The organism is Peribacillus glennii, assembly GCF_003429105.1.
GTDB classification, from domain to species: domain Bacteria; phylum Bacillota; class Bacilli; order Bacillales; family DSM-1321; genus Peribacillus; species Peribacillus glennii.
Window position 1 is genome coordinate 1 of sequence record NZ_QVTD01000015.1, and the last position, 56,033, is coordinate 56,033.

Annotated in this window: 68 protein-coding genes, 1 pseudogene and 2 other annotated features (1 of these 71 running past the window's edge); of the genes and pseudogenes, 68 read left to right on the top strand and 1 reads right to left on the bottom strand. The window is 43.5% G+C overall.

The window, feature by feature from the left end; all coding sequences use genetic code 11:
- Positions 1-559 precede the first annotated feature (559 nt).
- The 67 genes and pseudogenes from D0466_RS17950 (at position 560) to rpsI (ending at position 54,064) form a co-directional block, all read left to right on the top strand.
- Positions 560-1,021, top strand: coding sequence for a CtsR family transcriptional regulator (locus tag D0466_RS17950; RefSeq protein WP_117323926.1), 462 nt, complete (start codon positions 560-562; stop codon positions 1,019-1,021).
- Positions 1,022-1,043: 22 nt separating this feature from the next.
- Positions 1,044-1,595 (top strand): UvrB/UvrC motif-containing protein, encoded by a 552-nt coding sequence (locus tag D0466_RS17955; RefSeq protein ID WP_117323927.1) that lies wholly within the window; start codon positions 1,044-1,046, stop codon positions 1,593-1,595.
- Positions 1,592-2,686: a protein arginine kinase gene (locus D0466_RS17960; RefSeq protein ID WP_117323928.1), complete on the top strand. Its 1,095-nt coding sequence runs from the start codon at positions 1,592-1,594 to the stop codon at positions 2,684-2,686. The genes D0466_RS17955 and D0466_RS17960 overlap by 4 nt, the downstream gene beginning before the upstream one ends.
- Complete coding sequence (gene clpC / locus D0466_RS17965) at positions 2,683-5,121, top strand: ATP-dependent protease ATP-binding subunit ClpC (protein WP_117323929.1); 2,439 nt, start codon at positions 2,683-2,685, stop codon at positions 5,119-5,121. The genes D0466_RS17960 and clpC overlap by 4 nt, the downstream gene beginning before the upstream one ends.
- Before the next feature lie 255 nt (positions 5,122-5,376).
- Complete coding sequence (gene radA, locus D0466_RS17970) at positions 5,377-6,768, top strand: DNA repair protein RadA (protein ID WP_117323930.1); 1,392 nt, start codon at positions 5,377-5,379, stop codon at positions 6,766-6,768.
- A gap of 2 nt (positions 6,769-6,770) precedes the next feature.
- A complete protein-coding gene (disA, locus tag D0466_RS17975; protein ID WP_117323931.1) occupies positions 6,771-7,844 on the top strand; it encodes a DNA integrity scanning diadenylate cyclase DisA in 1,074 nt (357 codons plus the stop codon).
- A 239-nt stretch (positions 7,845-8,083) separates the two neighbouring features.
- Positions 8,084-9,175 carry a PIN/TRAM domain-containing protein gene (locus D0466_RS17980; protein ID WP_117323932.1) on the top strand — a complete coding sequence of 364 codons (1,092 nt, stop codon included), beginning with the start codon at positions 8,084-8,086 and terminating at the stop codon, positions 9,173-9,175.
- A 16-nt stretch (positions 9,176-9,191) separates the two neighbouring features.
- Positions 9,192-9,848 (top strand): annotated as a pseudogene (ispD, locus tag D0466_RS23075) (2-C-methyl-D-erythritol 4-phosphate cytidylyltransferase); the annotation flags it as partial.
- A 45-nt stretch (positions 9,849-9,893) separates the two neighbouring features.
- Positions 9,894-10,373 (top strand): 2-C-methyl-D-erythritol 2,4-cyclodiphosphate synthase, encoded by a 480-nt coding sequence (gene ispF / locus D0466_RS23080; RefSeq protein ID WP_233522697.1) that lies wholly within the window; start codon positions 9,894-9,896, stop codon positions 10,371-10,373.
- Between the two features lie 95 nt (positions 10,374-10,468).
- A complete protein-coding gene (gltX, locus tag D0466_RS17990) occupies positions 10,469-11,926 on the top strand; it encodes a glutamate--tRNA ligase (RefSeq protein WP_117323934.1) in 1,458 nt (485 codons plus the stop codon).
- A 42-nt stretch (positions 11,927-11,968) separates the two neighbouring features.
- Positions 11,969-12,223: a binding site (T-box leader), on the top strand.
- 69 nt (positions 12,224-12,292) lie between these two features.
- Positions 12,293-12,988, top strand: a complete 696-nt coding sequence (gene cysE / locus D0466_RS17995) for a serine O-acetyltransferase (RefSeq protein ID WP_325048740.1) — start codon at positions 12,293-12,295, stop codon at positions 12,986-12,988.
- Position 12,989: 1 nt separating this feature from the next.
- Entirely contained in the window at positions 12,990-14,387 is a 1,398-nt protein-coding gene (cysS, locus tag D0466_RS18000; protein ID WP_117323936.1) for a cysteine--tRNA ligase, read from the top strand.
- 3 nt (positions 14,388-14,390) lie between these two features.
- Positions 14,391-14,807 carry a Mini-ribonuclease 3 gene (locus D0466_RS18005; RefSeq protein WP_117323937.1) on the top strand — a complete coding sequence of 139 codons (417 nt, stop codon included), beginning with the start codon at positions 14,391-14,393 and terminating at the stop codon, positions 14,805-14,807.
- A 4-nt stretch (positions 14,808-14,811) separates the two neighbouring features.
- On the top strand, positions 14,812-15,555 hold the full coding sequence (gene rlmB / locus D0466_RS18010) for a 23S rRNA (guanosine(2251)-2'-O)-methyltransferase RlmB (RefSeq protein ID WP_117323938.1): 744 nt from the start codon (positions 14,812-14,814) through the stop codon (positions 15,553-15,555).
- A 4-nt stretch (positions 15,556-15,559) separates the two neighbouring features.
- Positions 15,560-16,072: an NYN domain-containing protein gene (locus D0466_RS18015; RefSeq protein ID WP_117323939.1), complete on the top strand. Its 513-nt coding sequence runs from the start codon at positions 15,560-15,562 to the stop codon at positions 16,070-16,072.
- A gap of 90 nt (positions 16,073-16,162) precedes the next feature.
- On the top strand, positions 16,163-16,795 hold the full coding sequence (gene sigH, locus D0466_RS18020; protein ID WP_117323999.1) for an RNA polymerase sporulation sigma factor SigH: 633 nt from the start codon (positions 16,163-16,165) through the stop codon (positions 16,793-16,795).
- Between the two features lie 92 nt (positions 16,796-16,887).
- The gene (gene rpmG, locus D0466_RS18025) at positions 16,888-17,037 is read left to right on the top strand and encodes a 50S ribosomal protein L33 (RefSeq protein WP_117323940.1); all 150 of its coding nucleotides are present in this window, start codon (positions 16,888-16,890) and stop codon (positions 17,035-17,037) included.
- A 54-nt stretch (positions 17,038-17,091) separates the two neighbouring features.
- A complete protein-coding gene (gene secE / locus D0466_RS18030; protein WP_117323941.1) occupies positions 17,092-17,265 on the top strand; it encodes a preprotein translocase subunit SecE in 174 nt (57 codons plus the stop codon).
- 195 nt (positions 17,266-17,460) lie between these two features.
- Positions 17,461-17,994, top strand: coding sequence for a transcription termination/antitermination protein NusG (gene nusG, locus D0466_RS18035; protein ID WP_117323942.1), 534 nt, complete (start codon positions 17,461-17,463; stop codon positions 17,992-17,994).
- A gap of 176 nt (positions 17,995-18,170) precedes the next feature.
- Positions 18,171-18,596 (top strand): 50S ribosomal protein L11, encoded by a 426-nt coding sequence (rplK, locus tag D0466_RS18040; RefSeq protein ID WP_142383592.1) that lies wholly within the window; start codon positions 18,171-18,173, stop codon positions 18,594-18,596.
- 106 nt (positions 18,597-18,702) lie between these two features.
- Positions 18,703-19,392, top strand: a complete 690-nt coding sequence (gene rplA, locus D0466_RS18045; RefSeq protein ID WP_117323943.1) for a 50S ribosomal protein L1 — start codon at positions 18,703-18,705, stop codon at positions 19,390-19,392.
- 56 nt (positions 19,393-19,448) lie between these two features.
- Positions 19,449-19,599, top strand: a sequence feature (ribosomal protein L10 leader region).
- A 38-nt stretch (positions 19,600-19,637) separates the two neighbouring features.
- The gene (rplJ, locus tag D0466_RS18050) at positions 19,638-20,138 is read left to right on the top strand and encodes a 50S ribosomal protein L10 (RefSeq protein WP_117323944.1); all 501 of its coding nucleotides are present in this window, start codon (positions 19,638-19,640) and stop codon (positions 20,136-20,138) included.
- A gap of 61 nt (positions 20,139-20,199) precedes the next feature.
- The gene (rplL, locus tag D0466_RS18055) at positions 20,200-20,565 is read left to right on the top strand and encodes a 50S ribosomal protein L7/L12 (protein WP_117323945.1); all 366 of its coding nucleotides are present in this window, start codon (positions 20,200-20,202) and stop codon (positions 20,563-20,565) included.
- Between the two features lie 221 nt (positions 20,566-20,786).
- Positions 20,787-21,392: a class I SAM-dependent methyltransferase gene (locus tag D0466_RS18060; protein WP_117323946.1), complete on the top strand. Its 606-nt coding sequence runs from the start codon at positions 20,787-20,789 to the stop codon at positions 21,390-21,392.
- 242 nt (positions 21,393-21,634) lie between these two features.
- Positions 21,635-25,216 carry a DNA-directed RNA polymerase subunit beta gene (gene rpoB / locus D0466_RS18065; RefSeq protein WP_117323947.1) on the top strand — a complete coding sequence of 1,194 codons (3,582 nt, stop codon included), beginning with the start codon at positions 21,635-21,637 and terminating at the stop codon, positions 25,214-25,216.
- 140 nt (positions 25,217-25,356) lie between these two features.
- A complete protein-coding gene (gene rpoC / locus D0466_RS18070; protein ID WP_117323948.1) occupies positions 25,357-28,956 on the top strand; it encodes a DNA-directed RNA polymerase subunit beta' in 3,600 nt (1,199 codons plus the stop codon).
- Between the two features lie 249 nt (positions 28,957-29,205).
- Positions 29,206-29,454, top strand: coding sequence for a 50S ribosomal protein L7ae-like protein (locus tag D0466_RS18075; protein ID WP_117323949.1), 249 nt, complete (start codon positions 29,206-29,208; stop codon positions 29,452-29,454).
- Between the two features lie 103 nt (positions 29,455-29,557).
- A complete protein-coding gene (rpsL, locus tag D0466_RS18080) occupies positions 29,558-29,980 on the top strand; it encodes a 30S ribosomal protein S12 (protein WP_117324000.1) in 423 nt (140 codons plus the stop codon).
- A 41-nt stretch (positions 29,981-30,021) separates the two neighbouring features.
- A complete protein-coding gene (rpsG, locus tag D0466_RS18085) occupies positions 30,022-30,492 on the top strand; it encodes a 30S ribosomal protein S7 (protein WP_101631949.1) in 471 nt (156 codons plus the stop codon).
- 51 nt (positions 30,493-30,543) lie between these two features.
- Positions 30,544-32,622, top strand: coding sequence for an elongation factor G (gene fusA, locus D0466_RS18090; RefSeq protein WP_117323950.1), 2,079 nt, complete (start codon positions 30,544-30,546; stop codon positions 32,620-32,622).
- 118 nt (positions 32,623-32,740) lie between these two features.
- On the top strand, positions 32,741-33,928 hold the full coding sequence (gene tuf / locus D0466_RS18095; protein WP_101631947.1) for an elongation factor Tu: 1,188 nt from the start codon (positions 32,741-32,743) through the stop codon (positions 33,926-33,928).
- 519 nt (positions 33,929-34,447) lie between these two features.
- Positions 34,448-34,756, top strand: a complete 309-nt coding sequence (gene rpsJ / locus D0466_RS18100; protein ID WP_019244375.1) for a 30S ribosomal protein S10 — start codon at positions 34,448-34,450, stop codon at positions 34,754-34,756.
- A gap of 37 nt (positions 34,757-34,793) precedes the next feature.
- Positions 34,794-35,423 (top strand): 50S ribosomal protein L3, encoded by a 630-nt coding sequence (gene rplC / locus D0466_RS18105; RefSeq protein ID WP_117323951.1) that lies wholly within the window; start codon positions 34,794-34,796, stop codon positions 35,421-35,423.
- A gap of 26 nt (positions 35,424-35,449) precedes the next feature.
- Positions 35,450-36,073 carry a 50S ribosomal protein L4 gene (rplD, locus tag D0466_RS18110; RefSeq protein ID WP_117323952.1) on the top strand — a complete coding sequence of 208 codons (624 nt, stop codon included), beginning with the start codon at positions 35,450-35,452 and terminating at the stop codon, positions 36,071-36,073.
- Positions 36,073-36,357, top strand: coding sequence for a 50S ribosomal protein L23 (gene rplW, locus D0466_RS18115; protein WP_117323953.1), 285 nt, complete (start codon positions 36,073-36,075; stop codon positions 36,355-36,357). Before rplD ends, rplW begins: the two co-directional genes overlap by 1 nt.
- 26 nt (positions 36,358-36,383) lie before the next feature.
- The gene (rplB, locus tag D0466_RS18120; RefSeq protein WP_117323954.1) at positions 36,384-37,214 is read left to right on the top strand and encodes a 50S ribosomal protein L2; all 831 of its coding nucleotides are present in this window, start codon (positions 36,384-36,386) and stop codon (positions 37,212-37,214) included.
- Between the two features lie 60 nt (positions 37,215-37,274).
- The gene (rpsS, locus tag D0466_RS18125) at positions 37,275-37,553 is read left to right on the top strand and encodes a 30S ribosomal protein S19 (RefSeq protein WP_101631943.1); all 279 of its coding nucleotides are present in this window, start codon (positions 37,275-37,277) and stop codon (positions 37,551-37,553) included.
- A gap of 17 nt (positions 37,554-37,570) precedes the next feature.
- A complete protein-coding gene (gene rplV, locus D0466_RS18130; protein ID WP_117323955.1) occupies positions 37,571-37,912 on the top strand; it encodes a 50S ribosomal protein L22 in 342 nt (113 codons plus the stop codon).
- 3 nt (positions 37,913-37,915) lie between these two features.
- Positions 37,916-38,572, top strand: coding sequence for a 30S ribosomal protein S3 (gene rpsC / locus D0466_RS18135; RefSeq protein ID WP_101631941.1), 657 nt, complete (start codon positions 37,916-37,918; stop codon positions 38,570-38,572).
- Between the two features lies 1 nt (position 38,573).
- A complete protein-coding gene (gene rplP, locus D0466_RS18140; RefSeq protein ID WP_117323956.1) occupies positions 38,574-39,008 on the top strand; it encodes a 50S ribosomal protein L16 in 435 nt (144 codons plus the stop codon).
- Entirely contained in the window at positions 38,998-39,201 is a 204-nt protein-coding gene (gene rpmC / locus D0466_RS18145; protein WP_071351386.1) for a 50S ribosomal protein L29, read from the top strand. The genes rplP and rpmC overlap by 11 nt, the downstream gene beginning before the upstream one ends.
- A gap of 20 nt (positions 39,202-39,221) precedes the next feature.
- The gene (gene rpsQ, locus D0466_RS18150) at positions 39,222-39,485 is read left to right on the top strand and encodes a 30S ribosomal protein S17 (protein WP_117323957.1); all 264 of its coding nucleotides are present in this window, start codon (positions 39,222-39,224) and stop codon (positions 39,483-39,485) included.
- A gap of 42 nt (positions 39,486-39,527) precedes the next feature.
- Positions 39,528-39,896, top strand: a complete 369-nt coding sequence (rplN, locus tag D0466_RS18155) for a 50S ribosomal protein L14 (protein ID WP_117323958.1) — start codon at positions 39,528-39,530, stop codon at positions 39,894-39,896.
- A gap of 42 nt (positions 39,897-39,938) precedes the next feature.
- The gene (gene rplX, locus D0466_RS18160) at positions 39,939-40,250 is read left to right on the top strand and encodes a 50S ribosomal protein L24 (protein WP_117323959.1); all 312 of its coding nucleotides are present in this window, start codon (positions 39,939-39,941) and stop codon (positions 40,248-40,250) included.
- 27 nt (positions 40,251-40,277) lie between these two features.
- Entirely contained in the window at positions 40,278-40,817 is a 540-nt protein-coding gene (gene rplE / locus D0466_RS18165; RefSeq protein WP_117323960.1) for a 50S ribosomal protein L5, read from the top strand.
- Positions 40,818-40,842: 25 nt separating this feature from the next.
- Positions 40,843-41,028, top strand: a complete 186-nt coding sequence (locus D0466_RS18170; RefSeq protein ID WP_101631935.1) for a type Z 30S ribosomal protein S14 — start codon at positions 40,843-40,845, stop codon at positions 41,026-41,028.
- Between the two features lie 30 nt (positions 41,029-41,058).
- The gene (gene rpsH, locus D0466_RS18175) at positions 41,059-41,457 is read left to right on the top strand and encodes a 30S ribosomal protein S8 (protein WP_117323961.1); all 399 of its coding nucleotides are present in this window, start codon (positions 41,059-41,061) and stop codon (positions 41,455-41,457) included.
- 30 nt (positions 41,458-41,487) lie between these two features.
- Positions 41,488-42,024, top strand: a complete 537-nt coding sequence (gene rplF / locus D0466_RS18180) for a 50S ribosomal protein L6 (protein ID WP_117323962.1) — start codon at positions 41,488-41,490, stop codon at positions 42,022-42,024.
- Between the two features lie 33 nt (positions 42,025-42,057).
- A complete protein-coding gene (rplR, locus tag D0466_RS18185; RefSeq protein ID WP_117323963.1) occupies positions 42,058-42,420 on the top strand; it encodes a 50S ribosomal protein L18 in 363 nt (120 codons plus the stop codon).
- Positions 42,421-42,442: 22 nt separating this feature from the next.
- Entirely contained in the window at positions 42,443-42,946 is a 504-nt protein-coding gene (gene rpsE, locus D0466_RS18190) for a 30S ribosomal protein S5 (protein ID WP_117323964.1), read from the top strand.
- Positions 42,947-42,959: 13 nt separating this feature from the next.
- Positions 42,960-43,142, top strand: coding sequence for a 50S ribosomal protein L30 (rpmD, locus tag D0466_RS18195; RefSeq protein WP_101596716.1), 183 nt, complete (start codon positions 42,960-42,962; stop codon positions 43,140-43,142).
- Positions 43,143-43,174: 32 nt separating this feature from the next.
- A complete protein-coding gene (gene rplO, locus D0466_RS18200) occupies positions 43,175-43,615 on the top strand; it encodes a 50S ribosomal protein L15 (RefSeq protein WP_117323965.1) in 441 nt (146 codons plus the stop codon).
- Positions 43,615-44,910: a preprotein translocase subunit SecY gene (gene secY / locus D0466_RS18205; protein WP_117323966.1), complete on the top strand. Its 1,296-nt coding sequence runs from the start codon at positions 43,615-43,617 to the stop codon at positions 44,908-44,910. The genes rplO and secY overlap by 1 nt, the downstream gene beginning before the upstream one ends.
- Positions 44,911-44,972: 62 nt before the next feature.
- A complete protein-coding gene (locus D0466_RS18210; RefSeq protein ID WP_117323967.1) occupies positions 44,973-45,623 on the top strand; it encodes an adenylate kinase in 651 nt (216 codons plus the stop codon).
- The gene (gene map / locus D0466_RS18215; protein ID WP_117323968.1) at positions 45,623-46,369 is read left to right on the top strand and encodes a type I methionyl aminopeptidase; all 747 of its coding nucleotides are present in this window, start codon (positions 45,623-45,625) and stop codon (positions 46,367-46,369) included. The genes D0466_RS18210 and map overlap by 1 nt, the downstream gene beginning before the upstream one ends.
- Positions 46,370-46,489: 120 nt before the next feature.
- A complete protein-coding gene (gene infA, locus D0466_RS18220; RefSeq protein WP_101631925.1) occupies positions 46,490-46,708 on the top strand; it encodes a translation initiation factor IF-1 in 219 nt (72 codons plus the stop codon).
- Positions 46,709-46,747: 39 nt separating this feature from the next.
- Entirely contained in the window at positions 46,748-46,861 is a 114-nt protein-coding gene (rpmJ, locus tag D0466_RS18225; RefSeq protein WP_003156543.1) for a 50S ribosomal protein L36, read from the top strand.
- A 23-nt stretch (positions 46,862-46,884) separates the two neighbouring features.
- Positions 46,885-47,250, top strand: coding sequence for a 30S ribosomal protein S13 (rpsM, locus tag D0466_RS18230; RefSeq protein WP_117323969.1), 366 nt, complete (start codon positions 46,885-46,887; stop codon positions 47,248-47,250).
- A 22-nt stretch (positions 47,251-47,272) separates the two neighbouring features.
- Positions 47,273-47,662, top strand: coding sequence for a 30S ribosomal protein S11 (gene rpsK / locus D0466_RS18235; protein WP_117323970.1), 390 nt, complete (start codon positions 47,273-47,275; stop codon positions 47,660-47,662).
- Between the two features lie 186 nt (positions 47,663-47,848).
- On the top strand, positions 47,849-48,793 hold the full coding sequence (locus tag D0466_RS18240; protein ID WP_101631922.1) for a DNA-directed RNA polymerase subunit alpha: 945 nt from the start codon (positions 47,849-47,851) through the stop codon (positions 48,791-48,793).
- An 86-nt stretch (positions 48,794-48,879) separates the two neighbouring features.
- Positions 48,880-49,242 carry a 50S ribosomal protein L17 gene (gene rplQ / locus D0466_RS18245; RefSeq protein WP_117323971.1) on the top strand — a complete coding sequence of 121 codons (363 nt, stop codon included), beginning with the start codon at positions 48,880-48,882 and terminating at the stop codon, positions 49,240-49,242.
- A gap of 574 nt (positions 49,243-49,816) precedes the next feature.
- Positions 49,817-50,656, top strand: a complete 840-nt coding sequence (locus tag D0466_RS18250) for an energy-coupling factor ABC transporter ATP-binding protein (protein WP_117323972.1) — start codon at positions 49,817-49,819, stop codon at positions 50,654-50,656.
- Positions 50,632-51,498 carry an energy-coupling factor ABC transporter ATP-binding protein gene (locus D0466_RS18255; protein ID WP_117323973.1) on the top strand — a complete coding sequence of 289 codons (867 nt, stop codon included), beginning with the start codon at positions 50,632-50,634 and terminating at the stop codon, positions 51,496-51,498. The genes D0466_RS18250 and D0466_RS18255 overlap by 25 nt, the downstream gene beginning before the upstream one ends.
- The gene (locus tag D0466_RS18260; protein ID WP_117323974.1) at positions 51,498-52,295 is read left to right on the top strand and encodes an energy-coupling factor transporter transmembrane component T family protein; all 798 of its coding nucleotides are present in this window, start codon (positions 51,498-51,500) and stop codon (positions 52,293-52,295) included. Before D0466_RS18255 ends, D0466_RS18260 begins: the two co-directional genes overlap by 1 nt.
- 12 nt (positions 52,296-52,307) lie before the next feature.
- A complete protein-coding gene (gene truA, locus D0466_RS18265) occupies positions 52,308-53,054 on the top strand; it encodes a tRNA pseudouridine(38-40) synthase TruA (protein WP_117323975.1) in 747 nt (248 codons plus the stop codon).
- 159 nt (positions 53,055-53,213) lie between these two features.
- Entirely contained in the window at positions 53,214-53,651 is a 438-nt protein-coding gene (rplM, locus tag D0466_RS18270) for a 50S ribosomal protein L13 (RefSeq protein WP_117324001.1), read from the top strand.
- A gap of 20 nt (positions 53,652-53,671) precedes the next feature.
- On the top strand, positions 53,672-54,064 hold the full coding sequence (rpsI, locus tag D0466_RS18275) for a 30S ribosomal protein S9 (protein WP_117323976.1): 393 nt from the start codon (positions 53,672-53,674) through the stop codon (positions 54,062-54,064).
- A 105-nt stretch (positions 54,065-54,169) separates the two neighbouring features.
- Here rpsI and D0466_RS18280 read toward each other — a convergent pair whose 3' ends face one another.
- Positions 54,170-54,745 carry a site-specific integrase gene (locus tag D0466_RS18280; RefSeq protein ID WP_233522696.1) on the bottom strand — a complete coding sequence of 192 codons (576 nt, stop codon included), beginning with the start codon at positions 54,743-54,745 and terminating at the stop codon, positions 54,170-54,172.
- A gap of 560 nt (positions 54,746-55,305) precedes the next feature.
- Here D0466_RS18280 and D0466_RS18285 point away from each other — a divergent pair.
- On the top strand, positions 55,306-56,033 hold the 5' end (the start) of the coding sequence (locus D0466_RS18285) for a PKD domain-containing protein (RefSeq protein WP_117323978.1). The gene runs 1,315 nt beyond the window's last position; only the first 728 of its 2,043 coding nucleotides appear in the window; its start codon is at positions 55,306-55,308; its stop codon lies beyond the right edge, outside the window.

The window sequence follows — 56,033 nt, forward strand, 5'->3', positions numbered from 1 at the left end:
TAGTTGGGGGTTCTCCCCCTGTGAGAGTAGGACGTCGCCAAGCAAATAGAAGACCAGCCGGAGAGGCTGGTCTATTCTTTTTTTATCAGAATTGAACATCTAGACAATGCGTCATGAACTCTAGCTTCAATGAATTAACTAATAACAATCTGGGAAGCAGCACAGAGATGGCTAAGAGTTAGCGTCCTGCTGCAATACCTCCATGGCCTATGAGCTGTACGCCTCCCCTTGTGGTAACGTATAACTCAGCGACCCGTGTACAAGTCCTTTGAGATCAGCACTTCACAAAGCAAACACACCAGACCAGCCAATTTAGCTGGTCTTTTCTGCATGGAAGGAAAACATGTTGCGGAAGAAAAATTACTATTAATAATGAAGTTTTAACTAAACGTTAATGAGGTATAAAAAATAATACACATAATCGACCTGTTATAGGGTATGCAATTACATAATTGTTGGCAAAAATAATATTGTAATCAAAAGGCATTACGGTTGAAAATTTTTATATTCACTGTATAATTATAGTCAAATATAGTCAAAGTCAGAAGGGGGGGGCTCCGTGAAAAATATATCAGATATCATTGAGAGTTATTTAAAGCACATATTGGAGATGAGTGAGAAGGACATTTTGGAAATAAAGCGAAGTGAAGTGGCGGATAAATTTCAATGTGTCCCTTCCCAAATCAATTACGTAATAAATACCAGATTTACGATTGAAAGAGGTTACCTTGTTGAAAGTAAACGCGGGGGCGGAGGTTATATCCGGATCATGAAGGTAAAGTCCCACGATTACGCACAATTGATTGATCAACTGCTATCTCTTATCGGATCCCGTGTTTCCCAGGCATCGGCAGAGGGAGTCATCAGCAGGCTGATAGACGAAAACATCATAAATCGCCGTGAAGCAAAAATCATGTTAAGCGTTATGGACCGGTCGGTCATTTTGATCGATTTGCCGGATCGGGATGAATTAAGGGCAAGGATCTTAAAGGCTATGCTTACCACCTTAAAATATAAATAAAAGAGCGTCTAGAGGTGATGATATGATTTGCGAGGAATGTAACGAGCGTCCAGCGACCATGCATTTCACAAAGATAATCAATGGAAAAAAAACTGAAGTTCATATGTGCGAGCGATGTGCCCAGGAAAAAGGTGAAATGTTCATGTTAAATGGCGGTCCTGGATTTTCAATAAATAATTTGTTGGCAGGATTATTTAATATTGATCCAGGCTTTCAGCAGGCAAAAGCAAATGCACTTCCAAAAACGGAGGTCCTGCGCTGTATAAGATGCAATCTTACCTTTTCTCAATTTGTCCATATTGGCAAGTTTGGATGTGCGGAATGTTATGAAACCTTCAAAGACCATCTGGACCCTATATTAAAAAGGGTTCATAGCGGTAACACTTCTCACCACGGAAAAATCCCGAAAAGGATAGGCGGAAGTATTCATATCAAGAAACAAATCAAGGACTTAAAACAGCAGCTCAAACAGTTTATTGAGCATGAAGAATTTGAAAAAGCTGCGGAAATCCGTGATCAGGTTCGTTCATTGGAGAAAGGCGCGGACAATGTTGAAGGAGGGGGGCAGCAATGAGTCTGGAGCATTTTTTACAAAAAGCCATCAGTTCCTGGATGAATGAAGAAGGCCCCGATTCTGATATCGTTCTCAGCTCCCGTATACGTTTGGCCAGAAATTTTAAAGATTTTTCTTTTTCTACTTTATTTTCACAAGAAGAAGCCATGCAGATTATAAATGTAATAAAAGACTGTCTAAATGATACAGATATTCCGGAAGTGGGAAGGCTTGAGTTTTTGCAAATGGAAAGCCTGCAGCCTTTGGATAAACTGGTGTTAGTTGAAAAGCACCTGATCAGTCCTAATTTAGCTGAAGATTCACCATATGGTGCCTGCCTTCTTTCTGCGAATGAGGAAGTCAGCATTATGGTAAATGAAGAGGATCATTTGCGGATTCAGTGCCTGTATTCAGGGTTGCAATTAAATGAAGCATTGCAAAGAGCCAATGCCCTCGATGATTTTATCGAAGGACAAATCGATTACGCTTTTGATGAGGAACGAGGTTATCTGACAAGCTGCCCTACTAATGTTGGCACAGGACTAAGGGCATCAGTAATGATGCACTTGCCGGGGCTGGTGCTCACCAACCAGATTAATCATCTCATACCGGCAATAAACCAATTAGGCCTTGTAGTAAGAGGGATCTACGGGGAAGGCAGTGAAGCGATCGGCAATATATTTCAGATTTCCAATCAAATCACTCTGGGTAAATCAGAAACCGATATCGTCGAGGACTTAACGAGTGTTGTACAGCAAATCATAGCCCAGGAAAGATCCGCCCGGGAAGCATTAGTGCATACCTCTGACATACAATTAGAAGACAGGGTTTATCGTTCGTTCGGTATTCTGCAGCATGCCAGGGTCATCGAAACGAAGGAAGCGGCGAGATGTCTTTCCGATGTTAGATTAGGGATAGATCTTGGGTATATAAAAAATATTTCCAAAGGCATCTTGAATGAATTGATGATATTGACCCAACCTGGATTTTTACAAAAGTATGCTGGCGGACCGCTTCGGCCTCATGAAAGGGATATAAGGCGGGCTGCTTTCATTAGAGAACGATTCGATTTAGAGAAAAAAGATAATTCTGAAGGAGGAAATTCCCTATGATGTTTGGCCGATTTACCGAAAGAGCACAGAAAGTGTTGGCATTAGCCCAGGAAGAAGCGATTCGTTTAGGACATAACAATATTGGGACTGAACATATTTTGCTTGGTCTTGTGCGAGAAGGGGAAGGGATTGCCGCAAAAGCATTGTATGCCCTCGGTTTAGGGGCGGATAAAATCCAAAAAGAAGTTGAAAACCTGATTGGCCGCGGCCAGGAAAACGCCCAAACAATCCACTATACGCCACGTGCCAAAAAAGTGATTGAGTTATCCATGGATGAAGCACGAAAACTTGGCCATTCTTATGTCGGCACTGAGCATGTCCTTCTTGGATTGATCAGGGAGGGGGAAGGTGTTGCTGCAAGGGTCCTAAATAACCTTGGGGTCAGCCTAAACAAGGCGCGCCAACAGGTGCTGCAGCTTTTGGGCAGCAATGAATCAGGAGGGCATCAGGGAGCCTCTTCTGCAACTGCGAGTACTCCGACATTAGATAGCCTTGCCCGCGATTTAACAGCGATTGCCCGAGAAGGCAGCCTTGACCCGGTCATTGGCAGGAGCAAAGAAATTCAAAGGGTCATCGAAGTATTAAGCCGTCGTACAAAAAATAACCCGGTGCTGATCGGTGAGCCAGGTGTTGGTAAAACCGCGATTGCTGAAGGCCTTGCCCAGCAAATCATCAATAATGAGGTTCCTGAGATTTTACGTGACAAGCGCGTAATGACGTTGGATATGGGAACGGTTGTTGCTGGTACAAAATACCGCGGTGAATTTGAGGACCGATTAAAGAAAGTGATGGATGAAATCCGACAGGCGGGCAATATCATCCTCTTTATTGATGAACTTCATACATTGATCGGTGCCGGTGGGGCAGAGGGAGCGATTGATGCTTCCAATATCCTGAAGCCATCTCTTGCCCGGGGAGAGCTTCAATGTATCGGTGCTACAACACTTGATGAATACAGGAAATATATCGAAAAGGATGCTGCACTGGAGCGCCGCTTCCAGCCAATCCAGGTTAATGAGCCGACCATCGATGAATCCATTCAGATCCTTCAGGGGCTGCGTGACCGATATGAGGCGCACCACAGAGTCTCCATTTCCGATGAGGCAATCGAGGCAGCGGTTAAGTTATCTGACCGCTATATTTCTGACCGTTTCTTGCCGGATAAGGCCATCGACTTGATTGATGAGGCGGGTTCCAAGGTGAGATTGCGCTCCTATACAACACCGCCAAACCTTAAAGAGCTGGAACAAAAGCTTGATGAAGTAAGAAAAGAAAAAGATGCTTCTGTCCAGAGTCAGGAATTCGAGAAAGCGGCTTCTCTTCGGGACACAGAACAGCGACTGAGAGAGCAGCTGGAAGAGACGAAAAAAACTTGGAAGGAAAAACAAGGGCAGGAAAACAGTGCAGTCACTGTCGATGACATCGCCCATGTGGTATCGAGCTGGACCGGCATACCTGTCACAAGGCTTGCCCAAACAGAAACTGATAAACTTTTGAACATGGAGCAAATCCTTCATTCACGTGTGATTGGCCAAGAAGAAGCTGTGAAGGCAGTGGCGAAAGCAGTCCGCCGTGCAAGGGCCGGCTTGAAAGATCCTAAACGCCCGATTGGATCGTTCATTTTTCTTGGGCCTACAGGTGTGGGTAAGACTGAGCTCGCGCGTGCGCTCGCAGAATCTATCTTTGGTGACGAAGATGCCATGATCCGTATCGATATGTCCGAATATATGGAGAAACATTCGACTTCACGCCTGGTTGGCTCACCTCCAGGATATGTAGGATACGAAGAGGGCGGGCAATTGACAGAAAAGGTCCGCAGAAAACCTTACTCTGTCGTCCTGCTTGATGAAATTGAAAAAGCGCATCCGGATGTATTCAATATCTTGCTTCAAGTCCTGGAAGATGGAAGGCTGACGGATTCCAAAGGGCGTGCCGTGGATTTCCGCAATACGATTTTGATTATGACTTCAAACGTAGGTGCAGAAGCCCTGAAGCGCAATAAATATGTCGGGTTTAACATCCAGGATGAAGGCCAGGACTACAAGGATATGAAAGGAAAGGTAATGGAAGAGCTAAAACGCGCTTTCCGGCCAGAATTTTTAAACCGTATCGATGAAACCATCGTCTTCCATTCGCTGGAGAAAACACATTTAAAAGAAATCGTAACCTTAATGGCAGACCAGCTTACTGTCCGTTTAAAAGAGCAGGATATCCTGGTCGAGCTCACGGATTCGGCTAAAGAGAAAATTGCTGAAGAGGGATTTGACCCCGAATATGGAGCCCGCCCAATCAGGAGAGCAATCCAGAAGCATGTAGAGGATTTTCTGTCTGAAGAGCTTCTAAAAGGCAATGTCCACAAAGGCCAGAGAGTGTTGATCGACGTAGTAAATGGAGAATTTACCCTGAAACAAGAAGCAACTACGGTCGAGCATTAAAATATTCAGTCCGAAAAATGGAGGTACACGAAAAATCCGTGTACCTCTTTTTTATGGTACCATTGACAGGCGAAGCATTATTTGTGAAAAGATATGCCCAGCTCAGTACCGATGTGGACATGTCGAACGGATTAAAAAATAATCTATTTGATTTGTACATCTTTTTTAGAAGGATTAAACCGGACATATATTTAATATCTTAGTAGTGGCGTTTTTTATTGAACCAGGATTTTTCAAAAAAGAAAGGAAGCAAATATGGCTGTAAAGAAAAAGACCAAATTCATATGTCAGTCGTGCGGGTATGAGTCTGCTAAATGGATGGGCAAATGTCCTGGCTGCGGCGATTGGAACAAGATGGTCGAAGAGGTGGAAATCACAGGACCTGCAAGAAGGAGAGCCTTTGCCCATTCTGAAATGGCGACAGGTACAATGGAACGCCAAAAGGCCGCCCCGATCACTTCCATACAGACATCAAAGGAACCTCGGATTTCGACTGATTTAGCGGAATTAAATCGCGCTCTTGGAGGCGGTATCGTTCAGGGATCGCTTGTTTTGATAGGCGGGGATCCGGGAATAGGCAAGTCTACACTCCTTTTGCAGGTTTCATCACAATTGGCACGGAAGCAGAAAAAAGTATTATATGTGTCCGGTGAGGAATCGGTGAAGCAGACAAAATTAAGGGCAGACCGCCTTGGTGCGGCAAGTGATAATCTCTTCGTCTATGCGGAAACTGACATGGATTACATCGAACAGGCTATTCGTGAGGTAAACCCGGATTTAGTAATCGTTGATTCGATCCAGACGGTTTACCAGTCGGAGATAACCTCGGCACCTGGAAGTGTATCGCAGGTTCGGGAATGCACAGCATCCTTGATGAGGATCGCAAAAACGAATGGCATCGCCATCTTTATTGTCGGGCATGTGACGAAGGAAGGTTCAATAGCAGGGCCGCGTCTTCTGGAACACATGGTTGATACCGTATTATATTTTGAAGGTGAAAGGCACCACACATACCGGATTGTCCGCGCAGTAAAAAACCGTTTTGGATCCACGAATGAAATGGGTATTTTTGAAATGAAAGAAAATGGTCTTGAAGAGGTAGAAAATCCTTCGGAAATTTTTTTGGAAGAGCGTTCCCAGGGTGCTTCCGGGTCGACAGTGGTGGCTTCAATGGAAGGTACCAGGCCCGTACTCGTTGAAATCCAAGCATTAATTTCACCGACAAGCTTTGGAACTCCAAGAAGAATGGCTACCGGGATTGACCATAACCGCGTATCTCTGTTGATGGCTGTCCTGGAAAAAAGAGTAGGGCTTCTTTTGCAAAATCAGGATGCCTATTTAAAGGTAGCCGGGGGTGTAAAGCTTGATGAACCCGCCATTGACCTTGCAATAGCGGTCAGCATCGCTTCAAGCTTTCGCGACCATCCTACTAAACAATCGGACTGTATTATAGGTGAGGTGGGCCTGACAGGGGAAGTAAGACGGGTATCACGGATTGAGCAGCGCGTCCAGGAAGCGGCAAAGCTCGGGTTTGAACGAATTATTCTGCCATCCAATAATATTGGCGGCTGGAATGCACCGAAAGGGATTGAGATTGTTGGTGTGTCCACGGTTACGGAGGCTCTTCATTATGCTTTAGGAGGGTAAGAATGACGGAAAAAAAACTCAATGAAAAGACGAAGCATGAAATATTGCAAATGGTGGCACCGGGATCACCTCTACGGGAGGGAATCGATAATGTATTGCGTGCCAATACCGGCGGCCTGATCGTGGTAGGCTATAATGAAAAGGTAAGCGCAATTGTAGATGGTGGATTTCAACTGAATTGTTCTTGTACGCCGAGTAACCTTTATGAGCTCGCCAAAATGGACGGGGCCATCATTCTGAGTGATAAAGCGGATAAGATCTTGCTTGCCAATGCACAGCTGGTTCCGGATTCGGCCATTCCTTCTACCGAGACAGGCATGCGTCACCGGACCGCTGAAAGGGTGGCAAGGGAAACTAAAAGTTTAGTGATCGCCATTTCACAACGGCGTACGGTAATTACGCTTTACCAGGGGAATTTCCGCTATGCCTTAAAGGATATTGGAGTCATTCTGGCAAAGGCCAACCTCGCGATACAAACACTTGAAAAGTATAAAGCAGTCCTCCAGCAAAGCATATCAGACCTCAGTGTTTTGGAATTTGAAGAAATCGTCACGTACGCTGATCTTCTAAGGGTATTCCACCGTTATGTGATGGTACTTAGGATAAAGGCGGAACTTCTGTCGTATTTAAGCGAACTTGGAACGGAAGGGAGGCTGATCCGCCTTCAGATGAATGAGCTTTTAGCTGATTTAGAAGAAGAAGGGGAGCTTCTTATCAAAGATTACTCCTTTGACAGGTCCGCCAGACCTGTACACATCGTTCGACGGCTGCAGGAACTCGCCCAACAGGAAATTCTGGAAGATGGGGTGCTCTTAAAGGTGCTTGGCTACATTGGCTATATCCATCTTGACGAAAGTATAAAGCCCCGGGGGTACCGTATTCTCAACAAGATTCCGCGGCTGCCGGGACTTATTGTCGAAAACCTCGTAAACCGATTTGGCAATTTCACAAATGTGACGAACGCTACTGTGGACGAACTGGATGAAGTTGAAGGGATTGGGGAGGTCAGGGCGAAAAAAATCAGGGAGGGACTTCGGATCTTAAAGTCCCAGCTCATCACGGAAAGAAGATTCTGAATATCCTAAAATGGCTCCATATCGGCCCTGGTTTCAACCGGTCTTCAAAATGAAGAATGGGGTTGATAATTTTTGACACCCCCGGCACTTCGGTGCTAGGCTAAGAATGAAGCCGCATTTTTTCTATGAATTTTACTAGGTTAACACTTTATTTATCGTCCTAATTATTTTGAAAAACCTTCTTTAATATGGTTTCAATTTTTTCATTTTGTCAATAATGAGTAAAAGGAGGTGGAGGAATGTTAAAACGCATAATACAAGCATGCTTCTTAATAATAGGCGGGACTCTAGGGATCTTCCTTATTCCTGAATTATTAAATGTATTACATGTAGATCATATCGCTTTCGTAAACAATCCTTATATTACTGCAATTTTAGGCGCTATTATATTCTATCTTATTACTTTTTGGGCAGTAGATTATATGGTGGATTTCATGAAATGGTTTGAGGAATCTCTCGTCAAGGCCCCCATTACTGATATAATCTTCGGAAGCCTCGGCTTGATCGTCGGTCTTTTCGTAGCCTTTTTAATAGGATATGCCTTGAATGCCATCCAGGTGCCTATTCTGAATACAGTTGCACCGATACTGTTGACATTGCTGTTCGGTTACCTGGGTTTTCAGGTAGGATTCAAGAAACGCGATGAGCTGACAAACCTGTTTGCCAAAAACAGCAAAAAGAAAGCAGACGATTCTGAATTTGGAATATCGGAGCCAGCCGGCAGCCAGTTTAAAATTCTTGACACGAGCGTAATCATCGACGGGCGGATAGCAGATATTTGCCAGACAGGATTCCTCGAAGGAACCATCGTCATTCCCCAGTTTGTATTGGCGGAACTCCAGCATATAGCTGATTCATCAGACGCATTGAAACGGAATCGCGGACGACGCGGATTGGATATCCTTAACCGGATCCAAAAGGAATTATCCGTGAATGTGGAAATGTACGAGGGTGATTTTGAAGAGATCCAGGAAGTGGATTCGAAGCTTGTAAAGCTAGCGAAGGTAACGAATGGGATAGTGGTAACAAATGATTTTAATTTGAATAAAGTATGTGAATTCCAGAGTGTTCCAGTCCTCAACATCAATGACTTGGCGAATGCGGTGAAGCCTGTGGTATTGCCGGGCGAGGAAATGAATGTTCAAGTCATTAAAGATGGGAAGGAACAGAACCAGGGTGTTGCTTATTTGGATGATGGAACGATGATAGTTGTCGAAGGCGGGCGAGACCATATCGGAAAGCGACTTGACGTAATCGTGACGAGCGTGCTGCAAACATCGGCGGGCCGGATGATTTTTGCCAAGCCGAAACTATTGGAAAAAGCATTATAGTAGGGAGAAACATGTTATGTTTTACGAAGTAGTCATACCTGCAGCGGGACAAGGCAAGAGAATGAAGGCTGGAAAAAACAAGCTGTTCATTGAACTTGCCGGAAAACCGATTATTGTCCATACATTGCGTGTGTTTGAAAATGATCCGGCTTGCAAGGGAATCATTCTCTCTATTAACATGGCTGAGGAAGAAATTTTTCGATCATTTATCCATAAATATCAATTGAACAAGATCAAGAAGCTTGTTCCGGGTGGAAATGAACGGCAGCAGAGTGTCTTCAACGGCATTAAACATGCAGATGGAAATTCAATTGTTTTAGTACATGATGGTGCCAGGCCGTTTATTGACAGTGATATAATCAGAAAGTTGGCGGCAGCTGCTTCCTTCCATGGCGGTGCAATCGTGGCTGTTCCGGTAAAGGATACGATTAAGAAAGCGAAAGATAATGCGGTGACGCAAACCGTGGAACGATCAAGCTTGTGGGCCGTGCAAACACCACAAGCTTTTCGTGTGTCCACCCTGATAAAAGCGCATGATACCGCTGAGAAAGAGCACTTTTTAGGAACGGATGATGCGAGCCTTGTTGAGAGAATGGGCGAAAGTGTAAGGATTATTGAGGGGAATTACGATAACATTAAAATTACTACGCCGGAAGATTTGTATTTTGCGGAAGCAATTTTACATAAAAAAAAGGATAGTGCAGAGAGGAAGAACCATATGTTTCGAATCGGACAGGGATTTGACGTTCACCAGCTAGTCGAAGGGCGCCCGCTCATCATCGGCGGGGTCACGATACCATACGAAAAGGGATTGCTTGGGCATTCAGACGCGGACGTCCTGCTGCACACTGTGGCAGATGCCTGTCTCGGTGCCATTGCAGCCGGAGATATCGGCAAACATTTTCCGGATACCGACCCGGAATTCAAGGATGCTGATTCGGCAAAGCTTTTGCAGCATGTTTGGCAGCTTGTAAAAAAAGAAGGCTATGTTTTAGGGAATGCCGATTGTACAATCATTGCGCAAAGCCCAAAAATGGCCCCGTATATCGGGCAAATGAGAGAGCGAATCGCTGAGCTCCTGGATGCTTCGGCAGATCAAATCAATGTAAAGGCTACGACTACTGAAAAGCTTGGTTTTACAGGAAGAAATGAAGGAATTGCATCTCAGGCGACCGTTTTGTTAATTAAAGCGAATTAGCCCGTTTTAACAGACGAGTAGCTTTATTCCGTTATACTTAGATGGTAGAATGGAACGATAATAGACACAGAGATACAGCTTAGGAGGATTAAATGATGACCAGCGAGATTCGTGTTCGTTATGCACCGAGCCCGACCGGGCATTTACATATTGGAAATGCGCGGACAGCATTATTCAATTATCTGTTTGCCCGCAATAAAGGCGGAAAATTTATTATCCGCATAGAAGATACAGATCAAAAGCGCAATATTGAAGGCGGGGAAGAAAGCCAGCTTAAATATTTAAAGTGGCTTGGAATGGATTGGGATGAGAGCGTGGACAAAGGCGGGGAATACGGACCTTACCGCCAATCAGAACGCAATGATATATACAGGGAATTATATGGGGAGCTGCTTGAAAAAGGGCTTGCCTATAAATGTTATTGTACGGAAGAAGAGCTGGAGGCAGAGCGCGAGGCCCAGATGGCCAAGAATGAAACGCCAAAGTATTCAGGCAAATGCCGCTATTTGACAGAGGAGGAACGCGCAAAACTTGAGGAAGAGGGAAGGAAGCCGAGCATCAGGTTTGTTGTCCCTGAAGGAAAGGTGTACCGGTTCCATGATATGGTCAAGGATGAGGTCTCGTTCGAATCAGAGGGCATTGGGGATTGGGTTATCGTAAAGAAAGATGGTATTCCGACATATAATTTTGCCGTAGCGGTTGATGATCATTTGATGAAAATTTCCCATGTGCTTCGAGGTGATGACCATATTTCCAATACGCCGAAGCAATTGATGATTTACGAGGCATTTGGCTGGGAGCCGCCGGTGTTCGGGCATATGACTCTGATCGTCAATGAAAACCGGAAGAAGTTAAGCAAGCGGGACGAGTCAATTATCCAATTCATTGAGCAATATGAAGAGCTCGGTTATGTGCCGGAAGCGCTGTTTAATTTTATCGCTTTGTTGGGATGGTCCCCGGTAGGAGAAGAGGAGCTTTTCACAAAAGAGGAGTTTATCCGTCAATTTGATGCTGACAGATTATCAAAATCTCCGGCGCTTTTCGATCAGCAGAAGCTTGCCTGGATGAATAACCAATATGTGAAACAGCTCGAGCTTGCACGTGCTGTAGAAATATCGCTTCCTCATCTTATCAAAGCCGATAGGGTATCTGAGAACATGAGTCCCAAGGAAAAGGAATGGGTTGAGAACCTCATTGCCCTTTATCAGGAACAAATGACCTATGGAGCGGAAATCGTGGAACTTTCAAGCTTGTTCTTTAAGGATGAGATTGAATATGAAGATGAAGCGAAAGAAATGCTTTCCGAGGAACAGGTGCCACAAGTCATGGCCGCATTCCTCGAGGAAGTGAACAAGCTTGAAGAATTTACTGCCGACGAAGTCAAGGCAGCTATCAAAGCAGTCCAAAAGAGCACAGGGCAGAAGGGCAAGAAGTTGTTTATGCCAATCCGCGCTGCTGCCACCGGCCAAACTCACGGACCTGACCTTCCGAAAGCGATCGCTTTATTAGGCAAAGAAAAAATAAAAAATCGCCTGCAAAGCATTTTGCATTAACATTTGACAGGAAGTATAATATATTAATAATTAATTTAAAACCTGAATGCGTAGATGGGGAGAAGTAAAGAAATGATGCTTTGCAGAGAGAACCATAACTCGGTGAAAATGGTTTAAGCCTCTCATTGCTTGAAATGCACCCCAGAGCCCTCCGCTGAACCTTAAAAGTCAGTAGGCGAAGGCGGAGTTCCCCCGTTATAGGGAAACGAGTTGGGAATGAGTGTTTTGATCGGCTTACGGGCTTCGGAGGACACATTCCAAACAGAGTGGAACCGCGCACAAGAAAGCGTCTCTGTCTTTATGCAGAGACGCTTTTTTTTATGGTTTTAACAGGGGCATAAGACAACGCAGTTTAGCATCCGGTGCCTGACATCTGCCACCAATAGAGATCACGACAAGGAGAGGGAGGAAACACAAGTGTTTAAAGTCTTAAAAGAAGATATTGAAGTCATTTTCGACCAGGATCCTGCTGCGCGCAGCTATATTGAAGTCATCCTTACTTATTCCGGACTCCATGCGATTTGGAGCCATCGGCTGGCCCATGGATTATTCAAAAGGAAGCTTTATTTTCTCGCAAGGGCTATTTCGCAAATCAGCCGTTTTTTTACAGGCATTGAAATCCATCCTGGTGCCAGGATTGGCAGGCGTTTCTTTATAGATCATGGAATGGGTGTTGTGATAGGGGAAACCTGTGAGATTGGCGATAACGTTTCCGTGTTTCAGGGCGTTACTCTCGGCGGTACGGGTAAAGAAAAAGGGAAAAGGCATCCTACCATCAAGGATAATGTGTTGATTGCAACAGGTGCTAAGGTTCTTGGCTCGATCACAATTGGCGAAAATTCCAAGATTGGCGCAGGTTCTGTTGTCCTAAAGGAAGTACCGCCAAATTCAACGGTTGTAGGCATACCAGGCAAGGTGGTCATAAGGGACGGCGTGAGGATAAAAGACTTGGATCACACTGATTTGCCCGATCCAACGGCTGACCGTTTTAAAGAGATGGAAAGGGAAATAGCCGCTTTAAAATCAAAGTTGGAAGAATTAAAAAAAGAAAGGATCAAATAAAATGGCGATTAAAATTTATAATACATTGACAAGGAAAAAGGAAGAATTTAAGCCTTTGGAAGAAGGCAAGGTTAAAATGTATGTGTGCGGCCCGACGGTTTATAATTATATCCACATAGGGAACGCGCGGCCGGCCATCGTATTTGATACAGTACGCAGATATTTTGAATACCGGGGTTATGATATAAAGTATGTATCCAATTTTACGGATGTGGATGACAAGCTGATCCGCGCTGCCAAAGAACTTGGCGAGGATGTACCAACGATTTCCGATCGTTTTATCAATGCCTACTTTGAAGATGTAACAGAGCTTGGCTGCAAAAGGGCAGACGCCCATCCACGGGTGATGGAAAACATGGATATCATCATTGAATTTATTGAAGCCCTTATCGAAAAAGGATATGCCTATGAAGCCGAAGGTGATGTCTACTATCGTACACGCGAATTTGATACGTACGGTAAGCTATCCCAACAATCCATCGATGAATTAAGGGTCGGCGCCAGAATCGAGGTGGGCGAAAAGAAGCAGGATGCGCTGGATTTTGCATTATGGAAAGCGGCCAAAGAGGGCGAAATTTCATGGGATAGCCCATGGGGAAGCGGACGCCCGGGCTGGCATATCGAATGCTCGGCAATGGTGAGGAAATACCTTGGGGAAACGATTGACATCCATGCGGGCGGACAGGATCTTGCTTTTCCGCATCATGAAAATGAAATTGCGCAATCAGAGGCCTTGACAGGCAAACCTTTTGCAAACTACTGGATGCATAATGGGTATATTAATATCGATAATGAAAAGATGTCCAAATCACTTGGGAATTTTGTCCTTGTACATGATATCATCCAAAAGCATGACCCTGAAGTGTTGCGCTTTTTCATGCTGTCGGTTCACTATCGCCACCCGATTAACTATAGCGAAGAGCTGCTGTCCAATATGCAAGCGTCACTCGACCGCTTGCGGACATCTTACCAAAACCTGGAGCATCGGCTGGGCTCAAGCGATTGTCTAACGGATGACAATCAGGAATGGCTTGGGAAAATAAGCAGCCTTCACGATCAATTTATTGCAGAAATGGATGATGATTTTAACACGGCGAATGCCATCTCCGTTTTATTTGAGCTTTCCAGGCAGGCTAATTATTACCTTATGGAAAAGAACACACACAAAGAGGTCATCCAGGCTTTCTTGGATCAGTTCCAGGATTTGTTCCAGATGCTTGGCCTCACGGTAGAAGAGGAAGCCCTGCTGGACGAAGAGATTGAAAAATTGATCCAGGAGCGGAACCAGGCCCGTAAAGACCGGAATTTCCAGCGTTCTGATGAAATTCGGGACCGTCTTAAGGACATGAATATCATCCTTGAGGATACCCCGCAGGGCACCAGATGGAAAAGAGGCTGACCCATGCTTCACTATGAACACAAAGTTGATGAAAAGATCTTGAATAGCCTTGCGCTTGCATACATGGGTGATGCCGTATATGAAACGTATATCCGGCATCACCTCATCCAGAAAGGGGCGGTCAAGCCCCACCTGCTGCATAAGGAAGCGACGCGTTTTGTTTCCGCAAAAGCGCAGAGCAAGGCTGTCCATTTTCTGCTCGGGACAGGTAAATTGACTGACGAGGAGCTTGCAGTTGTTCGCCGTGGCAGGAATGCAAAGTCGGGAACCGTCCCCAAAAATACAGATGTACAAACATACCGATATGGCACAGCATTTGAGGCGTTGATGGGATACCTTTATTTGGCCGGGAAAAAACAGCGGCTCGAAGAAATCGTCATTGAATCAATCCAATTTATCGAAGGAGAAGAAGGGAGATGAACCTATGAGCGAAGAATACATCATTGGAAGAAATACGGTATTGGAGGCCCTGCGCTCTGAACGGGATATCAACAAGATCTGGATTGCAGAAGGTTCGCAAAAAGGGCAAATGCAGCAGATCATCGGCATTGCAAAGGAAAGACAGGTAATGGTGCAGATTGTCCCGAAGAAGAAAGTCGACCAAATGTCCGATGGCAATCACCAAGGGGTTATCGCCCAGGTAGCGGCTTATTCCTACGCGGAATTGGACGACTTGTTTGCCCGGGCCGAGGAAAGAAACGAAGCGCCCTTCTTCCTTCTATTGGATGAAATCGAGGATCCCCATAATCTGGGTTCTATCATGAGAACCGCGGATGCTGCAGGTGTCCACGGCATCATTATTCCAAAACGCAGGGCGGTTGGCTTAACGGCTACTGTGGCTAAATTATCGACCGGTGCAATTGAATACATCCCGGTTGCGCGGGTTACGAACATGGCCAGGGCCATTGATGAGATCAAAGAACGGGGTGTTTGGATCGTCGGAACGGATGCAAAAGGAAAGGATGATTATCGCAGCATGGATGGCGGCATGCCGATCGGACTTGTGATAGGCAGTGAAGGAAAAGGTATGGGCAGGCTTATAAAAGAAAAATGTGATTTTTTGACTCGCCTTCCTATGACAGGGCATGTCACTTCACTGAACGCGTCAGTTGCAGCGGGATTATTGATGTACGAGGTTTACCGCAAAAGGCATCCATTAGGAGAATAGCCCGATGAACAACATTCTGTTGGTGGACGGTTACAATATTATCGGGGCATGGCCGGAGCTAAGAGAATTAAAGGATAACGATTTATCGGCAGCGAGGGACCGTTTAATTGAGGTCATGGCAGAATACCAGGCATTCACCGGTTTTCGGGTCATCATCGTATTCGATGCCCATTTTGTCCAGGGAATCGAACGGAAATATAAAAATTACAAAGTTGAGATCCTCTTTACAAGGGAGAATGAATCGGCGGATGAGCGTATTGAAAAACTCGCGAGCGATTTGAATAATATCAAGACGCAAATTCACGTAGCCACCTCAGACTTCACGGAGCAATGGGTAATATTCGGCCAGGGAGCCTTACGGAAATCCGCCCGTGAACTTTTAAATGAAATGAACCATATAAATGGGGAGATAGAAAAGAGTGTAAAAAAAACAACGAAAAAAAAACCTTCTTCCAAAATTGCGCTTAGTGATGAAGTTGCTGAAATTTTCGAAAAATGGCGCCGGGGCAAACTTTGAGCTGTTGACGTCAAAAAATTCCCTACTGTATAATTATTCTATCTATTTGTGTACGGTGAGGGGGATAAAATCGTGGGTGCCAACTTCGGAATGAAACGGGATGAAAAATATTTGCTGTTGGAAGATGATGCGCTGGTCGACTTAGTGCATAAGGGCGAGAGTGAAGCGTTGGATTATTTAATCCAAAAATACCGCAATTTCGTAAGGGCTAAAGCCCGTACGTATTTCTTGATCGGCGCTGATAAAGAAGATATCTTCCAGGAAGGCATGATTGGCCTCTATAAGGCAATCCGCGATTTTAAGGGAGACAAGCTGTCTACCTTTAAGGCTTTTGCCGAGCTATGCATTACCAGGCAAATCATAACGGCTATCAAAACGGCTACCAGGCAAAAGCACATCCCGCTTAATTCTTATGTCTCACTGGACAAGCCAATTTACGACGATGAGTCAGACAGGACCTTAATGGATGTCATCTCCGGGGCGAAGATACTTGACCCCGAAGAGCTGATCATCAATCGGGAAGAATTCGATGATATTGAATTGAAAATGACAGAGCTGCTCAGCGATCTGGAAAGGAAAGTGCTTGCACTTTACCTTGATGGGCAGTCCTATCAAGAAATTTCCGGGGAATTGAACCGCCACGTAAAATCCATCGATAACGCCCTGCAGCGGGTAAAAAGAAAACTTGAACGTTATCTGGAAGTCAGGGAGATCACTCTTTAGTTTTACGAAAGACGTGGTCACCCTTATTCATATTGACAATAAAAGTAAGCCGTGATAAAGTTTTAAGGACGTATAGATAGGTGGCATATGAAATGAGAAAGAAAGTTATTTTAGCTTGTGTGGATTGTGGTTCGCGGAACTATACATCCGAAAGCAATAAGGCAACAAGTTCAGAACGCCTGGAGATTAAGAAATTTTGCAGTACATGCAACGCCCATACCATGCATAAAGAAACAAAATAACTGTTTATATAGATCCGAAATAGCTTATCCCTACAGTGGTTGGAGGTTACATTCATGAGCGAGTTTTTCACCGGCGTCATTCGCGAGATGAAAAAAGTAAGCTGGCCGAAAAGAAAAGAGCTTACAAGATATACAGTAATTGTGGTTACGACCGTTGCGATCATGTCCCTTTTCTTTGCGGTTGTCGATTTGGGAATTTCTGAATTAATTCGCTTAGTTCTTGAATAAGAGATTCAAAAATCAGGTATAATAGTGATAGAATAATAAGCAACACAACAAAAGGCCCGGGAACGGGTTTTTTAATTTGTCTTTTTTTGGCCAATGCAATCTATGTTTATCTTTATTAGAGATTGGAATGGCGGCTAGATAAAGCCTCACAAAAGAAAAAAGTGCGGGGAGGGAAGGACTCTAGAGTCCTAGTAAATGGAAAAGAATTGGTATGTTGTCCATACTTATTCCGGATATGAAAACAAGGTAAAAACCAATCTGGAAAAACGCGTGGAGTCTATGGGAATGCAGGATAAGATTTTTCGTGTTGTAGTCCCGGAGGAAGAAGAAACTGAAATTAAAGACGGCAAGAAAAAGGTAACGAAAAAGAAAGTGTTTCCGGGTTATGTGCTCGTTGAGATCATCATGACGGATGATTCTTGGTATGTTGTCCGCAACACTCCGGGTGTAACAGGATTCGTAGGTTCCGCAGGTTCAGGCTCAAAGCCGACACCACTTCTTCCTGATGAGGTTGAGATGGTGCTCAAGAGCATGGGTATGGATGAGAAGAAGATTGAGGTTGATGTCATCATCGGGGACACAGTACGTGTTAAAGAAGGTCCGTTTGCAAACTTTAGCGGCTCAATAGAAGAGCTTGATAAAGATAAAGGAAAACTGAAAGTCCTTGTCAATATGTTTGGCCGGGATACGCCGGTCGAACTAGACTTCACCCAGGTGGAAAAAATATAATTTCCGAAAAAACTTGAAATCAGATCCGAAAAATGATAATATTTCATAGGTCAGTATGTCTCGAAATAGAGACCTGAACTAACATACAAATTCTTTATTTATGATATAAAGAATCAGTTGAGTGGGAGGGCCCCGAGCCCTATTACCACATCACGGACGATAAGGAGGTGTGTCTCGTGGCTAAGAAAGTAATTAAAATGGTTAAGCTGCAAATTCCTGCTGGTAAAGCTAATCCGGCACCGCCTGTTGGACCTGCACTAGGTCAAGCTGGTGTAAACATCATGGGATTCTGTAAGGAGTTCAACGCTCGTACAGCAGACCAAGCTGGTCTTATCATTCCTGTTGAGATCACGGTATTTGAAGACCGTTCATTTACATTTATTACAAAAACTCCGCCTGCTGCAGTATTGCTTAAGAAAGCAGCTGGACTCGAGTCTGGTTCTGGTGAACCTAACCGTAAAAAAGTTGCTACGATCAAGCGTGATAAAGTACGCGAGATTGCTGAAACGAAAATGCCTGACCTGAACGCTGCAAACGTTGAGTCTGCAATGCGCATGGTTGAAGGTACAGCACGCAGCATGGGTATCGTTATCGAAGACTAATCGTTAATGCATGCTACATGTTTCTTACGGGGGTTGCGATTCAGTTCGCAACCTTTATTCGTGGGAGGTTATTCCGTTAAAACCACAAAATAGGAGGATTTTTTACATGACTAAAAAAGGTAAAAAGTATCTCGAAGCTGCAAAACTTGTAGACAGTACGAAAGCATACTCTGCAACTGAAGCTATCGAGCTTGCTAAAAAAACAAATTTCGCTAAATTTGATGCGACTGTTGAAGCTGCATTCCGTTTAGGTATCGACGTAAAGAAAGCTGACCAGCAAATCCGTGGAGCAGTTGTTCTTCCGAACGGAACTGGTAGAACCCAGCGTGTATTAGTATTCGCTAAAGGTGAAAAAGCAAAAGAAGCAGAAGCTGCAGGCGCTGATTATGTTGGCGATTCTGATTACATCAACAAGATCCAGCAAGGTTGGTTCGACTTTGACGTAATCGTTGCTACACCAGACATGATGGGTGAAGTTGGTAAACTTGGACGAGTATTGGGTCCTAAAGGTTTAATGCCAAACCCTAAAACTGGTACAGTTACATTTGACGTTACAAGAGCAGTGAATGAAATTAAAGCTGGTAAAGTTGAATACCGCGCTGACAAAGCTGGTATCATCCATGTTCCGATCGGTAAAGTTTCTTTTGAAGACAATAAACTGGCTGAGAACTTGAATACCATCTATGAAACTTTAATGAAAGCCAAACCTGCGGCTGCTAAAGGCACATACATGAAGAGCGTTGCTGTATCTACTACAATGGGCCCTGGTGTGAAGGTGGATCCTTCTGCTTTTTAATAAAAAACAAGTTGACAATATAAAAGGATTATTGATATAATCAATTTTGTTGTTATAAATGAATACCATTTGTACCGTAGACAGCAGGTGCTTACATTAGAGCTTAATGTCCTGCCGAGGTAATTCGATAATACTAGTCACTGACTATGATTTTTGAAATTACTGCTTCCATGTCTATGAAGATATGGAGGCTTTTTATTTGGACGGTATGAATGTTTTCAAGCAAATCTACAGGAGGTGTAAGGATGAGCAGCGTTATCGAACAAAAGAAACAAATCGTTGATGAGATTTCTGATAAGTTTAAATCTGTTCAAACAGCTGTTGTTGTTGATTACCGTGGGTTAACAGTTGCAGAAGTAACTGAACTTCGTAAACAACTTCGTGATGCAGGCATCGAATTCAAAGTGTACAAAAACACTTTGACCCGTCGTGCTGTTGAAGCTGCTGAGCTTAATGGCTTAAAAGAATCTCTGACTGGTCCAAACGCAATCGCGTTCTCAAATGAAGATGTTGTTGCGCCAGCGAAGATCCTTAATGATTTCGCAAAGAAACATGAAGCATTGGAAATTAAAGCCGGAGTGATCGAAGGAAATGTTGCATCAGCTGATGAAATCAAGGCTCTTGCAGAACTTCCATCCCGCGAAGGATTGCTATCTATGTTACTTTCCGTGCTACAAGCACCTATCCGCAATCTTGCTCTTGCTGCAAAAGCTGTTGCAGACCAAAAAGAAGAGCAAGGTGCGTAAGTTAAGACCAATTTACAGCTATTAAAATAACAAACCTAAACCTTTAAGGAGGAACTAAACAATGACTAAAGAACAAATCATTGAAGCAGTTAAATCTATGACTGTTTTAGAACTAAATGACCTTGTAAAAGCAATCGAAGAAGAATTTGGCGTAACTGCTGCTGCTCCTGTAGCAATCGCGGGTGGAGCTGCTGCTGGCGGCGCTGCTGAAGAGAAAACTGAATTTGACGTTGTTCTTGCATCTGCAGGCGACCAAAAAATCAAGGTTATCAAAGTTGTACGTGAAATCACTGGTCTTGGACTTAAAGAAGCAAAAGACCTTGTTGACAATGCTCCAAAGCCGCTTAAAGAAGGCATTGCTAAAGAAGAAGCTGAAGAAATCAAAGCTAAACTTGAAGAAGTTGGAGCTGGCGTTGAAGTTAAGTAATGCCGCTTAATCTTAATAATGAAAGCTCGCTGTAACAGGCGGGCTTTTTTTCTCTTGGTACGCTTTTGTTCCGATTATGCATGATTTCCTGCGAACCAGAGTATATTTACATCCTGTTGAAGAAAACATAATACAGTTGCGCCTCGCGTATACTCTAAATTCTTCAAAATTCTTCTCTCTTTATTTCTTCTATAATCCCTTTCTGATAGGAGGAGATGACCTTGGCAGAACACTACTACTCACAAAAACCAGATGTTGAAAGCAACCCGCGGTTTTGGGACTTTACATTAAGGGGAAGAACACTACGCTTTAAAAGTGATAATGGCGTCTTCTCGAAAAATGAAGTTGATTTTGGCTCCCGTCTGCTAATAGAGGCATTTCATTTGAACTCTGAGGTAAAAGGGGACATACTTGATGTAGGTTGCGGCTATGGTCCGATAGGGCTTTCCGTTGCTGCTGCTTATCCCGGGACTGAAGTCCAAATGATCGATATTAATTCCAGGGCGGTTGAGCTAGCGAAAGAGAATGCCAAAACAAATGGTATATCAAATGTGTCCATCTATGAAAGTGACCTCTTTGAAAAGGTGGATGCCAGCAGGTTTGCTGCTATCCTGACTAATCCTCCGATACGGGCCGGAAAAAAAGTGGTTCAAGAAATTTTTGAAAACAGCCATGAACGCCTGGCTTCTGGCGGCGAGCTCTGGGTGGTTATCCAAAAAAAACAGGGTGCCCCATCGGCTATGGACAAGATGAAAGGTCTGTTTGGGAATGTAGAAGTGGCACAGAAGAAAAAAGGCTACTATATTTTGGTTTCTAAAAAAGATTGACTCTGATTTTCTGCTTTGTTATTATTATATAATGCATATATATAATTTCCGTCAATATTCAATAATTATCCAGTAACTGTATAAAAAATGGATAGGATGGAAAAAATATATAAATAATAGTTCGAGTTTTGTGGAATAGTGGTTTTTAAATCAAAAACCATTTTATTTTTGTCTATAGAAAACTCAGATGTTTTCTACTGGCAATACATCTTTTATAACGCTTGATTTGAGGGGTGAATCAGTTGACAGGTCAACTTGTTCAGTATGGACGACACCGCCAACGCAGAAGTTATGCACGGATTAGTGAGGTTTTGGAGCTTCCGAACCTCATTGAAATTCAAACCGCTTCGTATCAATGGTTTCTTGATGAAGGGTTAAGGGAAATGTTTCAGGACATCTCTCCTATTGAAGATTTCACGGGCAATTTATCGCTTGAATTTATTGATTATAGCCTGAGTGATCCTAAATATCCTGTCGAGGAATCAAAAGAGCGCGATGTAACTTACTCTGCTCCGCTTCGTGTTAAGGTACGTCTTGTAAACAAAGAAACAGGGGAAGTAAAAGACCAGGATGTATTCATGGGCGATTTCCCTCTAATGACTGAAACGGGTACATTTATCATCAATGGTGCCGAACGTGTTATCGTATCTCAATTAGTCCGCTCGCCAAGCGTCTACTATAGTGCAAAGATGGACAAAAACGGCAAGCGTGGATACACAGCGACAGTGATCCCGAACCGTGGAGCATGGCTTGAATACGAAACTGACGCCAAGGATGTAGTGTATGTAAGAATTGACCGTACCAGAAAACTTCCTGTAACGGTATTGCTTCGCGCGCTTGGATTTGGCTCCGACCAGGAAATCATCGACTTGATTGGTGATAATGAATATATCCGCAACACACTTGAAAAGGATAATACCGAGAGTGTTGAAAAGGCGTTGCTTGAAATCTATGAGCGTCTTCGCCCGGGAGAGCCTCCTACTGTCGAGAATGCCAAGAGCCTGTTAGTTTCACGCTTTTTCGATCCAAAACGCTATGATTTAGCCAACGTTGGACGTTATAAAATAAATAAAAAGCTTCATATTAAAAACCGCTTGTTCGGACAGCGTATCGCCGAATCATTGGCAGATCCTGAAACAGGGGAAATCATCGTGGAAAAAGGCACACTTCTTGACCGCCGTACGCTCGATAAAATCATCCCCTATCTGGAAGCAGGTGCTGGATTTAAAACGTTTCACCCTGTTGGCGGTGTAGTTGAAGAAGAAACTCTTTTGCAGCCGATAAAGATTTATGCTCCAAATGATACAGAAGGTGAAAAAGTTATCAATGTAATCGGAAATGCTTATGTTTCCGATCAGGTCAAGAACATTACACCTGCTGATATCATCTCTTCTATTAGCTATTTCTTTAATTTGCTGCACACTGTAGGAGACACGGATGATATTGACCATCTAGGTAACCGCCGCCTTCGTTCAGTTGGCGAATTGCTGCAAAACCAATTCAGAATCGGTCTATCCCGTATGGAACGTGTTGTGCGTGAAAGAATGTCCATCCAGGATACGAATACTATTACGCCACAACAGCTGATTAATATCCGCCCTGTTATTGCGTCAATTAAAGAGTTCTTCGGAAGCTCGCAGCTGTCACAGTTCATGGACCAAACGAACCCGCTGGCAGAATTAACGCATAAACGCCGTCTTTCTGCATTGGGGCCTGGCGGTTTGACCCGTGAACGCGCAGGATTCGAGGTTCGTGACGTTCATTATTCTCACTACGGCCGCATGTGTCCGATTGAAACGCCGGAGGGCCCAAACATTGGATTGATCAACTCGCTATCCAGCTTTGCGAAGGTAAACCGTTTTGGATTCATCGAGACGCCATACCGCCGTGTGGATCCGGATACAGGGAAAATCACAAACCGTATCGATTACTTAACGGCCGATGAAGAAGATAACTATGTAGTTGCCCAGGCAAATGTACGGCTTTCAGATGACGGTTCATTCCTTGATGATGATATCGTAGCCCGTTTCCGCGGTGAAAATACCGTTGTTCCAAGAGATCGCGTCGATTACATGGATGTATCTCCTAAGCAGGTGGTTTCAGCTGCAACAGCTTGTATTCCTTTCCTGGAAAACGATGACTCCAACCGTGCCCTCATGGGTGCGAACATGCAACGCCAGGCTGTCCCGTTAATGCAGCCGGAAGCACCGCGCGTAGGTACAGGTATGGAATACGTATCGGCCAAAGATTCCGGAGCTGCCGTTATCTGTAAACACGAAGGAATCGTTGAACACGTGGAATCGCGTGAAGTATGGGTGCGCCGTGTGACTGAAGTTGACGGCCACGAGGTCTCCGGTAACCTTGATAAGTACCGTATGCTTAAATTTATCCGTTCCAACCAGGGAACATGCTATAACCAGCGCCCTATCGTCGCTGTTGGCGACAGAGTGGTCAAAGGTGAAATTCTTGCTGATGGACCTTCCATGGAAAAAGGCGAATTAGCACTTGGCCGCAACGTGTTAGTAGCGTTCATGACCTGGGATGGTTATAACTATGAAGATGCCATCATCATGAGTGAACGTCTTGTGAAAGATGATGTCTATACTTCTATTCATATTGAAGAATATGAATCAGAATCACGTGATACAAAGCTTGGACCTGAGGAAATTACGCGGGATATCCCGAACGTGGGCGAAGATGCGCTCCGCAACCTGGATGAGCGCGGAATTATCAGAATCGGTGCTGAAGTGAAGGATGGAGACCTTCTTGTGGGTAAAGTCACTCCTAAAGGGGTAACGGAACTTACGGCGGAAGAACGCCTTCTGCATGCAATCTTTGGTGAGAAAGCCCGAGAAGTCCGCGACACCTCCCTTCGCGTTCCACATGGAGGCGGTGGAATCGTTCACGATGTGAAAGTTTTCAACCGCGAAGACGGCGATGAGCTTCCACCGGGAGTCAATCAGCTTGTCCGTGTATACATTGTCCAAAAGCGTAAAATTCATGAAGGGGATAAGATGGCGGGACGTCATGGTAACAAAGGTGTTATTTCCCGTATTCTTCCCGAGGAAGATATGCCGTACTTGCCAGATGGCACACCGGTCGACATCATGTTGAACCCTCTGGGGGTTCCTTCACGGATGAACATCGGTCAAGTATTGGAGCTTCATCTTGGAATGGCTGCACGTGCCCTTGGCATTCACGTTGCTTCACCGGTATTTGATGGTGCACGTGAAGAAGATGTATGGTCTACCATTGAGGAAGCAGGAATGGCCCGGGATGCTAAAACTGTTCTATATGACGGCCGTACAGGTGAACCATTCGATAACCGTGTATCTGTTGGTGTCATGTACATGATCAAGCTTGCCCACATGGTTGATGATAAGCTCCATGCCCGTTCAACCGGACCTTACTCTCTTGTTACGCAACAGCCTCTCGGCGGTAAAGCACAGTTTGGCGGACAGCGTTTCGGTGAGATGGAGGTTTGGGCACTTGAAGCATATGGTGCTGCATATACTCTCCAAGAAATCCTTACTGTTAAGTCGGATGACGTAGTTGGCCGTGTTAAGACATACGAAGCAATTGTGAAGGGTGAAAATGTCCCTGAACCTGGAGTTCCTGAATCCTTCAAAGTATTGATTAAAGAACTTCAAAGCTTGGGTATGGATGTAAAAATCCTGTCTGCTGACGACCGTGAGATTGAAATGCGCGATTTAGAGGATGAAGATGATGTAAATCAATCAGATTCATTATCAATTGATCCTGAAGGCAAGGACATGGTTACCTCTGATGCAGGGGCAAACACAAACGCAATTACAACTGATTAAGCATATTCCATAAATTTAAGCTCTAACCGGCAGTGATATCCTTGGGAAGGAGCTGCCGGTTAGAGTTCACTCAGGTAAAAATGTGTTCCATAGGAAGCAATAAGGGTAAAAACCTGGAGATTAAAAGGGAGGTAGGCCCCTTGCTAGATGTTAATAATTTTGAGTATATGAAAATCGGTCTCGCTTCGCCGGACAAGATTCGTTCTTGGTCCCACGGAGAAGTGAAAAAACCAGAAACAATCAACTATCGTACATTAAAGCCTGAAAAGGACGGCTTGTTCTGTGAAAGAATTTTCGGGCCTCAAAAGGACTGGGAATGCCACTGCGGTAAATACAAGCGTGTTCGTTATAAAGGCGTAGTTTGTGACCGTTGCGGCGTTGAAGTAACCCGTGCTAAAGTTCGCCGGGAACGCATGGGGCATATCGAATTGGCTGCTCCTGTCTCACACATCTGGTATTTCAAAGGAATTCCGAGCCGCATGGGTCTTGTTTTGGACATGTCGCCACGGGCTTTGGAGGAAGTTATTTACTTTGCATCTTATGTTGTCACAGAAACCGGTGATACTTCATTAGAAAAGAAACAGCTTCTATCCGAGAAGGAATTCCGTGCATACCGTGAAAAGTACGGCAAGAAATTCCAGGCATCCATGGGAGCTGAAGCAATTAAAAAACTCCTCCAGGATATTGATACGGAAAAAGAAGTAGAGACATTGAAGGAAGAGCTGAAAACGGCACAGGGACAACGCAGAACCCGTGCTATCAAACGCCTGGAAGTTCTCGAGGCTTTCCGCAATTCCGGAAATGAACCTTCTTGGATGATCCTTGACGTCCTGCCGGTCATTCCGCCGGAGCTTCGCCCGATGGTGCAGCTTGATGGCGGTCGCTTTGCTACATCTGACCTGAACGATTTATACCGTCGTGTTATCAACCGTAACAATCGTCTAAAAAGACTATTGGACCTCGGTGCACCTAGCATTATCGTTCAGAATGAAAAACGTATGCTCCAGGAAGCTGTCGATGCGTTAATCGATAATGGACGCCGTGGACGTCCTGTAACAGGTCCGGGTAACCGTCCTTTGAAATCCCTTTCGCACATGCTTAAAGGGAAGCAAGGGCGTTTCCGCCAAAATCTATTAGGTAAGCGTGTTGACTATTCCGGACGTTCCGTTATCGTCGTAGGACCTAACCTAAAGATGTACCAATGCGGATTGCCTAAGGAAATGGCAATCGAGCTCTTTAAGCCTTTCGTTATGAAAGAATTGGTGCAAAAAGGTTTGGCACACAACATCAAATCAGCGAAACGAAAAATCGAAAGATTGCAGCCTGAAGTTTGGGACGTTCTTGAATCTGTAATCAAGGAGCATCCGGTATTGCTTAACCGTGCCCCTACTCTGCACAGGCTTGGAATCCAGGCGTTCGAACCGACTTTGGTTGAAGGCCGTGCAATCCGTCTGCACCCATTAGTGTGTACTGCGTATAACGCAGATTTCGATGGCGACCAAATGGCTGTTCACGTTCCGTTATCATCTGAAGCACAGGCGGAAGCCCGGTTGCTCATGTTAGCGGCTCAAAACATCCTGAACCCGAAAGACGGAAAACCGGTTGTTACTCCGTCCCAGGATATGGTTTTAGGTAACTATTACCTTACACTGGAAAGGGAAAACGCAATCGGCGAAGGGATGGTCTTCAAAGATACCAATGAAGCATTGATCGCCTATCAGAATGGATATGTACATTTGCACACCCGTGTAGCTGTGCACGCTTCATCGTTAAATAATGAAACATTCACTGAGGAACAAAACCAACAGCTTCTAATGACAACTGTAGGTAAATTGATTTTTAATGAAATCTTGCCGAAATCGTTCCCTTACATTAATGAACCTACAAAAACCAATCTGGAAGAGAAGACTCCGGAGAACTATTTTGTACCAAAGGGTGCGAACGTAAAAGAAATCATCCAGGCACAGCCAATTATCGATCCATTCAAGAAGAAAATTCTTGGAAATATCATTGCGGAAGTATTCAAGCGATTCAAAATCACTGAAACGTCCAAAATGCTTGACCGCATGAAGGATCTTGGCTTTAAGCATTCAACGAAAGCCGGCATCACTGTTGGTGTATCCGATATCGTTGTATTGGGTGAAAAGCAGCAGATTATTGAAGAAGCACAAACGAAAGTAGATAATGTGTTAAAACAATTCAGACGCGGTTTGATCACCGAGGATGAACGTTATGACCGTGTCATCTCTATCTGGAGCGCCGCAAAGGATAACATCCAGTCGAAGCTGATGAAATCCCTTGACCGTCGCAACCCAATATTTATGATGAGTGATTCCGGGGCCCGTGGTAACGCGTCTAACTTTACACAGCTCGCCGGTATGCGCGGTTTGATGGCCAACCCGGCTGGACGTATCATTGAACTTCCGATTCGCTCAAGTTTCCGTGAGGGGCTAACGGTATTGGAATACTTCATTTCTACCCATGGAGCTCGTAAAGGACTTGCAGATACTGCCCTTAAGACAGCCGATTCCGGTTATCTTACCCGCCGTCTCGTAGATGTGGCGCAAGATGTAATCATCCGCGATGATGATTGCGGAACGGACCGTGGATTGCTTATTGGCGCTCTTAAAGAAGGAACTGAAGTCATTGAGAATCTGGAAGAACGTTTAATCGGCCGTTATGCAAGAAAACCGATCAGGCATCCGGAAACAAATGAAGTCATAGTCCAGGAAAATGAGCTGATCACGGAAGATCTAGCTAAGTATATTGAAGACAGCGGGGTAGAGCAGGTTTGGATTCGTTCTGCGTTTACATGTAACACCAGCCATGGTGTATGTAAAAAATGTTACGGGCGCAATCTTGCTACCGGCCAAGAAGTGGAAGTCGGCGAAGCTGTCGGTATCATTGCTGCACAATCCATTGGGGAACCAGGTACACAGTTAACAATGCGTACCTTCCATACAGGTGGGGTAGCAGGAGACGATATCACACAGGGTCTTCCTCGTATTCAGGAAATCTTTGAAGCAAGAAATCCAAAAGGCCAGGCAATCATCTCCGAAATTGAAGGAACTGTTGTCGGCATTAATGAAATTCGTGATAAACAGCAGGAAATCGTGATTCAGGGTGAAGTGGAGTCACGCAGCTACACAGCCCCATATACTGCCCGCTTAAAAGTAACTGTAGATTCCTACGTACAGCGTGGCCAGGAGCTAACAGAGGGTTCAATCGACCCGAAAGAATTGCTGAAGGTGAAGGATGTCCTCTCTGTTCAAGAATACCTGCTTCGTGAAGTTCAAAAGGTATACCGTATGCAGGGTGTTGAAATCGGCGATAAACATATCGAGGTCATGGTAAGGCAAATGCTTCGTAAAGTACGTGTAATTGATGCTGGAGACACGGATGTGCTACCGGGCACATTGCTTGATATCCATCAGTTCACTCTAGCCAATACATCTGCTGTATTAGAAGGCAGAATACCGGCAACCGGCCGCCCGATCTTACTCGGTATTACAAAAGCATCTCTTGAAACGGATTCCTTCCTATCTGCCGCTTCCTTCCAGGAAACGACAAGAGTACTTACGGATGCTGCGATCAAAGGCAAGCGCGATGAACTGCTCGGCCTTAAAGAGAATGTCATCATCGGTAAGCTTGTACCAGCAGGAACGGGAATGCTTCGTTACAGGAAAGCACAACCTGTCCATGTGGAAGATGCCAATGAAGACACTGTGGCAGTGGACTAAAAAATAATAGAGCGAGGCTGCCTTTTACAGGGGCAGCCTCTGCTTTATGGTTTGTTTGGGAATCAGGCACCTTGTTTTCATATGAAATAAATTAGGCACGTTATAATAATCCTTTTAATCTGCTTCTTATCACAATAGGTTTGATATATGAAATATTTTCTGAAAGAAGTTGACATATGCAATAAAGGGATGATATTATAGCAAAGGTGCTCCTATGATACCCTGTAACAGCTTTGGAGGATATGAATGATGTCTTATGAAAAAGTACTACAGGCAAAGTCAGTGATTATAGGAACGAAACAAACAGTGAGAGCTCTTAAGAACGATTTGATTCAAGAGGTAATCATAGCAGAGGATGCGGATAGATTTCTGGTATCCCGGGTTATCGAAACTGCCAATGAATTAAACGTGCCAATCAAGTATGTTGATTCAATGCGAATGCTGGGAAAAGCATGCGGCATTGATGTCGGAGCAGCAGCTGTTGCCATTAAAAAGTAAAACTGTTTTTGTAGATCAATCTGCAAAAACTTTGTTTTTGCTCATTTATGAACCACCTGGATGTGTGGGACTAGAACAAAAAAGTGAAGGGAGGAAAAATAAAATGCCTACTATTAATCAATTAGTGCGCAAAGGACGCGAGTCAAAAGAGGTTAAATCAAAATCTCCAGCACTAAACAAAGGCTACAACAGCTTTAAGAAAGCACAAACTAACGTATCATCTCCGCAAAAGCGTGGTGTTTGCACCCGTGTTGGTACAATGACACCGAAGAAGCCAAACTCTGCATTGCGTAAATATGCGCGTGTGCGTTTGACTAACGGTATCGAGGTAACAGCTTATATCCCGGGTATCGGCCACAACCTGCAAGAACACAGCGTAGTACTTATCCGCGGTGGTCGTGTAAAGGACTTACCAGGGGTACGTTATCACATTGTTCGTGGTGCGCTTGATACTGCTGGTGTAAACAACCGTATGCAGGGCCGTTCTAAATACGGTACCAAGCGTCCGAAAGCACCAAAAAAATAATTTGACACAAAATAATAACTTCACCGAAAGGAGGAAAAAGAATGCCTCGTAAAGGACCTGTTTCAAAAAGAGACGTATTGCCAGATCCGATTTATAATTCAAAGCTTGTGACACGTTTAATCAACAAAATGATGGTTGACGGACAAAGAGGTAAGTCACAAAAAATTCTTTATTCAGCATTTGATATCATTGCAGAACGCAGTGGGAAAGAGGCGATCGAAGTATTCGATCAAGCCCTTAAAAACATCATGCCTGTATTAGAGGTAAGAGCACGCCGTGTAGGTGGTTCAAACTACCAAGTACCTGTTGAGGTGCGCCCGGAACGCCGTACAACTTTAGGCCTTCGCTGGTTAGTAAACTACTCTCGTCTTCGTGGAGAAAAAACGATGGAAGAGCGTTTAGCTAACGAAATTCTTGATGCAGCCAACAATACTGGTTCTTCTGTCAAGAAACGCGAAGATACTCATAAAATGGCTGAAGCAAACAAAGCGTTTGCTCACTATCGCTGGTAAAATTTATTCTTTCTATAAAATTATACTGATAGATGGAAGGAGAAAGACCAAATGGCAAGAGAGTTCTCCTTAGCAAAAACTCGTAATATCGGCATCATGGCTCACATCGATGCCGGTAAAACGACTACGACAGAACGAGTACTTTATTACACTGGCCGTATTCACAAGATCGGCGAAACTCATGAAGGTGCATCCCAGATGGACTGGATGGAGCAAGAACAAGAACGCGGTATCACTATTACCTCTGCTGCTACAACCGCACAGTGGGAAGGCCACCGCGTAAACATCATCGATACACCAGGACACGTAGACTTTACAGTTGAAGTTGAACGTTCCCTTCGTGTACTTGATGGTGCAGTTGCCGTACTTGACGCTCAGTCAGGTGTTGAGCCTCAAACTGAAACAGTTTGGCGCCAGGCTACTACTTATGGGGTTCCTCGTGTAGTATTCGTAAACAAGATGGACAAAATTGGAGCTGACTTCTTATACTCAGTAAAAACAATTCATGACCGTCTTCAAGCGAACGCTCATCCAATCCAATTACCAATTGGTGCGGAAGATGAATTCGAAGCTATCATTGACCTAGTTGAAATGAAAGCTGTGTTCTACGGAAACGATTTAGGTACGGACATTGAAGTACGTGAAATTCCGGAATCACATAAAGAATTAGCGGAAGAATACCGTGAAAAGTTAATTGAAGCGGTAGCTGAGCTGGATGAAGAATTAATGGAAAAATATCTTGGCGGAGAAGAGCTTACAAATGAAGAAATTAAAGCTGCGATCCGTAAAGGTACTGTTAATGTTGAATTCTATCCTGTAATCTGCGGATCTGCTTTCAAAAACAAAGGTGTTCAATTAATGCTGGATGCAGTTATTGACTATCTTCCATCTCCATTAGATGTACCAGCTATTAAAGGTACTCTTCCAGATTCAGAGGAAGAAACAACACGTCCATCAAGTGACGAAGAGCCATTCTCAGCTCTTGCATTCAAAGTTATGACTGACCCTTATGTTGGTAAATTAACATTCTTCCGTGTATACTCTGGTACTTTGAGCTCTGGTTCATATGTACAAAACTCTACTAAAGGTAAGCGTGAGCGTGTAGGACGTATCCTGCAAATGCACGCTAACTCGCGTGAAGAGATTTCCCAGGTATACGCTGGAGATATTGCGGCTGCAGTAGGTTTGAAAGATACAACTACTGGTGATACTCTATGTGATGACAAGAACCCTGTTATCTTAGAGTCAATGGAGTTCCCAGAACCGGTAATTCAGCTATCAATTGAACCTAAGTCTAAGGCAGACCAAGATAAAATGACTACGGCTCTACAAAAATTACAAGAAGAAGATCCAACCTTCCGTGCACATACTGACCAGGAAACAGGTCAAGTTATCATTGCGGGTATGGGTGAACTTCACTTGGACATTCTTGTCGACCGTATGCGCCGTGAATTTAAAGTTGAAGCAAACGTTGGTGCTCCACAGGTTGCTTACCGTGAAACTTTCCGCGGATCTGCACAAGTTGAAGGTAAGTTCGTACGTCAATCCGGTGGACGCGGACAATTCGGACATGTTTGGATCGAATTCTCTCCAAACGAAGAAGGAAAAGGCTTTGAATTTGAAAATGCTATCGTTGGTGGAGTTGTACCGCGTGAATACATCCCTGCTGTACAAGCTGGTCTAATAGACTCTCTTGACAATGGTGTACTTGCCGGTTTCCCATTAGTTGACATTAAAGCGAGATTATTCGATGGTTCATACCATGATGTTGACTCCAACGAAATGGCATTCAAAATCGCAGCATCAATGGCTCTTAAAAATGCAGCATCTAAATGTCAGCCTGTAATCTTAGAGCCTATCATGAAAGTAGAAGTTGTTATTCCAGAAGAATATTTAGGCGATATCATGGGGGATATCACATCCCGCCGCGGTCGTGTAGAAGGTATGGAAGCGCGCGGAAACGCTCAGGTTGTTAATGCGATGGTTCCACTATCAGAAATGTTCGGATATGCAACATCTCTACGTTCTAATACACAAGGACGCGGAACATTCTCTATGCACTTCGATCATTACGAAGAAGTACCTAAGAGTATCTCCGAGGAAATTGTGAAAAAAAATAAAGGTGAATAATTGATTTTCACATTTTATTAAAGTATAACTACTTATGTAAGCTATGAGAGCAGTCATGATTTTGCTTTCATAGCACCATATACTTAATCTATTTATAATTTTAAGGAGGAATATCCTAATGGGAAAAGCTAAATTCGATCGCTCTAAGCCACACGTTAACGTTGGAACAATTGGTCACGTTGACCACGGTAAAACTACATTAACAGCTGCTATTACTACTGTACTTGCTAAGACTGGTGGAGCTGAAGCTCGTGCATATGATCAAATCGATGGTGCTCCTGAAGAAAGAGAACGTGGTATCACAATCTCTACTGCACACGTTGAATATGAAACTGCAAATCGCCACTATGCACACGTAGACTGCCCAGGACACGCTGACTATGTTAAAAACATGATCACTGGCGCTGCACAGATGGACGGCGGTATCCTTGTTGTATCTGCTGCTGACGGCCCAATGCCACAAACTCGTGAGCACATCCTTCTTTCTCGTCAAGTAGGTGTACCTTACCTTGTAGTTTTCATGAACAAATGTGACATGGTTGACGACGAAGAGCTTCTTGAATTAGTTGAAATGGAAATCCGTGACCTTCTTTCTGAATATGAATTCCCTGGTGACGATATTCCAGTTATCAAAGGTTCTGCTCTTAAAGCACTTGAAGGAGATGCAGCTTGGGAAGAAAAAATTCATGAACTAATGAATGCTGTTGATGAATATATCCCAACTCCAACACGTGACGTTGAAAAGCCATTCATGATGCCTGTAGAGGACGTGTTCTCTATCACTGGACGTGGAACAGTTGCTACTGGACGTGTAGAACGTGGACAAGTTAAAGTCGGTGACGTAGTTGAAATCACTGGTTTCACTGAAGAGCCAAAATCTACAACTGTAACGGGTGTTGAAATGTTCCGTAAGCTTCTTGACTACGCTGAAGCTGGTGACAACATCGGTGCACTTCTTCGTGGTGTAGCTCGTGAAGATATCCAACGTGGCCAAGTGCTTGCTAAACCAGGTACAATCAAACCACACACAAAGTTCAGAGCTGAAGTTTACGTGCTTTCAAAAGAAGAAGGTGGACGTCACACTCCATTCTTTACAAACTACCGTCCACAGTTCTACTTCCGTACAACTGATGTAACTGGTATTTGTAACCTTCCAGAAGGCGTAGAAATGGTTATGCCTGGAGACAACATCGAAATGTCAGTTGAGCTTATCGCTCCAATCGCTATCGAAGAAGGTACAAAGTTCTCTATCCGTGAGGGTGGACGTACTGTAGGCGCTGGCGTTGTTGCTACAATTACTGAATAATAAAAACTGCTCTTGAAGCAACTTTTTACAAGCAGACGGGACGCCGTCTGCTTGTTTTACTTTTGCTATAAAGAAAACACAGGCTAAGCACTCCATACCCTTTGGCAACGCCATGTGAATCATATCCAGTTGGACTAACTGCACCTTTATCTTCGCCCTAAAAAAAGACTAGCCGAGTTACGAGCCTATAAATTCCCATGATCCCCTTGAGATACTATACTCACTACCCGTGTTTATCCCAATAATCTTTATAGAAGAAATAAATTACAACATGCACTTTTCAAGATTATCTTGAAAATGTATAGGCAACTATGTATAATAGTAAAAGTGTGCAAGACGCAGAAAAATGTAAGTTTATCTTGCATAGAGTATGTGTTTTATGTATAATAGACAATGTTGGTCTTTGACTGCGATGATATGGAAGGTTGCTGACACACCCGGCCGCTTTGCCATGGCGAGTGTGTGGGAAATTTCCGTTGAGAAAGTCTATTTTAAAATAGGCGAAAAGGAGGGAAAATAATGGCAAAACAAAAAATTCGTATCCGTTTAAAAGCATATGATCACAGGATTCTTGATCAATCTGCTGAGAAAATTGTAGAAACTGCAAAACGTTCTGGTGCGGCTGTATCAGGCCCGATCCCATTACCGACTGAAAGATCCGTTTATACGATCTTGCGTGCAGTACACAAATACAAAGATTCTCGTGAACAATTCGAGATGCGTACACACAAGCGTTTAATCGACATCGTGAATCCAACTCCGCAAACAGTTGATTCATTAATGCGTTTAGACCTGCCATCCGGCGTTGACATTGAAATCAAACTTTAATCAATATAAAAAGATAATTATTTAGGAGGTGTGACTAATGACCAAAGGAATCTTAGGAAGAAAGATCGGTATGACGCAAGTATTTGCTGAAAACGGCGAGCTTATCCCTGTAACTGTTGTTGAGGCTGCGCAAAACGTAGTGCTTCAAAAGAAAACTGTTGAAGCTGACGGCTACGAAGCTATTCAAATCGGTTTTGAAGATAAGCGTGAAAAGCTTGCAAACAAGCCGGCTAAAGGACACACTGCAAAAGCTAATACTGCTCCTAAGCGCTTCATTCGCGAATTCCGCGATGCAAACCTCGCTGATTACGAGGTGGGTCAGGAAGTCAAAGTTGATATTTTCGCTGAAGGCGATGTAGTAGATGTAACAGGAATCTCAAAGGGTAAAGGTTTCCAGGGTTCAATTAAGCGCCATGGACAATCTCGTGGCCCTATGGCTCACGGTTCCAGATACCACCGCCGCCCAGGTTCAATGGGTCCTGTAGCTCCAAACCGTGTATTTAAAGGTAAATTATTGCCTGGACGTATGGGTGGAGATCAAATCACTGTTCAAAACTTAACAATTGTTAAAGTTGATACAGAACGCAACTTGCTTTTAATCAAAGGTAATGTTCCTGGTGCTAGAAAAGCATTGATAAAAGTGAAAAGTGCGGTTAAATCCAAGTAATCTTTTGAGAAAGGAGGAGCATTAGAATGCCTAAAGTTACACTGTTCAATCAAGCTGGATCAAAAGTAGGCGACATCGAGCTTAACGATTCTATCTTTGGTATTGAACCAAATAACCATGTATTATTTGAAGCAATCATCATGCAAAGAGCTTCCTTGCGTCAAGGGACTCATAAAGTTAAAAACCGTTCTGAAGTAGCAGGCGGCGGACGTAAACCATGGCGCCAAAAAGGTACTGGCCGTGCCCGTCAAGGTTCTATCCGTTCTCCACAATGGCGTGGTGGTGGTACCGTATTCGGTCCAACTCCAAGATCTTATAGCTACAAACTGCCTAAAAAGGTTCGCCGATTAGCTATTAAATCTGCGCTATCCACAAAGGTATTAGAAGATAATGTTCTAGTTCTAGAAGGATTATCATTCGAAACTCCAAAAACAAAAGAATTTGCAGCTGTGCTTAAAGGTCTTTCTGTAGATTCTAAAGCGTTAATCGTAACTGACGGTTTAGATGAGAAAGTAGCTCTTTCTGCGCGTAACATCCCTGGTGTTACTGTTGTGGAAGCTAATGGCCTAAATGTTCTTGATGTTGTGTCTCACAACAAATTGATCATGACCAAGTCAGCTGTTGAAAAAGTAGAGGAGGTGCTTGCATAATGGATGCACGCGATATCATTAAGCGCCCCGTTATCACTGAACGTTCTTCAGACTTAATGGCTGAAAAGAAATATACTTTCGAAGTTGATGTAAGAGCGAACAAAACTCAAGTTAAGGACGCGGTCCAAGAAATCTTCGGAGTTAAAGTTGATAAAGTAAACATCATGAATTACAAAGGTAAGTTCAAGCGTATGGGCAAACATGCAGGCTATACGAACAAGCGCCGTAAAGCAATTGTTAAATTAACTGCTGACAGCAAAGAAATCGAATTATTTGAAGCTTAATTCATTAGAGAAGGAGGGAAATACACATGGCGATTAAAAAGTATAAACCTACCTCTAACGGTCGACGCAATATGTCAGTCTCTGATTTCGCAGAAATCACTACTGATAAGCCGGAGAAATCCTTACTTGCTCCTTTAACAAGAAAAGGCGGCCGTAACAACCAAGGTAAGTTAACAGTTCGTCATCAAGGTGGCGGCCATAAGCGTCAATACCGTATCATTGACTTCAAGCGCAATAAAGATGGTATACCAGGACGCGTTGCCACTATCGAATACGATCCAAATCGTTCTGCAAACATTGCATTAATCAATTATGTGGATGGAGAGAAACGTTATATCCTTGCTCCTAAAAACCTACAAGTAGGTATGGAGATCATGTCGGGTCCAGAAGCTGACATAAAAGTGGGTAACGCACTTCCGTTAGCAAACATTCCTGTTGGTACAGTAATTCACAACATCGAGCTTAAACCTGGGAAGGGTGGACAATTAGTACGTTCCGCTGGTACTTCCGCTCAGGTTCTAGGTAAAGAAGGACGTTATGTTCTTGTGCGTTTAAATTCTGGTGAAGTTCGTATGATTCTTGCTACTTGCCGTGCTTCTGTTGGTCAAGTAGGTAACGAACAACATGAACTTATCAACATCGGTAAAGCTGGACGTTCACGCTGGTTAGGCAAGCGCCCAACTGTTCGAGGATCTGTTATGAACCCGAACGATCACCCGCATGGTGGTGGGGAAGGCCGCGCTCCTATTGGTCGTAAATCTCCAATGTCTCCTTGGGGTAAACCAACTCTTGGTGCTAAAACCCGTAAGAAGAAAAACAAATCCGATAAATTTATCGTACGTAGCCGCAAAAAATAACGGGATTGAACTACGGTTCATAAAACGGACCGTAGAACGATCACGAAGGGAGGTACTTACATGGGTCGCAGTCTGAAAAAAGGGCCTTTTGTTGATGAGCATTTGATGGTTAAGGTAGAAAAGTTAAATGAAGCTGATAAGAAGCAAGTTGTGAAAACTTGGTCGCGTCGTTCAACTATCTTCCCACAATTCATCGGTCACACAATCGCTGTTTATGATGGCCGTAAACACGTACCGGTTTATGTAACTGAAGACATGGTAGGTCACAAGCTTGGCGAATTCGCGCCAACTCGTACTTACAAAGGTCACGCAAGTGATGACAAGAAAACAAGACGTTAATGAGAGGAGGGCATCTCATGCAAGCAAAAGCTGTTGCTAAAACAGTGCGTATTTCTGCTCGTAAAGTTCGTTTAGTCGCTGACTTAATTCGAGGAAAGCAAGTAGGTGAAGCGGTAGCGATTCTTCGCTTAACTCCAAAGGCTGCTTCTCCAATCGTAGAAAAAGTATTGAAATCTGCGGTTGCTAACGCAGAGCACAACTACGAAATGGATGTTAATAACCTGGTTGTTTCAGAAGTATATGCAAATGAAGGGCCAACATTAAAACGTTTCCGTCCTCGCGCAATGGGTCGTGCGAGTGCGATTAATAAGCGTACTAGTCATATTACTATCGTTGTATCAGAAAAGAAGGAGGGGTAATCTGTGGGTCAAAAGGTAAATCCAGTCGGTTTGCGTATCGGGATCATTCGTGATTGGGAATCCAAATGGTACGCTGGTAAAGACTATGCAGAACTTTTACATGAAGACCTTAAAGTTCGTGAATATATCACGAAGCGTTTAAGTGATGCTTCTGTATCAAAAGTTGAAATCGAACGTGCTGCTAACCGCATTAACATTTCTGTACACACTGCAAAGCCAGGTATGGTTATCGGTAAAGGCGGTACTGAAGTGGAAGCACTTCGTAAAGCGTTGAACCAGTTGACAGGCAAACGCGTTCATATCAACATCATTGAAATTAAAAGAGCTGATCTTGATGCGAAACTGGTTGCAGAAAACATTGCTCGTCAATTAGAAAACCGCGTTTCATTCCGTCGTGCTCAAAAGCAGGCTATCCAACGTACTATGCGAGCTGGAGCTCAAGGTATCAGAACACAGGTATCAGGTCGCCTTGGCGGTGCTGATATCGCTCGTGCTGAACACTACAGCGAAGGAACAGTTCCACTTCACACACTTCGCGCTGACATCGACTATGCTACTGCTGAAGCGGACACTACTTACGGTAAGCTTGGCGTGAAAGTATGGATCTATCGTGGAGAAGTTCTTCCTACTAAGAAGAAATCTGAGGAAGGAGGAAAATAATATGTTATTGCCTAAACGTGTGAAATACCGTCGTGAACACCGCGGTAAGATGAGAGGAAATGCCAAGGGTGGAACTGAAGTTCACTTCGGTGAGTTCGGTCTTCAAGCTCTAGAAGCATCTTGGATCACTAACCGTCAAATCGAGGCAGCTCGTATTGCAATGACACGTTACATGAAGCGTGGCGGTAAAGTTTGGATCAAAATTTTCCCAAGCAAGCCATACACTGCTAAGCCGCTTGAAGTACGGATGGGTTCCGGTAAAGGTGCTCCTGAAGGATGGGTTGCAGTTGTAAAGCCAGGAAAAGTAATGTTTGAAATCTCCGGTGTATCTGAAGAGGTGGCACGAGAAGCATTGCGCCTTGCTGCACACAAACTTCCAATCAAATGCAAGTTTGTAAAACGAGAAGAAATTGGTGGTGAAGCAAATGAAAGCTAATGAAATTAAAGATCTAACCACTGCCGAAATTGAACAAAAAGTAAAATCTCTCAAAGAAGAATTATTTAATCTTCGTTTCCAGTTAGCTACTGGACAGCTTGAAAATACAGCTCGCATTCGTGAAGTACGCAAATCGATCGCTCGTATGAAAACAGTTGTTCGTGAAAGAGAGATCGGTGTCAACAATCGATAATTGAGGGGAGGTTTGCACAAATGAGCGAACGCAACCAACGTAAAGTCTACACTGGACGCGTAGTATCCGACAAAATGGATAAAACGGTAACTGTTCTTGTAGAAACCTATAAAAAGCATTCTCTTTACGGAAAGCGCGTGAAATACTCCAAGAAGTTCAAGGCTCATGATGAGCTAAATGAAGCAAAAGTAGGCGATACAGTTAGAATCATGGAAACTCGTCCACTTTCAGCTACAAAACGCTTCCGTTTGGTTGAAGTAGTAGAAAAAGCAGTAATTATTTAATCAATGTTCGGATTATGTTAATTCCGAAGGGAGGTTTCATACATGATTCAACAAGAATCTCGTTTAAAAGTCGCTGACAACTCTGGAGCACGTGAAGTTCTTACTATTAAAGTGCTTGGTGGTTCAGGCCGCAAGACAGCTAACATCGGTGATGTCATCGTGTGTACAGTTAAACAAGCAACACCAGGTGGCGTTGTTAAAAAAGGTGATGTTGTTAAAGCGGTTATCGTGCGTACGAAAAGTGGTGTACGTCGCACTGACGGTACTTACATTCGCTTCGACGAAAATGCATGTGTAATCATCCGTGACGACAAAAGCCCTCGTGGCACCCGTATTTTCGGACCTGTTGCGCGTGAACTTCGTGACAGCAACTTCATGAAGATCGTTTCTCTTGCTCCAGAAGTACTTTAATTGATAAATATCGTAAAAGCCTTTCAAGGAGGTGCGAAGCTAATGCATGTTAAAAAAGGTGACAAAGTCGTAGTCATCTCTGGTAAGGACAAAGGCAAACAAGGTATTATCCTTGAAGCATATCCTAAAAACAACCGTGTGCTTGTTGAGGGAGTAAACATCGTGAAAAAGCATTCCAAGCCGTCACAATTGAATCCACAAGGTGGAATCATCAGCAAAGAAGCAGCTATTCACGTATCAAATGTTATGCCGCTTGATCCTAAGTCCGGAACACCAACCCGTGTTGGTTACAAGGTTGAAGATGGCAAAAAAGTACGCGTAGCTGTAAAATCAGGTGAATCTTTAGATAAATAAAGTTAATGATGAAGGGAGGTACACTTAATGAACCGCCTAAAGGAAAAGTTCCAAAAAGAAATTACTCCTGCTCTAATGAGCAAGTTTAACTATAAGTCTGTAATGCAGGTACCAAAAATTGAAAAAATCGTAGTGAACATGGGTGTGGGTGATGCTGTAGCTAACTCAAAAGCATTGGATAATGCTGTTGAAGAGCTTACTTTAATCACTGGTCAAAAGCCAGTGGTAACAAAAGCGAAGAAATCTATCGCCGGCTTCCGCTTGCGTGAAGGTATGCCTATCGGTGCGAAGATTACATTACGCGGAGAGCGTATGTATGAATTCCTTGATAAGCTCGTTTCTGTTTCTTTACCGCGTGTACGTGATTTCCGTGGCGTTTCCAAGAAATCTTTTGACGGTCGCGGTAACTACACATTAGGTATTAAAGAACAACTTATCTTCCCTGAGATTGACTACGATAAAGTGAGTAAGGTACGCGGTATGGACATCGTTATCGTAACGACTGCCAATACTGATGAAGAAGGTCGTGAATTACTTACTCAGTTCGGAATGCCGTTCCAAAAGTAATCACTAAATAAAGGGAGGCGAAAACGTGGCTAAAAAATCTATGATCTTGAAGCAGAAGCGCGGATCAAAGTTTAAAGTACAGGAATATACACGCTGCGAACGTTGCGGACGTCCACATTCAGTACTTCGTAAATTTAAGCTTTGCCGTATTTGTTTCCGCGAACTTGCATATAAAGGACAAATCCCTGGCGTGAAAAAAGCTAGCTGGTAAAACCCGAGTTTGGGAAGGAGGTAATTAATAATGGTCATGACAGATCCTATTGCAGATTTGCTCACTCGCATCCGTAATGCGAACATGGTTCGTCACGAGAAATTGGAAGTTCCAGCTTCAAAGGTCAAGAATGAAATTGCTCAGATCTTAAAGCGTGAAGGCTTCGTCCGTGACGTTGAATTAATCGAAGACAACAAACAAGGTATCATCCGTATCTTCCTTAAGTACGGTGCAAACAATGAGCGTGTTATCACTGGATTAAAGCGCATAAGCAAACCTGGTTTGCGTGTATATGCTAAGACTGGTGAAGTTCCACGCGTTCTTAACGGTTTAGGTATTGCAATTGTTTCTACTTCTCAAGGCGTTTTAACCGACAAGGAAGCTCGTGCTAAACAAGTCGGCGGAGAAGTACTTGCATACGTTTGGTAATACATTTTTACACGAATGGAGGTGCACTAGATGTCACGCGTAGGTAAAAAACCTATTGAAATCCCTGCTGGCGTAACAGTAACTGTTGACCAACACAACGTTTCTGTTAAAGGCCCTAAAGGTGAATTAACCAGATCTTTTAATCCTGATATTACAATCAGCGTTGAGGAAAACGTTCTTACTGTTGCTCGTCCTTCTGATGCTAAAGAACACCGTGCATTACACGGTACAACTCGCGCAGTTATTTCAAACATGGTAGAGGGCGTATCCAAAGGATTCGAAAAATCCCTTGAACTTATCGGTGTCGGTTACCGTGCACAAAAACAAGGAACCAAATTGGTCCTTAACGTAGGTTACTCTCACCCAGTTGAAATCGAACCGGAAAAAGGCCTTGAAATTGAGGTTCCTTCCAATACAAAAATTATCGTACGAGGCACTAACAAAGAACGCGTTGGAGCTCTTGCTGCAAATATCCGCGACGTCCGTCCGCCAGAGCCTTACAAAGGTAAAGGTATCCGCTATGAAGGTGAATATGTACGTCGTAAAGAAGGTAAAACAGGTAAGTAATAGCCGACCAGGTAAATGAAAGGAGTGACGTAAATGATTACGAAGGCTGATAAGAATTCTGTTCGTAAGAAAAGACATGCACGTGTCCGTGCAAAACTTTCCGGAACTGAAGCTCGTCCTCGTTTAAATGTGTTCCGTTCAAGCAAGCACATTTACGCACAATTGATTGACGATATAAACGGCGTAACCCTTGTAAGTGCTTCTACTCTTGATAAAGAGATCGGCTCAGAAGCTACAGGCAATGCTGATGCAGCTAAAAAAGTTGGCGAATTAATCGCTAAACGTGCAGTAGAGAAAGGTGTTAAGTCTGTGGTATTTGACCGCGGAGGTTACCTCTACCATGGCCGTGTGAAAGCTTTGGCTGAATCTGCTCGTGAAAACGGCTTAGAATTTTAATCAAAAAGGAGGGACATAACAGATGCGTCGTAGTATCGATCCTAATAAATTAGAACTTGAAGAGCGCGTAGTTACTATTAACCGCGTAGCTAAGGTTGTTAAAGGTGGACGTCGTTTCCGTTTTACAGCACTTGTTGTTGTAGGTGATAAAAACGGCCACGTTGGTTTCGGAACTGGTAAAGCCCAAGAAGTACCAGATGCTATCCGTAAAGCAATTGAAGATGCTAAGAAAAATCTAATTACTGTACCTATGGTTGGTACAACAATTCCACACCTTGTGAATGGTCGCTTTGGCGCAGGTCATATTCTTTTGAAGCCTGCTTCTGAAGGTACTGGAGTTATCGCAGGCGGTCCTGTTCGTGCTGTACTTGAATTAGGCGGAGTAAGTGATATTCTTTCGAAGTCTTTAGGTTCAAACACGCCAATCAATATGGTACGTGCTACACTAGAAGGATTAAAGCAATTAAAACGCGCTGAGGACGTAGCTAAGTTACGTGGAAAATCAGTAGAAGAACTGTTAGGATAAGGGGGGAAATCAAATGGCTAATAAATTGGAAATTACCCTCACTCGCAGCTTGATTGGTCGTCCTGAAGACCAACGCGTTACTGTTAACACACTGGGTTTACGCAAAATGCATCAAACAGTTGTTCATGATGATAACCCTGCGATCCGCGGTATGATTAACAAAGTTGCTCATCTTGTTACTGTAAAGGAACAATAATATAATCTCGATCTTAACAAGGAGGTGCCAACATGAAACTTCATGAATTGAAAGCTGCAGAAGGTTCCCGTCAAGAACGAAAGCGTAAAGGACGCGGTATCGGTTCTGGAAACGGCAAAACAGCTGGTAAAGGTCATAAAGGTCAGAACGCCCGTTCCGGCGGTGGTGTTCGCCCAGGATTTGAAGGTGGTCAAACACCTTTATTCAGACGTTTGCCTAAGCGCGGTTTCTCGAACATCAACCGTAAAGACTATGCAATCGTTAACCTTGATGTCCTTAATCGCTTTGAAGACGGTACGGAAGTTACACCTGCTCTATTGATTGAGACCGGTGTCGTATCGAAAGAAAAAGCTGGAATCAAAATTCTTGCAAAAGGTAAAGTAGAGAAAAAGCTTACAGTTAAAGCTCATAAATTCTCGTCTACTGCAGTAGAAGCTATCGAAGCTGCCGGCGGTAAAACTGAGGTGATCTAATGTTTCGTACGATCTCCAACTTTATGCGCGTGGGTGATATAAGAAACAAAATCCTATTTACCCTGTTAATGTTAGTCGTCTATCGCATCGGTACATTTATACCTGTACCGAATGTGAATGCCGACTTGCTGAAAAATCAAGACCAGCTAAGCGTCTTTGGTATATTAAATACCTTTGGCGGCGGGGCCCTGCAAAACTTTTCAATCTTGGCTATGGGGATTATGCCGTATATCACAGCCTCCATCATTATTCAGTTGCTTCAAATGGACGTTGTTCCTAAATTCACTGAATGGTCCAAGCAAGGGGAAGTTGGCCGTCGTAAATTAGCTCAGTTTACCCGCTATGCGACAATTATTCTTGGTTTTATCCAGGCATTAGGTATGTCTTACGGTTTTAATAATATGGCCGGTGGAATGCTTATTGAAAACCCTGGGATTGGGACATATTTGCTTATTGCTACCGTATTGACAGCAGGAACAGCTTTTCTTTTGTGGTTAGGGGAGCTTATAACCTCTAAGGGAGTAGGCAATGGCATTTCTATCATTATCTTCGCTGGGATCGTAGCCGGTATCCCATCTATTGCGAACCAAATCTATGCTCAGCAGTTTGAAAATGCAGGGGATCAGCTTTTCTTGAGAATTGCCACTCTTGCCCTGATTTTGGTTGCCATCCTCGTAATTGTTGTGGCTGTCATCTTTATACAACAAGCTTTACGTAAAATTCCAATCCAATATGCCAAGCGAGCTGCAGTAGGACGCGAACCTGCTGGCGGGCAATCTACTCATTTACCTCTGAAAGTAAATGCTGCAGGTGTTATCCCGGTAATCTTTGCTATGGCGTTCATCATTACCCCAAGAACGATTGCGTCGTTTTTTGGTCCTAATGACGTAACACGCTGGATTGATAAAACATTTGACTATACCCATCCGATTGGTATGGTAGTCTATGTTGCATTAATTATTGCTTTCTCCTATTTTTATGCCTTTATTCAGGTCAATCCTGAACAAATGGCAGATAATTTGAAGAAACAAGGCGGTTATGTTCCTGGAATCAGGCCTGGTAAAAGCACTCAGGAATATTTGACCCGTGTTTTATACCGTTTGACATTTGTCGGTTCCATATTCCTGGCAGTAATTGCTGTATTGCCGGTATTTTTTATAAAACTGGCGAATTTGCCGCAATCTGCACAAATTGGCGGCACTAGCCTTCTTATAATAGTCGGAGTTGCTCTTGACACGATGAAACAGCTAGAAGCGCAATTAGTAAAACGCCATTATAAAGGGTTTATAAAGTAATGAGTTTTGGGGACCAGCTTGCGTTCCCAAATACCCATTATAGAGTTTGAGGGGGAAACAATGTGAATCTGGTATTAATGGGGCTTCCGGGTGCCGGAAAAGGCACGCAAGCCGAAAGAATCGTAGAAAAATATGACATCCCTCATATCTCTACTGGAGATATGTTCCGCGCGGCTATCAAAGATGGTACGGAACTAGGTTTACAGGCTAAATCGTTCATGGATAAAGGGGAGCTTGTTCCTGATGAAGTGACGATTGGTATCGTCCGAGAAAGATTAAGCAAAGAGGATTGCAATAAAGGGTTCCTGCTCGATGGTTTTCCACGTACAGTGGCACAGGCAGAGGCGCTTGAAAACATCCTTGCCGATCTTGATCGGAGAATTAACTATGTAATCAATATTCAAGTTGATAAAGATATCCTTATGGAGCGTTTGACAGGCAGACGCATTTGCAAAAATTGCGGTGCGACTTACCACTTAGTGTTCAATCCTCCTGCTGAAGAAGGAAAATGTGACCGCTGCGGCGGAGAACTGTATCAACGTGCAGATGATAATGAAGAAACGGTCCAGAACCGTTTGGACGTTAACATGAAACAAACACAGCCTCTTCTTGATTTCTATGAAGAAAAAGGCTATGTGCGTAATATTGATGGGCAACAAGATATCAATAAGGTATTTGAAGATGTAGATGCACTTCTTGGAGGATTGCATTAATGATCATTTGTAAGACCCCGCGAGAAATTGAAATCATGCGCGAGGCCGGCCGTATCGTCGCTTTAACTCACCAAGAGCTAAAGAAGCATATCACCCCCGGCATCACGACGCATGAGCTGGATGCAATTGCCGAAAGCTTTATATGCAAACATGATGCATTCCCGTCCTTTAAAGGGTATAATGGGTTTCGCGGCAGTATTTGTACATCTGTAAACAATGAGCTTGTCCATGGGATTCCAGGAGAGCGTGTTCTGCATGAAGGAGATATTATCAGTATTGATATCGGAGCCAAGTATAAAGGCTATCATGGGGATTCCGCTTGGACATATCCAATTGGCAGCATTGATGAAGAAACACAGCGGCTCTTGGACGTAACTGAAGAGTCATTAAATAGAGGGTTGAAAGAAGCTAAGCCAGGCGTGCGCCTTTCAAACATCTCCCATGCTATTCAATCCTATGTCGAGGCTAACCAATTCTCTATTGTCAGAGAGTATGTCGGCCATGGAATCGGTCAAGACTTACATGAGGACCCTGAAATCCCTCATTACGGTCCGCCAAATACTGGACCTCGTTTAAAGCCTGGTATGGTGCTCGCTGTTGAGCCAATGGTGAATGCTGGAAGCAGATATGTGAAAACTTTAGATGATGACTGGACCGTAGTAACAGTTGACGGAAAAAAGTGTACACACTTTGAACATACAATAGCAATCACTGAAACAGGATACGAAATTCTGACCAAGCTTTAAGTGGCCCCAATTCTAATTCAGGAAAAACGGGTTCACACATAGGGCAATAACCTATTTTTTGGATTTGATTTATTCAATCTCTAAAATGGTAATGTGCTGAACAGAAGGGAGAAATGTTTAATGGCTAAAGATGATGTAATCGAAGTTGAAGGGAAAGTCACAGAGACTTTGCCAAATGCAATGTTTAAGGTAGAATTAGAAAATGGTCATACAGTTTTAGCTCATGTTTCCGGTAAAATCCGTATGCACTTTATTCGTATTTTGCCTGGGGATAAGGTTACGGTTGAGCTTTCCCCGTATGATCTAACTCGCGGCAGAATCACATACCGGTTCAAATAATCTGGTACGCTCCGATCTGTATAAGGAGGTTAGATAGCAATGAAAGTCAGACCATCAGTTAAGCCTATCTGCGAAAAATGTAAAGTTATCCGCAGAAAAGGTAAAGTCATGGTTATTTGCGAAAACCCTAAACATAAACAAAAACAAGGCTAATTAGAAGGAGGTGCACTAAATCAATGGCACGTATTGCTGGTGTAGATATTCCACGTGACAAACGTATTGTCATTTCTTTAACATATATTTTCGGTATTGGTAAGCAAACAGCTATTAAAGTTCTTGCAGAAGCTGGTGTTTCTGAAGATACTCGTGTTCGTGATCTTACTGAAGACGAACTAAACAAAATTCGTGATATCGTTGACAAGTTAAAAGTAGAAGGTGATCTTCGTCGTGAAGTTTCCCTTAACATCAAACGTCTAATGGAAATTGGCAGCTATCGCGGTCTTCGTCACCGTCGTGGTCTTCCTGTCCGTGGACAAAATACAAAAAACAATGCTCGTACGCGTAAAGGACCTCGTCGTACAGTAGCTAACAAGAAAAAATAATCAGTAAAGGAGGTTACTTTTCATGGCTCGTAAAACAAATACTCGTAAACGTCGTGTGAAAAAGAATATAGAAACAGGTATCGCTCACATTCGTTCAACTTTCAACAACACTATTGTTACGATCACTGACTCTCATGGTAATGCTATTTCATGGTCAAGTGCCGGTGCTTTAGGTTTCCGCGGATCTCGTAAATCTACTCCATTCGCTGCACAAATGGCTGCTGAAACAGCTGCTAAGACTTCTATGGAACACGGTATGAAAACACTTGAGGTTACTGTTAAAGGACCTGGTGCAGGTCGTGAAGCTGCCATCCGTGCACTTCAAGCTGCAGGTCTGGAAGTAACAGCTATCAAAGATGTAACTCCAGTTCCACATAACGGATGCCGTCCGCCAAAACGTCGCCGTGTATAATTTTTCTGTATAAAAATTGTATCCCTGGGCTATAATGGGATATAATAATATCTTGCGTTCTTACAGAATATTTTATTCAGTTGTTGCGCACAATCGGGAACGTATACATGGGGAATTTCGGTTATGTTTGAATGAGTAAGTTCACTACTAGCCGAGGTTTCGACGTTTTGAAGGAGGGTTTATTGAATGATCGAAATAGAAAAACCAAAAATCGAAACGGTTGAAATCAACGATGACGCCAAATACGGCAAGTTCGTCGTCGAGCCACTAGAGCGTGGGTATGGTACAACTTTGGGTAACTCCTTACGTCGTATTCTATTATCCTCACTCCCAGGTGCCGCTGTTACGTCCATTCAAATAGATGGCGTACTGCACGAGTTCTCAACAATTGAAGGCGTCGTAGAAGATGTAACTTCTATCATTCTCAATGTGAAAAAGCTAGCACTGAAGATTTACTCCGATGAAGAAAAGACGCTTGAAATTGATGTTCAGAGTGAGGGTGTAGTAACTGCAGCAGATATTACACACGATAGTGATGTGGAAATCCTGAATCCGGATTTACAAATTGCCACTCTTGGCAAGAACGGTCATTTGCGTATGAGGCTAACTGCACGGCGCGGCCGCGGTTATACCCCTGCAGACCAAAATAAAAGAGAGGATCAGCCAATCGGCGTGATTCCAATCGACTCCATTTACACTCCTGTTGCGCGTGTATCCTACCAAGTAGAGAACACCCGTGTTGGCCAGATGACAAACTATGACAAGCTTACGCTTGATGTTTGGACTGATGGAAGCAATGGACCGCAGGAAGCTGTAGCACTTGGAGCTAAGATTTTAACTGAGCATTTGAATATTTTCGTTGGTTTGACTGATGAAGCTCAAAATGCAGAAATTATGGTAGAAAAAGAAGAAGACCAAAAAGAAAAAGTTCTGGAAATGACCATTGAAGAACTTGACCTTTCTGTTCGTTCTTATAACTGCCTGAAGCGTGCCGGTATTAACACTGTTCAAGAGCTTGCTCACAAAACAGAGGAAGATATGATGAAGGTGCGTAATTTGGGACGCAAATCACTTGAAGAAGTGAAAGCAAAACTAGAAGAACTAGGTTTAGGATTACGCAAAGACGACTGATGACTAGTTAGCCGTAGTTAACTAGCCATTTTGTTGTGAGCCTGAATACAGAATATATAATTTCAACGAAGGAGGGAATCTCTAAAATGGGTTACAGAAAGTTAGGACGCACTAGCGCACAACGTAAAGCATTACTTCGTGATTTAACTACTGATCTAATCATCCATGAGCGCATTGAAACTACAGAAGCACGTGCGAAAGAGTTGCGTTCTGTTGTAGAAAAAATGATCACTCTTGGCAAACGTGGTGACTTGCACGCCCGCCGTCAAGCAGCTGCTTACATCCGTAATGAGGTGGCAAACGCTGAAACAGGCCAAGACGCAGTTCAAAAACTATTCAGTGATATCGCTGCCCGCTACCAAGAGCGTCAAGGCGGATACACACGCATCATGAAAATGGGTCCACGCCGCGGTGACGCTGCACCAGTCGTGGTAATCGAGTTAGTTTAATAACAGCGAAGAATCGAGGGCGGGACAGTTGAACATTTAACTTGTTCTTTGCCCTTTTTCTTTTAGCTAAACATCGAGATTTACTCACAAGAATACGCAACTGAGTGTAATGATGGCTGGTGTTTTAACATGAGCGCCTTCCCGTCTAGCTCAAGTACCCCTTCCCGCTATGAATAGCGATAATAAGAAGATGCCTGTTGTCGATATAGGCATGTATTAGCTGCTCTTAATTTACCGGATGATGGTTCGGTGGAAGGGGTGCAGCGTTTTTTTATATCTAAAAATAGCTGCAGACGTTACAATAGTAGAAGTATTATATAAGTTGAATTTAGGAATTTAAACCTGTACCCCAATTAGGCTAATGTGAAAACTGGTTTCATAGCCATCAGTTCATTTATATAGCTGTGTATAATTCTAGAGAAATCATTGCACTTTCGTGTTGCAATTTAAGGAATAAGTCAGAGTAAATGCTGTCAAAATTCTGGTTAATGGGCTACTAGAGCGATTGCTTTTATTTATTTTTCAAAGCGGAGCCGAGTTTTTAGAAGATAGATGAGTAAAGAGGAGGCCAGGCATGGAGGAAAAGCTTGTTTCATTAAAAGATGTAACTTTTAAATATGATGGACAGGACCGGAATGCAGTAGATGGAGTAAGTTTCGACGTTTCTAAAGGAGAATGGCTTGCAATCGTGGGCCATAATGGTTCGGGGAAGTCAACCTTGGCCAAGCTTTTAAATGGCCTGCAATTTCCCGGTTTCGGTTCCATTCTCATTGGGGATATGGAGCTTTCAGAAGAAACAGTGTGGGATGTCCGAAAAAAAGTAGGCATGGTTTTTCAAAATCCTGATAACCAATTCGTTGGTACAACTGTCCAGGATGATGTGGCTTTTGGTTTAGAAAACCTGGGGGTTCAGCAACAGATGATGGTAAAGCGGGTCCAGGATGCATTGAACAAAGTAAAGATGAATGAATTTCTTGATCAAGAGCCGCACCATCTATCTGGCGGACAAAAGCAGCGTGTTGCAATAGCAGGGGTGCTTGCCCTCCAGCCTGATATCATTATCCTTGATGAAGCCACCTCGATGCTCGATCCCAGAGGCCGGGAGGAAGTATTGGACACAGTCCGTGAATTGAAGGAAGAAAAAATCTTGACGGTCATTTCCATTACACACGATTTGGAAGAGGCTGCAAAAGCCGATCGGATCATTGTGCTGAACCAGGGGCGTCTTTATCGGGAAGGGACTCCGGATGAGATTTTCCACCTGGAAGATGAACTGGTTGGATTAGGGTTGGATATTCCTTTTTCCGTAAAATTAAGCAAGTCTTTACGTGAAAAAGGCGTGGATTTAGCTGGCAGCCACTTAACAGAAGAAGAGTTGGTGAAGGATTTATGCGCATTGAACTCAAGGATTTAGAATTTCGTTATCAAATGAATACACCGTTTGAACGGTTGGCCCTTCATGACATCAACCTGGCCATCAATCCGGGAACGTATGTAGCCATTATCGGACATACTGGTTCAGGAAAGTCGACGCTGCTGCAGCATTTGAATGGTCTTGTAAAACCGACAAAGGGCAGTGTTGTCATCGGCGACCGTACGATTGAAGCTGGCCGAAAAGAGAAGCATTTAAAGGGTATCCGGAAAATGGTGGGGATCGTCTTCCAATTTCCAGAACATCAATTGTTTGAAGAAACAGTAGAGAAGGATATCTGCTTTGGCCCGATTAATTTTGGTGTTCCGGAAGAAGAAGCAAAGAAGAAGGCACGGATCGCGTTAAAATTGGTTGGCTTGTCAGAAGATATACTGGAGAAATCGCCTTTTGATCTTTCAGGCGGGCAGATGCGGAGGGTAGCCATTGCCGGTGTGCTTGCAATGGAACCGGAAGTAATTGTTCTTGATGAGCCTACAGCGGGGCTTGATCCGCGCGGCCGTAAAGAAATTATGGACATGTTTTATCAGCTTCATAAGGACCAGGGTATAACCACTATTCTGGTGACTCACAGCATGGAAGACGCAGCCAGGTATGCGGATGAAATTGTGATCATGCACCAGGGCAGCATATTTCAAAAAGGAACGCCTTTTGAAATATTTTCACAGCCGGAACAGTTGATTGAAAAGGGCCTGGATGTTCCTGAAACCGTACGTTTTCAATTAAAACTCCAAAAAGAATTGGGTGTGCGCTTTGACCATCCGTGTTTGAGCGTTGAAGATTTAGCCGGAGAAGTTAAGCGGGTTATGGAACGGGGGAGCCGTTAATGCTGGATAAAATGATTTTCGGCCGTTTTGTGCCGCTTGATTCGCCGATCCACCGTATGGATCCCCGCTCAAAATTATTGCTCGTGTTCTTTTTTGTTTGTGTGGTTTTTCTCGCCAATAACTTAGTGACATATGCAATTCTGGGTGTATTTACTTTTATATTGATCGCACTTTCCAGAATTCCCGCCCGCTTTCTATTCAACGGACTGAAACCGATACTTCTGCTGATTGTGTTTACCTTGCTGCTGCATATATTTTTTACAAAGGAAGGCGCTGTTCTTTTCGATCTTGGCTTTGTTAAAATTTATGAGGGCGGACTGCTGGAAGGGATCTATATCTCCATGCGTTTCACGTTTTTGATCCTGGTTACCTCTCTGCTCACGCTCACCACATCTCCCATCTCGATTACTGATGGAATGGAACAGCTTTTGGGACCGCTGAAAAAGTGGAAAATGCCGGTACACGAGCTCGCTTTGATGATGTCGATTTCTTTGCGTTTCATTCCTACCTTGATGGAGGAAACCGAAAAAATTATGAAGGCCCAGACGGCGCGAGGTGTTGATTTTTCATCAGGGCCGGTTAAGGAAAGGGTTAAATCCATCGTTCCTTTGTTGGTACCTTTGTTTGTCAGCTCATTTAAGAGAGCGGAAGATTTAGCGATTGCGATGGAAGCGCGTGGATACAGGGGAAGTGAAGGCCGGACGAAATACCGCCAACTGAGCTGGCAAACACTTGATACGCTATTAATGTGTTCACTCGTTGTGTTAACAGCCTTACTGTTTTTATTCCGTTCATAATGAGGTCAAAACATGCACAGATATAAATGTATTATTTCTTATGATGGCACCCAGTTTGCGGGTTACCAAGTGCAGCCTGAAAAGCGCACGGTTCAACTAGAACTGGAAAAGGCACTTCGGAAAATCCATAAGGGCGACGAGGTACGGGTTAGTGCTTCGGGAAGGACAGATGCCGGAGTCCATGCAATGGGACAAGTGATCCATTTCGATTCCTCCTATTCTTTTCCCGCTGAAAATTGGGAAAAGGCAATGAATGCACTCCTGCCAGATGATATCGCAATCTTACGTGTGGAAAAGGTATCACAAGAATTTCACGCCCGCTTCCATGCTTCAGGCAAGGAATACAGATATATGATTTCTCTTTCGAAGAAACGGGACCCGTTTAGGCGAAATTATGCCTATCATTTTCCTTTTGCATTGGATAGCAAGGCGATTAAAGATGCGATTCCATTCCTTTTGGGCACCCACGATTTTACCAGTTTCTGCTCCGCTAAAACAGAAGTCGAAGATAAGGTACGTACCATTAGGGAAATCGAGCTGGTAGAGGATAACGGCCTACTGGTGTTCCGCTTTGTCGGAAGCGGGTTTTTATACAATATGGTTCGTATTCTTGTCGGGACTTTGCTGGAGGTTGGAACCGGCAAAAAAAAGCCCAGTGACGTGGCCGAAATACTAGAGAAAAAAGATCGCAGCTTTGCCGGGAAAACGGCGCCGGGCCAAGGTTTATACCTTTGGGAAGTATTCTACGAAAACAAATAAAAATTTTTTTGCCATGACAACTAAACCTGGCGTAACATTCCCTTGACAATGGCCCGGGGAGAGTTTAATATAATATGGTATGTATTTTAATCCCACGATGAGCCCCGGAAGACTTATTGTGATTGAAAATAAATATAAAGATTGATCTTTAGGAGGATAATCATGCGTACTTTTATGGCGAAAGCTAATGAAGTTGAACGTAAGTGGTACGTTATCGACGCTGAAGGTAAAACTTTGGGCCGTCTGGCAAGCGAAGTAGCATCCATCTTACGCGGAAAACACAAACCAACTTTTACACCGAACGTTGACACTGGTGATCATGTAATTCTACTCAATGCTTCAAAAATCGAGTTGACTGGAAAGAAATTGACTGACAAGATCTACTACCGTCACAGCATGCACCCAGGCGGCTTGAAAACTAGAACTGCTCTTGAAATGCGCACAAACTACTCTGAGAGAATGCTTGAACTTGCTATCAAAGGTATGCTTCCAAAGAATTCTCTTGGTCGTCAAATGTATAAAAAATTGCACGTATACGCAGGAAACGAGCATCCACACCAAGCTCAACAGCCTGAAGTATACGAATTACGCGGATAATTATTAAGGAGGTTACTATCTTGGCACAAGTTCAATATTATGGTACTGGCCGCCGCAAAAGCTCAGTAGCTCGTGTACGTTTAGTACCAGGCGAAGGCCGCATTATTGTTAACGGACGTGAAGTTGAAGAATATATCCCATTTGCAGCATTGCGTGAAGTAGTGAAGCAACCATTAGTTGCTACTGAAACTACTGGAAACTACGATGTACTTGTAAATGTAAACGGCGGTGGATACACCGGCCAGGCTGGCGCAATCCGTCACGGTATCGCACGTGCATTGCTTCAAGCTGATCCAGAATACCGCGGTTCTTTGAAATCTGCTGGTTTACTGACTCGTGACGCTCGTATGAAAGAACGTAAAAAATACGGTCTTAAAGGCGCTCGTCGTGCACCTCAGTTCTCAAAGCGTTAATTATCAACGCTCCAAAGGCTCTCAACCATTTTGGTTGGGGGTCTTTTTTATGTTTAAAAATGGTTTTTGACCACATTTTGACCACGAAATTTTTTTGGCCTTTTTTCACAAGTCAAGGTACCTTTGAAACTTCTCGGCAATTTGTTCTTTAACATATTCCGTTACATGAGTATATATGTTCATTGTCATCTGAATATCAGAATGGCCTAAGCGTTCTTGAACCTCTTTGATACTGGCAAATAGAGATGCATGAGTATACCTCAACCCATGAATGGTAATTCGGTGCAAATCGTGTTTTTTGATCAATATATCAAGTTTTTCATTGGGATATGCTAACCTCATTGGGGAGCCATCATCTCTGCTGAAAACAAGATTATTACCTTCGATAAAACCCGATGCCGCTAAATTTAAATTCTTTTGCTCTATACGCCATTTCTTGAGTAATTTAAGGGTATTACCATCCAGGCTGATAAAACGCTTAGAAACCCTCGTTTTGGGCGTCTGAATGATAAATTGCCCCCTGTCTTGGAAAAGAGTCTTAAATAGACGAACAGTCCTAGCCTCAAAGTCAATATCATCCCAGCTAAGTGCAAGTAATTCCCCTTTCCTTGCTCCGGTATAGATTAAAAGGTGAAAAAGGACTTGGTCTCGTAAAATAAGTTCACTTTTACAAACGGCCAAAAAACCCTTTATCCTAAAGCTGGTATTAGTAAACATTTACACATCATAACTGCTGATGAAGCAGGCATCCGTATACAAAAAAATAATATGCAAAATGAAGATGGGACTTATAGTCTTTTGATGCCTAATGTTGCAGTTGGGTATAGTCAGTTTCTTAAGATGGCAAAAGGATTTGGATTTAGAGCCGAAGCAGCATCTACATAATTACGATGCCAACCGTAACTGGTTGGTTTTTTCCATTAAGATAAAACTACACGTCCATTTCCCTTACTGTACGGTTGGAAATTCCATATTTTCTTTCAGGAGCTTTACCATGTACGCCTTTGATTAATGTTCAGTGACAATCTTGTGCTAATTGACTAAGTTATTATATTTTTCTGTTAAAGCATCAGCTCTGGTGCTTTATTTTTTGACTCTGCTAACACTTCGGAATTATTTAATAGTACAAAAAGTAGGTACAAGCCGACGCCAAATTATAATTAGTGAATAGATTATTTTCGAGGAGTGGCTTTGATTGTATTTAAAACTTAGCCATATCAATTTATGAAAGGAGAATTTATTTGGAAGTAGGTCCAATTAATGCATTAAATGGATTTCCCGTTTGGTATAAAGATGAAAATGGATTGAGGCTGCAATTAAACACAGATCCAAACGACCCATTTTCAGGCCTAACACCAGCCGACTTGTCTAATCCGGGACAACCCGTTTCTTTTCCAAACAATTTCCCTGGCGAAGCATTTTATATGTTGGCCGAAGCAGAAATGCAAACAGGAACAGGTGAGAGGGCAAGGCTCGTTTTAGCTTTAGAGGCTGCATTTGTCAGCGAAATACCTAGAGAAGGAGATCAAATAGTTTTTGGGAGAGTAAGAATTCGAGTAGCAGGATTACAGCCTAATGCAGAATATGTTGTGACACACCCATATGGTGTTGATACTTTCATTGCTGAGCCAAATGATAAAGGCTTTGGAGAAATTAATTTTACTGAAGATATTGGCGGATTAGACGGTGGAAATTTTGAACTAGCATTAAATAGCCGTATCCATCCATTTCTACACTGGGACCCAAATGTGGCACCAGCTCCTCCGGAGGGATATATTGGAGACCCGAATGTCGACCATCCTGTGATAGGAAGTCCGCTTGTTGACCGTTTTGGCGAGCCTCAAAATATTTTTAGAATAGAGGGTCCAGGAATTGGAATTGGGTCACCGGACCGTTCCACTACTCCTGGCATCAATCCAGATAACTGTATCGAAACAAGGGGTTTTTCCCTATTAGGCAAAATTTCGAC

Excerpts from the sequence above, each read along its gene's own strand:
- D0466_RS17955 (WP_117323927.1), top strand. The coding sequence starts at position 1,044 with ATGATTTGCGAGGAATGTAACGAGCGTCCAGCGACCATGCATTTCACA.
- D0466_RS17960 (WP_117323928.1), top strand. The coding sequence starts at position 1,592 with ATGAGTCTGGAGCATTTTTTACAAAAAGCCATCAGTTCCTGGATGAAT.
- clpC (WP_117323929.1), top strand. The coding sequence starts at position 2,683 with ATGATGTTTGGCCGATTTACCGAAAGAGCACAGAAAGTGTTGGCATTA.
- radA (WP_117323930.1), top strand. The coding sequence starts at position 5,377 with ATGGCTGTAAAGAAAAAGACCAAATTCATATGTCAGTCGTGCGGGTAT.
- disA (WP_117323931.1), top strand. The coding sequence starts at position 6,771 with ATGACGGAAAAAAAACTCAATGAAAAGACGAAGCATGAAATATTGCAA.
- D0466_RS17980 (WP_117323932.1), top strand. The coding sequence starts at position 8,084 with ATGTTAAAACGCATAATACAAGCATGCTTCTTAATAATAGGCGGGACT.
- ispF (WP_233522697.1), top strand. The coding sequence starts at position 9,894 with ATGTTTCGAATCGGACAGGGATTTGACGTTCACCAGCTAGTCGAAGGG.
- gltX (WP_117323934.1), top strand. The coding sequence starts at position 10,469 with ATGACCAGCGAGATTCGTGTTCGTTATGCACCGAGCCCGACCGGGCAT.
- cysS (WP_117323936.1), top strand. The coding sequence starts at position 12,990 with ATGGCGATTAAAATTTATAATACATTGACAAGGAAAAAGGAAGAATTT.
- D0466_RS18005 (WP_117323937.1), top strand. The coding sequence starts at position 14,391 with ATGCTTCACTATGAACACAAAGTTGATGAAAAGATCTTGAATAGCCTT.
- rlmB (WP_117323938.1), top strand. The coding sequence starts at position 14,812 with ATGAGCGAAGAATACATCATTGGAAGAAATACGGTATTGGAGGCCCTG.
- D0466_RS18015 (WP_117323939.1), top strand. The coding sequence starts at position 15,560 with ATGAACAACATTCTGTTGGTGGACGGTTACAATATTATCGGGGCATGG.
- sigH (WP_117323999.1), top strand. The coding sequence starts at position 16,163 with ATGAAACGGGATGAAAAATATTTGCTGTTGGAAGATGATGCGCTGGTC.
- rpmG (WP_117323940.1), top strand. The coding sequence starts at position 16,888 with ATGAGAAAGAAAGTTATTTTAGCTTGTGTGGATTGTGGTTCGCGGAAC.
- secE (WP_117323941.1), top strand. The coding sequence starts at position 17,092 with ATGAGCGAGTTTTTCACCGGCGTCATTCGCGAGATGAAAAAAGTAAGC.
- nusG (WP_117323942.1), top strand. The coding sequence starts at position 17,461 with ATGGAAAAGAATTGGTATGTTGTCCATACTTATTCCGGATATGAAAAC.
- rplA (WP_117323943.1), top strand. The coding sequence starts at position 18,703 with ATGACTAAAAAAGGTAAAAAGTATCTCGAAGCTGCAAAACTTGTAGAC.
- rplJ (WP_117323944.1), top strand. The coding sequence starts at position 19,638 with ATGAGCAGCGTTATCGAACAAAAGAAACAAATCGTTGATGAGATTTCT.
- rplL (WP_117323945.1), top strand. The coding sequence starts at position 20,200 with ATGACTAAAGAACAAATCATTGAAGCAGTTAAATCTATGACTGTTTTA.
- D0466_RS18075 (WP_117323949.1), top strand. The coding sequence starts at position 29,206 with ATGTCTTATGAAAAAGTACTACAGGCAAAGTCAGTGATTATAGGAACG.
- rpsL (WP_117324000.1), top strand. The coding sequence starts at position 29,558 with ATGCCTACTATTAATCAATTAGTGCGCAAAGGACGCGAGTCAAAAGAG.
- rpsG (WP_101631949.1), top strand. The coding sequence starts at position 30,022 with ATGCCTCGTAAAGGACCTGTTTCAAAAAGAGACGTATTGCCAGATCCG.
- fusA (WP_117323950.1), top strand. The coding sequence starts at position 30,544 with ATGGCAAGAGAGTTCTCCTTAGCAAAAACTCGTAATATCGGCATCATG.
- tuf (WP_101631947.1), top strand. The coding sequence starts at position 32,741 with ATGGGAAAAGCTAAATTCGATCGCTCTAAGCCACACGTTAACGTTGGA.
- rpsJ (WP_019244375.1), top strand. The coding sequence starts at position 34,448 with ATGGCAAAACAAAAAATTCGTATCCGTTTAAAAGCATATGATCACAGG.
- rplC (WP_117323951.1), top strand. The coding sequence starts at position 34,794 with ATGACCAAAGGAATCTTAGGAAGAAAGATCGGTATGACGCAAGTATTT.
- rplD (WP_117323952.1), top strand. The coding sequence starts at position 35,450 with ATGCCTAAAGTTACACTGTTCAATCAAGCTGGATCAAAAGTAGGCGAC.
- rplW (WP_117323953.1), top strand. The coding sequence starts at position 36,073 with ATGGATGCACGCGATATCATTAAGCGCCCCGTTATCACTGAACGTTCT.
- rplB (WP_117323954.1), top strand. The coding sequence starts at position 36,384 with ATGGCGATTAAAAAGTATAAACCTACCTCTAACGGTCGACGCAATATG.
- rpsS (WP_101631943.1), top strand. The coding sequence starts at position 37,275 with ATGGGTCGCAGTCTGAAAAAAGGGCCTTTTGTTGATGAGCATTTGATG.
- rplV (WP_117323955.1), top strand. The coding sequence starts at position 37,571 with ATGCAAGCAAAAGCTGTTGCTAAAACAGTGCGTATTTCTGCTCGTAAA.
- rplP (WP_117323956.1), top strand. The coding sequence starts at position 38,574 with ATGTTATTGCCTAAACGTGTGAAATACCGTCGTGAACACCGCGGTAAG.
- rpmC (WP_071351386.1), top strand. The coding sequence starts at position 38,998 with ATGAAAGCTAATGAAATTAAAGATCTAACCACTGCCGAAATTGAACAA.
- rpsQ (WP_117323957.1), top strand. The coding sequence starts at position 39,222 with ATGAGCGAACGCAACCAACGTAAAGTCTACACTGGACGCGTAGTATCC.
- rplN (WP_117323958.1), top strand. The coding sequence starts at position 39,528 with ATGATTCAACAAGAATCTCGTTTAAAAGTCGCTGACAACTCTGGAGCA.
- rplX (WP_117323959.1), top strand. The coding sequence starts at position 39,939 with ATGCATGTTAAAAAAGGTGACAAAGTCGTAGTCATCTCTGGTAAGGAC.
- rplE (WP_117323960.1), top strand. The coding sequence starts at position 40,278 with ATGAACCGCCTAAAGGAAAAGTTCCAAAAAGAAATTACTCCTGCTCTA.
- rpsH (WP_117323961.1), top strand. The coding sequence starts at position 41,059 with ATGGTCATGACAGATCCTATTGCAGATTTGCTCACTCGCATCCGTAAT.
- rplF (WP_117323962.1), top strand. The coding sequence starts at position 41,488 with ATGTCACGCGTAGGTAAAAAACCTATTGAAATCCCTGCTGGCGTAACA.
- rplR (WP_117323963.1), top strand. The coding sequence starts at position 42,058 with ATGATTACGAAGGCTGATAAGAATTCTGTTCGTAAGAAAAGACATGCA.
- rpsE (WP_117323964.1), top strand. The coding sequence starts at position 42,443 with ATGCGTCGTAGTATCGATCCTAATAAATTAGAACTTGAAGAGCGCGTA.
- rpmD (WP_101596716.1), top strand. The coding sequence starts at position 42,960 with ATGGCTAATAAATTGGAAATTACCCTCACTCGCAGCTTGATTGGTCGT.
- rplO (WP_117323965.1), top strand. The coding sequence starts at position 43,175 with ATGAAACTTCATGAATTGAAAGCTGCAGAAGGTTCCCGTCAAGAACGA.
- secY (WP_117323966.1), top strand. The coding sequence starts at position 43,615 with ATGTTTCGTACGATCTCCAACTTTATGCGCGTGGGTGATATAAGAAAC.
- map (WP_117323968.1), top strand. The coding sequence starts at position 45,623 with ATGATCATTTGTAAGACCCCGCGAGAAATTGAAATCATGCGCGAGGCC.
- infA (WP_101631925.1), top strand. The coding sequence starts at position 46,490 with ATGGCTAAAGATGATGTAATCGAAGTTGAAGGGAAAGTCACAGAGACT.
- rpmJ (WP_003156543.1), top strand. The coding sequence starts at position 46,748 with ATGAAAGTCAGACCATCAGTTAAGCCTATCTGCGAAAAATGTAAAGTT.
- rpsM (WP_117323969.1), top strand. The coding sequence starts at position 46,885 with ATGGCACGTATTGCTGGTGTAGATATTCCACGTGACAAACGTATTGTC.
- rpsK (WP_117323970.1), top strand. The coding sequence starts at position 47,273 with ATGGCTCGTAAAACAAATACTCGTAAACGTCGTGTGAAAAAGAATATA.
- D0466_RS18240 (WP_101631922.1), top strand. The coding sequence starts at position 47,849 with ATGATCGAAATAGAAAAACCAAAAATCGAAACGGTTGAAATCAACGAT.
- rplQ (WP_117323971.1), top strand. The coding sequence starts at position 48,880 with ATGGGTTACAGAAAGTTAGGACGCACTAGCGCACAACGTAAAGCATTA.
- D0466_RS18250 (WP_117323972.1), top strand. The coding sequence starts at position 49,817 with ATGGAGGAAAAGCTTGTTTCATTAAAAGATGTAACTTTTAAATATGAT.
- D0466_RS18255 (WP_117323973.1), top strand. The coding sequence starts at position 50,632 with ATGCGCATTGAACTCAAGGATTTAGAATTTCGTTATCAAATGAATACA.
- D0466_RS18260 (WP_117323974.1), top strand. The coding sequence starts at position 51,498 with ATGCTGGATAAAATGATTTTCGGCCGTTTTGTGCCGCTTGATTCGCCG.
- truA (WP_117323975.1), top strand. The coding sequence starts at position 52,308 with ATGCACAGATATAAATGTATTATTTCTTATGATGGCACCCAGTTTGCG.